Consider the following 57,671-nt stretch of genomic DNA (forward strand, 5'->3'; position numbering starts at 1 on the left):
TTCCAACGGTACTGAAAACCACCTGTTCTTGGTTGACCTGATCGACAAAGACATCACCGGTAAAGAAGCGGATGCCGCGCTGGGTGCTGCGAACATTACCGTGAATAAAAACTCAGTACCGAACGATCCACGTAGCCCATTCGTGACGTCTGGTATTCGTGTCGGTACTCCTGCGATCACGCGTCGTGGCTTCACTGAAGACGATGCGAAAACGCTGGCGAACTGGATGTGTGACGTTCTGGACAACATCAATGATCAAGCGGTGATTGATGCAACCAAACAGAAAGTTCTGGATATCTGTAAACGTCTGCCAGTGTACGCATAAGCGTTCTCTTGTGACGAAAAAGGCCTGCATAGATTGCAGGCCTTTTTAATGGATGACCGTTTATAAGAATGTCATCAAATCTGATTATTTAGCGATGCTGAGCAAAGTGCCTGATTTGCATTTAAACAGGTAGTAGCTGTTGCTCTCACTGAATTTGCCCAATCCTTCACCGTCACAGTAATCGATGTTGATATCGCGCATGGTTTGCAGTGTGCTTTCACTTTGCAGGGCGAATTTCGACCCGTCGGCGCACACGATGCGGACTTTGCCATCGTCGCTGACCGAGTAAATGTTCACTTCGGTGTTGCACAGTTCAAAAGAGGCTTCGCGGAAATTATCCTGTTTGGTGTTCGATGCACAACCTGACGCGATCGCCACTGCCATCATGGCCAGTAGGCTCAGTTTTTTCATTCGAGTGATCCTTATGATGCGGGAGCATATGACCGCGCTACCTGTTCAAGCAAATTGTTCTTCAAGCAAATAGTTCGGAAATAGATAGCGGAAAGTTTAGACTATTTTGCCTAGCAAGCTCAAGCCCATCGGCGTCGTAATTGCATCAGGTTGCGTATTTCTGACAGAGCGACACCCGATATGACCGAGACCTTTCGTTTTGGCAGGGTACATAAAAACAAAGCCGGCACTGGGCCGGCTTTGTCTTGTTGGGCGTGATTACTTCACTTCCATCCCTTTGGCTTGCAAATCGGCATGGTAAGACGAACGCACAAAAGGACCACAAGCGGCGTGAGTGAAGCCGAGTTCCAGCGCGATGTCTTTCAGTTCATCGAATTCTGAAGGTGGCACGTAGCGCTCAACGGGCAAGTGGTGACGGCTTGGTGCCAAGTATTGACCCAGCGTCAGCATGGTTACGCCATGCGCGCGTAGATCTTTCAACACTTCCACAATCTCTTCTTTGGTTTCACCCAAGCCCATCATCAGGCCTGACTTGGTGGGAACATTTGGGTGCATCTCTTTAAATTTTTGTAGCAGTTCCAGTGACCATTTGTAGTTCGCACCCGGGCGAGCTTTGCGGTACAAGCGCGGCGCTGTTTCCAAGTTGTGGTTAAATACGTCTGGCGGGTTGTCTTTGAGCAGATCCAACGCCACGTCCATACGACCACGGAAATCTGGCACCAAGGTTTCGATACGAATCTCTGGGTTCAGGGCACGAATTTCGCGGTTACAGTCGGCGAAGTGCTGCGCACCACCATCACGCAGGTCATCACGGTCAACCGAGGTGATCACCACGTATTTCAATTTCATGTCTTTGATGGTTTGCGCCAGTTTTTGTGGCTCTTGGGCATCGGGTGTCAGTGGGCGACCATGGGCAACGTCACAGAATGGGCAGCGGCGGGTACAGATGGCACCCAGAATCATAAAGGTTGCAGTGCCGTGGTTGAAACATTCGGCCAGGTTCGGGCAAGACGCCTCCTCACACACGGAGTGCAGGTTGTTTTTACGCATTGCCGATTTGATGTCTTGAATGCGTTGGCTGTCTGCTGGCAGTTTGATTTTCATCCATTCCGGCTTACGCAGCACTTGTTTCTGTTCTGCAGGCATATTTTTTACAGGAATTAATGCCATTTTATCGGCGTCACGGTATTTCACGCCTTTTTCCATTTGGATCGGTTTGCTCATGCTCTATTTACCTATGACAGGTGCTTCTGTGCTGAATTCTACTTCCTCGTAACCAAACAGGCTGACGAGTTCTTTTATGAGTTGTTGCTCGACATCTTCTATACGTGCCGGGCCGCCTAAATCGCTCACTTGTACCATCTCCATTCCTTGATAACCGCATGGGTTGATGCGCAGGAATGGGGAAAGATCCATGTTGACGTTGAGCGCTAAACCATGGAATGAGCAGCCTTTGCGAATTCGCAGGCCGAGTGAGCAGATTTTCTTTCCTTCGACATAAACGCCTGGCGCGTCCGGGCGTGCGGCAGCGTCGATATTGTAAGCGTTTAGCGTGTTAATTACGAGGTTCTCAATATCCGTGACAAGCTCGCGAACGCCGAGTTTTTTGCGGCGCAGATTAATCAGAAAGTAGGCCACGATCTGACCTGAACCATGATAGGTGACTTGCCCGCCCCGGTCACTTTGTACCACCGGAATGTCGCCCGTATTGAGAAGGTGCTCCGCTTTACCGGCCTGACCCTGAGTAAATACGGGATTATGTTCCACAAGCCACACTTCATCGCGTGTGGTGTCATCACGCTGGTCGGTAAAGTCGTGCATGGCTTGCCAAACAGGATGGTAATCCTGTCGACCTAATCGTCTGACAACAAGCTGGTTATCCATCATCAAAGTCCGTCAGTGATATATAAAGTGTTTGGATTATAAACGTCTTGAGCTATTTGAACTACTCATGGCGGTTAACTTTTTGTCCTTAAGTTTTGTGTCACTATTTTAACTTTTTGATAAATAAACAAAAAGCAGCACAAGGCTGCTTTCAAAAAATTTTGAATAAATCAAATATTTGTAGATAAACGAGACTTACAACACCATGCGAACGATTTCGATATCGCCGAGCTCTTTGTAAAGGACTTCGACCTGGTCAATCGACGTTGCAGTAATGGTGATGGATACCGAGTGGTAGTTCCCTTTGCCACTAGGTTTCACGCGTGGGCTGTAGTCACCTGGAGCATGGCGCTGAATCACTTCCAACACAAGCTCTGGCAATTCCGGTTTCGCGTGGCCCATCACTTTGTAAGTGAACGAGCACGGGAACTCAAGCAGGTCTTTCAATTTTGCATCAGAGTTGATGGTTAACATATTGGAAACTCCAAGTTGGGCATTCGATCAAACGGTGACGAATAGTACAGTCAATCGAATGGGATCTCAAGTGAACAAAAAAGCCGCACAAGGCGGCTTTTTTTACTGATCGGATAGGGATCAGAATAAGCCTTTGAACAGTAGAACAATGTAGTCCCACAGACGGCTGAACATGCTGCCTTCTTCAACATCCTCTAATGCCATTAGCGGGTATTGAGCCACATCTTCACCGTTCAGCTGGTAATACAGTTTACCAACCACATCACCTTTCTTAATTGGGGCTTTTAGCTCTTTTTCAAGGACAAAGCTTGCGGTTAGATCTTTGGCTTGGCCGCGAGGCAGTGTCACATAGGTGTCTTCGTCTACACCCAGAGCAACTGTTGACTTGTCGCCCATCCAGATTTTCTCATCAACGAAGGTTTCACCCGCTTTGTGTGGCGCCACGGTTTCAAAGAAACGGAAGCCGTAACTCAGCAGTTTTTTGCTTTCTGATTTACGCGCGTTCATGTCTTTGGTGCCCATCACAACCGCGATCAAACGCATCTTCCCTTCAGTGGCAGAGCTCACCAAGCTGTAACCAGCATTGCTGGTGTGACCGGTTTTGATGCCGTCCACGTTCATGCTTTTATCCCACAGCAGTCCGTTACGGTTGTATTGCGTAATGCCGTTGTAGGTGAATTTTTGTTGTGAGTAAATCTTATACTCGTCTGGCACGTCGCGGATCAGCGCTTGGCCCAGCAGTGCCATGTCGTATGGCGTTGAGTACAAGTTCGGGTCATCAAGCCCGTGGACGTTTGCAAAATGCGTTTCTTGCATGCCCAGCGTGTCGGCCCATGCGTTCATTAGATCAACAAAGGCGTCTTCAGAACCGGCAATGTGTTCAGCCATGGCCACACACGCATCGTTACCGGATTGGACGATGATGCCTTGGTTCAGGTCACGCACTTTCACCGTGGTGCCCACTTCGATGAACATTTTTGAAGAATCAGGGAAGTTCTTCGCCCATGCGTTGCGGCTGATGGTCACGTCGTCATCGTTCGTGATGTTGCCGCGCTTCAGTTCCTGACCGATGACATAGCTGGTCATCATTTTGGTCAAGCTGGCTGGCGACAGTTTGGTGTGCATTTCTTTCTCGGCAAGAACTTTGCCTGAATGGTAGTCAATCAGTACAAAACCTTTCGCAGCGATCTGTGGCGCATCTGGAATTACGACAGGAGAAGCGAAGGCCGCGGTTGAGAAAGTAGCGGAAAGCGCAATGGAAGACGCTAAAACAGAATTTAGGATGCTTTTTTTCATGATGAATGCGAATAGTGTATTTAATTGTCCAATATCTTAACAGAAACGACTTCTCAAACCAGACCCGAATGCTTGGCTGGTCGGGTTTGAGTGGTCATCATTGCGTGACGGGGTGCTTTTTTATAAAAGCGGTGTCATATCCCATCGCTTTCACCTTTTCCAAGGTGTCCTGCGTCAGGGTGTAATCACTGAATGGCCCTAGAAAGAGCCGGTGACTACGGTTAACACTCTCAACAAAACTTTGCACCGATAAGCTTTGACCAAGGTTTTGCGCTAAAGTTCGAACTCTTTCTTCATGTTGCGAAGATGCCACCTGAATGATGTATTGAGGCGCGCCGGCTTTAGGCTTGACGTTGGTCGGTTGTGTGACCTGAATGGCTTCGATTTCAACGTTGGCCGTTCCGGTCTGAACGACGCCCAGTTTATACGCCGCTGCATAACTTAAATCAATGATGCGTCCATCATGGAATGGCCCGCGGTCGTTGACGCGAACTACGGTTGATTTGCCATTATCCAAGTTGGTGACTTTGACGTAAGACGGCAGCGGCAATGTTTTGTGAGCGGCGGTCATCGAGTACATGTCGTAGATTTCGCCGTTAGACGTCAGATGGCCATGAAACTTCTTGCCATACCAAGACGCTTGACCACGCTCTTTGAAATCCGTGGTGTTTTTGACGATTTGGTAATTCTGGCCGCGTAACGTGTAATCTTTGTTTCCACCCAAACTATAAGGTTCGTACTGCGGATGCGCATCTTCAATGTGTTCAACCGAAATCGGAGCCTTCGGCGCCACATCATCTTTGATATCATAGCGACCGGAAGACGAACTACACCCGGCCAGAATGGCAACGGTGCATACGCTGAATAGGAGCGTGGATTGCTTCATGAATTAGTTTGCCTTTGAAAACGCTTTTCTATGGGTGTGGATAGACATCAGAATGCCAAACCCGGCCATGAGGGTAACCATAGACGTACCGCCATAACTGATCAATGGAAGTGGCACACCCACTACCGGCAAAATACCGCTCACCATCCCAATGTTAACAAACACGTAAACAAAGAAACTCAGCACGATACTGCCCGCCATCATGCGGCCAAATGCAGTTTGTGCGTTGCTGGCGAGGTACAAGCCCCGGCCAATGATAAACAGATACACTGCCAGCAGTGCAAGAATGCCTATCATGCCCCATTCTTCCGCGATGACTGCAAAGATAAAGTCAGTATGTCGCTCTGGAAGAAATTCTAGGTTGGATTGCGTGCCGTGTAACCACCCTTTGCCGGCGATACCGCCTGAACCAATGGCAATTTTACTCTGAATGATGTGATATCCGGCGCCCAAGGGATCCGATTCCGGATTGAACAGGGTGCGCACACGCGTTTTTTGGTATTCGTGCATCAGGAAATACCACAGCACCGGAATAAAGGCGCCAACCGCCATGGCGGCGGCGATGATAATCTTCCAGCTGATGCCGGCCAAGAAAATTACGAAAATCCCTGATGCGGCAATCAGAATGGAGGTACCGAGGTCAGGCTGCTTGGCAATCAAAATGGTCGGGACGAACACCATCACCAAAGAAATAACCAAGGTTTGGAAACTCGGTGGCAGTGGGCGCTTACCAATGTAGCGCGCCACCATCAGCGGTACCGCCAGTTTCAACAGTTCCGATGGCTGAAAACGGACAAAGCCCAAGTTCAACCAGCGCTGCGCGCCTTTTGAGATTTCACCAAACAGCAGCACGCCCAGCAACAGCGCGACACCGACGAAAAATAGGGCGGGCGCCAAGCGTTCATAAGTGCGTGGTGGCAACTGCGCCAAGCCAATCATGACCGCGAGCGCCAAAACCATGCGCATCGCTTGGCGATCCATCATCGCTAAACTTTGGCCACTGGCGCTGTACATCACCACCAGACCAAAGCCCATTACAACCAATAAACCAAGTAGCAGCGGCAGGTCGATGTGTAAACGTTCAAAGAACGCCCGGTTCTGACCGGTAGAGGGATCCATTTTCATTATTTGTCAGCCTCTTTTTTGCCCAGAATGACGCGGTCAAAGATTTGTCTGACCACGGGTGCGCCGTTGCTCGACCCACCACCGGCGTTTTCCAGCACGATGGTGACAATCGCTTGCGGATCATCCACCGGTGCAAACCCGGTAAACAGCGCGTGGTCACGTAGGTGTTCCGCCAGTTCTTCGGCGTTGTATTCCTGTCCTTCAGCCAAGCCAAACACCTGCGCTGTACCGGATTTACCGGCGCTTTTGTATTGCAGCCCTTGGAATGCGCGTCGCGCGGTGCCGCGTTTACCATGGTTCACCAGATACATCCCTTCGATCGCCATGTCCCAGTACTTGTCGGGCACGCCTGTGATCGGCGGGTACGTTACGTATTCGGTCTCTTTTTGGGTGGAGAATTCTTCACCGTTGTTAATGGTAGAGCGCAACAAGTGCGGCGCAATCACTTGGCCGTGATGCACCAGAACCGATGTTGCCTTGGCAAGCTGCATTGGTGTGGCCGTCCAGTACCCTTGGCCGATACCGACCGGAATGGTATCGCCCTGATACCAAGGGGTGCGGTGACGCGCCATTTTCCAGTCGCGGGTTGGCATGTTGGCTTTGCTCTCTTCCGAAATATCAATGCCGGTGTAATCTCCAAAGCCAAACTTCATCATCCATTCCGACAAGCGGTCGATGCCCATGTCATAAGCGATTTGATAGAAGAAGGTATCCACCGATTCTTCCAGCGCTTTGATGATGTCGACTCGGCCATGGCCCCAACGCAACCAGTCGCGGAATGGTCGGGTTTTGGAATTTGGAATGCGCCAGTAGCCCGGATCGTTACGCGTGGTGTTGGGCGTAATGACGCCTTCTTCCAGTGCGGAGACCGCAATAAATGGTTTTACCGTTGAACCCGGAGGGTAAATACCCAGCGTGGTCCGGTTAACCAGTGGGCGATCTTTGTCGTTGAGCAGTGCATTGTAATCTTTGCCAGAAATACCGTGCACAAAGGCATTGGGATCGTAGCTTGGGCTCGATACCATCGCCAGTACGCCGTTATCTTTTGGATCGAGCACCACCGCCGAACCTCGGCGACCATTGAGTAGGTTGTGCACGTACAGCTGCAGGTTGATGTCGAGGTTGAGCACGATGTCTTTGCCCGGAGTGGGCGGCACGTATTTCAGCGTACGGATCACGCGCCCGCGGCTGTTGACTTCCACTTCTTGGTAGCCAGCTTCACCGTGCAATAAATCTTCGTAGTAGCGTTCGATACCCAGTTTGCCGATGTCGCGTGTGGCTTGGTAATTGGCTTCTTTGCCTTCACGCACCAAGCGTTCGATATCGCGGTCATTGATGCGCGACACGTAGCCGATCACGTGGGTCAACACCTCGCCATATGGGTAGTAGCGCTTGAGGTTGGCAGTGACCGAGACGCCGGGAAACTTGTGTTGCTGGACGGAGAACTTGGCGACGTCTTCTTCATTCAACTGCGTGAGAATCGGCACAGAATTGAAGCGACGGGTTTGGCGGCGTTCTTTATCAAAGGCAGCAATTTGCTCTGGCGTGATGGTTAAAATTTGTTGTAAACGGGCGATGGTCTCGTCCATGTTTTTAACTTTTTCTGGTGTGATTTCTAAGTTAAAAACCGGGCGGTTTTCGGCCAGAAGAATCCCGTTTCGATCATAGATGAGGCCGCGATTGGGCGCGATAGGGACGACTTTAATTCGGTTGTCGTTTGAACGGGTTTTGTAGTCTTGATACTGGTTCACCTGAATGTTGTACAGGTTGGCGAGCAGAATGCCCATCATCAAAACAATGGCGATAAAAGACACCACAGCGCGGTTACGGAATAACCGCGCTTCAGCCAAGTAGTCTCGAATGGGGCTACGCTTACGTAACATCAGGGTCTATTCTCGGTGATAAGGGTGATTGGCTGTAATGCTCCACGCTCGGTATAGGCTCTCTGCCATCACGACGCGCACCAACGGATGAGGCAGTGTCAGCGGTGACAGCGACCAGCTCTGTTCCGCGGCCGCTTTACAAGCCGGTGCCAGACCTTCCGGTTCACCAATCAAAATGGACACATCACGTGCATCCATTTTCCAGCTTTCCAGCTGTTCGGCAAGCTGTTCGGTATCCCAACGTTTGCCAGGAATATCGAGCGTCACAATTCGGTTGCCTTTGGGCACGGCAGCCAGCATGGCTTCGCCTTCTTTTTGCAGAATTCTTGCAATGTCGGCGTTTTTACCGCGTTTGCCGGCCGAAATTTCAATCAGCTCCAGTGGCATATCATGTGGAAAGCGGCGACGGTATTCCTGAAAACCTTCTTCCACCCACTTTGGCATTTTCGTGCCGACGGCAATCAGTTGAATTTTCACGCTTAGCCCCAGAGTTTTTCCAGCTGGTACATCGCGCGATGTTCTTCCTGCATCACGTGCAGCATGGTGGTGCCGAGATCGACCACAACCCATTCACCTTCGTTTTCGCCATTCATGCCCAGTGGATCCACACCGGCTTTTTTCGCTTCACTCGCAACATGATCGGCAATCGATGAAACGTGTCGCTTGGACGTGCCAGTACAGATGATCATGTAATCGGTGACGCTGGATTTGCCTTGAACGTCTAGGGTGACGATGTCTACCGCTTTCATGTCGTCGGCTTTGTCTGCAAGAAAGTCTTTTAATTCTTCGCGTTGCAAGGGGATGTCCTCTGAGATATCTAATATAAAAATGATTGGGTCAAAGCGCGGCAGTATATCACGCTTTTAGGCTGGCAACGGTAAGTTTGCCTGTGCCACACAACATTCGAGGCTTAACTGCTGCAGCAATGGCCAAGGCGATTGCTCATACTGAGTTTTTGCCACAATTTCACTTTGAGCAAGCAATTGCACTAAGTGGTGTAAGCGCTGAATGGACAGGCGTTGTAACGCTGCGGAATAGAGTGGGCGTTTGTTCTGCCAGACGCGGTGTTTTTCAAAGATGGCGCCCAGCGGTTGATGATTCATTGCCACGCGCATATGTAGCAGTTGCACCAGCTCTTTTTGCGCGGTGCGCATCAGAATAATCGGTTCCACATCCTCGGCAGCCAGTTGACGTAAAATGCGTTGCGCGCGATTGGCTTTGCCTTCGAGTAGGGCATCGACCCAATGAAATGGCGTGTAGTGGTTGTTGCGACTCAGTGACTCTTCCAGTCGAATCAACGTCAGTTGACCATCGGGATAAAGCAGTGCGAGCTTTTCTAAGCTCTGGGCGAGGGCAAACAGGTTACCTTCATGCCACTGTGCCAGCATTTGAATCGCTTCGGCATCAGGGGAGAGCCCCAGCGCGCGGCAACGCGCGGCGACAAATTGTGGCAGGCGACTGATGTCGGGGGTTAAGCAGTTGACCAGACACCCTTCAGCCATCAGGGCTTTAAACCATGCGGTGTTTTCTTGCGCCTTGGTCAGTTTGGCGCCAACGATCAGCAGCAAAATGTCCGGATTGAGGGTTTGCGCGAGCTTGGTCAGTTCTTTGCCGATAGCGGCATTGATGCCCGCTTCTGGAATTTCCAGCTCGATCACTTGACGGCTGGAAAACAGGCTCATGGACTGGCAGCAGTCATAGACCTCATGCCAATCGAGGCTGGCATCCACATTGAAATGGTGTTTTTCTTCAAAGCCCTGTTCACGCGCTTTACGCTCAATGGCGCTGCGCGATTCTTGGATCAGCAGGGGCTCATTACCAAACACTAGGTAAACGGGCTGCAGCGCTCGGTTGAGCGCTTCGACCAGTTTGTCAGCATAGAGTCTCATCGCAAGGCCTACTGCGTCTCGATGCTGTTGGAGGAAGGTGCAACGCGCTCTTCAATGGTGTCGATTTTGTAGCCAGATTTCGTGTTGTTTGGCTGAAGAGCGTCGGCGCTGTCCATGGTTCCTTCTTGAATGGAGGCTTTTAGACGGGCCATTTGACGAATGATTTGGCTTGCAGCCAGTTTGCGCATTTCGTCTTCAATCATGTCACGTTCCACGGATTTTGCCAGTGCTGTCAGTGGGTTGTCCAAGTAACTGCGCGTCACGCTGGTGGAGAAAGTTTTATCGCCCAACTCGGGAATGGTCACTCGGTAAGACGCGCGGAATGTCAGTTCTTTTTCTGCGGCGCGCGCATTTTGATACAACGACAGGGTGCGTTCGCTGATGCTTTCGCTCACCAGATGCAGGTTAGGTACATTTTCCGCAGGTTCAACCAATTTGATTTCGTTGAGGCGCAGTTGGCCTTTCACAAAACGGGTGAAGCTGCTGTATTGGTCGTAACTGGTGAGCGACATGGTGCTCAACTCTTCCGGGATATCATAATCACCACGGAGATGGAAACCGCAGGCACTAAGTAGGGTGGCGGTCAGGATAACCAGTGATAATTGGAACGTGGAAGGCAGTGTCAAACGCATGGGGCTCTGTTCTCATGAATTGGGTTTACTTATCTCAGTTCACCACAGCGATAAACTGAGATAAGTAAACAGGGCACAAGGCCCTGTTTACTGACCGTAAAATACGGAATTAGTTCGCCACGATGTTCAGCAGTTTTCCTGGAACATAGATGACTTTGCGGATGGTGAGACCATCGGTGAATTTCAGCACGTTTTCATCGTTCAGACCCAGCGCTTCAACCTGTTCTTTGGTTGCGTCCGCTGCGACAGTCAGTTTACCACGTAGCTTGCCGTTCACTTGAAGGACGATCAGCTTCTCATCTTCAACCAGTGCGGCTTCATCAAACATTGGCCAGCTTGCGCTGTCGATGTCGGCTTGACCCAGCGCGTTCCACATTTCAAAACAGATGTGTGGCGCGATTGGGTAGAGCATCACGGTGATCGCTTTCAGGGCTTCGTCCAAAATCGCACGATCTTGCGCATCGTCTTGTGGTGCTTTGCCTAGTTTGTTCATCAGTTCCATCACAGCCGCGATCGCGGTGTTGAAGGTTTGACGACGAGCAATGTCATCGGTCACTTTCGCGATGGTTTTGTGAACGTCACGACGTAGCGCTTTTTGATCGCCAGTCAGGGCAGCAGTATCCACTGCGGTTGCTTCACCTTTTTCGGTATGTTCACGAACCAGTTTCCACACACGTTTCAGGAAGCGGTTTGCTCCTTCCACGCCAGACTCTTGCCATTCCAGCGTCATATCGGCTGGTGATGCAAACATCATGAACAGACGGACGGTGTCGGCACCGTATTTGTCGACCATCTCTTGTGGGTCGATCCCGTTGTTTTTCGACTTAGACATTTTGATCATGCCTGAGTGTTCAACGCAGCGACCGTGTGAATCAACCGCTGTGCTGATACGGCCTTTACCGTCACGCTCAACTTTCACTTCGGTCGGAGATACCCACTCTTTCCCGCCTTTGTCGTTGGTGTAGTAGAAGGCGTCAGCCAGAACCATACCTTGACACAGCAGTTGCTTGAACGGTTCGTCAGACGTCACATAACCAGCATCACGCAGCAATTTGTGGAAGAAGCGTGAGTAAAGCAGGTGCATACACGCGTGCTCGATACCGCCGATGTATTGGTCTACGGGCAGCCAGTAGTTGGCTTTTTCTGGATCCAGAATGTCGTCTGCTTGTGGAGAACAGTAGCGTGCGTAGTACCAAGACGATTCCATGAAGGTATCGAAAGTATCGGTTTCACGCAGTGCTGGTTCGCCATTAAAGGTGGTTTCTGCCCACGCTTTATCGGCTTTGATTGGGCTGGTCACGCCATCCATGACCACATCTTCTGGCAGAATCACAGGCAGTTGGTCGGCGGGCACTGGGTGCACAACTCCGTCTTCTGTGGTCACCATTGGAATTGGTGCGCCCCAGTAACGTTGACGAGACACGCCCCAGTCACGTAGACGGAAGTTGACGGTTTTCACGCCTTTGCCTTCTGCTTCCAGTTTCGCTGCAATGGCATCGAAAGCGGCTTGGAATTCCAGACCGTCGAATTCACCTGAATCGAACAGGACGCCTTTTTCGGTGTATGCCGCTTCTGAGATATCCAGTTCGCTGCCATCAAGTGGCTTGATGACCGGAATGATGTCGAGGTTGTATTTGGTGGCAAATTCGAAGTCACGTTGGTCGTGCGCAGGAACGGCCATCACCGCACCTGTGCCGTAATCCATCAGTACGAAGTTCGCGACAAAGATTGGCACTTCACGGCCATTCAAAGGATGAATCGCGGTCAGGCCAGTGGCCATGCCTTTCTTCTCCATAGTCGCCAGTTCGGCTTCTGCCACTTTGGTGTTTTTACACTCGTCGATGAAAGCGGCCAGCGCAGGGTTTGATTTCGCGGCTTCGGTTGCCAGAGGGTGGCCCGCTGCGATCCCCACGTAAGTCACACCCATCAGGGTATCTGGACGCGTGGTGTACACTTCCAAGTCTTGCGCGTGGTCTTTCACGGCAAATTTCAGTTCCACACCTTCAGAACGGCCAATCCAGTTGCGCTGCATGGTTTTGACCATCTCAGGCCAGCCGTCAAGGTTGTCGAGGTCGTCGAGCAGTTCTTGTGCGTAAGCCGTGATCTTGATGAACCACTGCGGAATTTCTTTCTGCTCAACCGGCGTATCACAGCGCCAGCAGCAACCGTCTTCCACCTGTTCGTTGGCCAGAACGGTTTGGTCGTTCGGACACCAGTTCACAGAAGAGGTTTTCTTGTAAACCAGACCTTTCTCGTACAGTTTGGTGAAGAACTCTTGTTCCCAACGGTAGTATTCTGGACGGCAAGTTGCGAACTCACGATTCCAGTCGTAGCCAAAACCCAGCAGTTTCAGCTGGTTTTTCATGTATTCGATGTTTTCGTAAGTCCAAGGCGCCGGCGCGGTGTTATTTTTTACCGCGGCGTTTTCTGCCGGTAGACCGAATGCATCCCAGCCGATTGGCTGCATGACGTTTTTGCCTTGCAGACGCTGAAAGCGAGCAACCACATCACCGATGGTGTAGTTACGCACGTGACCCATGTGCAGTCGGCCGCTTGGGTACGGGAACATAGAAAGACAGTAGAATTTTTCTTTATTTGGGTCTTCACTTACAACGAAAGTCTTGTTGCTTTCCCAATGCTCTTGAACTTTTTGTTCAATGTCTTGCGGGTTGTATTGCTCTTGCATCGATATATCCGGTTATCTTGGAATTTGTGAGTTCAGTTTGAACAGATACTAATAGATCGTCATAGAATACCTAAAGCAAGGGAGCACAACAATAGCCAATCGGGTTTGAGAGAGGTGACTTATGCCAAAACAAAAAACGGGTTATGAAGCTTTACTCGAAGAGGTGGTCGAAACCCTCAAACAGAGTCCTGAAGAAGTGGACCATATTCTGGAAACATCGGGCAAGGTTGTGGCCGCTGCAAATGATCTGACCAAAGATGAACTGGCGCTGATTTCAGCTTACGTTAAATCGGATCTCAAAGAGTTTGCAGAGAGCTATGAAGAGGAAAAAAGCAGTCCGTTTTATGTGATGATTGCGAACTCCATTTGGCAAGGGCTGCTGGAGATCACGGATAAAACCAAAGTGGAGTGGGTGGAGCTGTTTCAGGATCTGGAACATCAAGGCTTGTACAAAGCGGGCGATATGATTGGCCTTGGAACGCTGGTGTGTGAAAACTGCGGCCATCGAGTCGACTACAACCATGCGACCGAAATTGTGCCGTGCATTCGTTGTGGCAAGACTGCTTTTAGTCGCTTACCGTTGAAACCGTAATGCTGAAACGGTGGTGCTGAAACCGTAGTCGAGGACCGGTTGAACAACCACAAAAAAAGAGTCCCAAGGGACTCTTTTTTCATCAGCATGGATGCGTTGACTCATGCCGATGCGGATTGATTCGGGGTGCGACGTTGAATCACCAGCGCGGCAACCAAACCAAACAGCGTCCAGAGATACAGCGGCCAACTGCCCAGTGTGTGATACGGCGTCTGACCTCGTGTTGGCACCATCTCGGCACGTAGCACACCGGTTTCAAACTGCGGCAACTGCGCAGTAATGCGGCCTTGGTAGTCGGTGACTGCCGTCAGGCCATTGTTGGTGGAACGAATCAGCGGTTTGCCTAACTCCAGCGCGCGCATTCGTGCGATTTCCATGTGTTGTAGCGGGCCTATTGAACGACCAAACCAAGCGTCATTTGACAAGGTGAGTAGAAAATCGGTCTCATCGGCGACGTTGGCGCGTACCTGTTCATTGAAGATGATTTCGTAGCACAGTGCCGGTGCCAATGCATGGCCGTTGGCCATGATGTTTGGCTGAACGTAATCCCCTTCGCTGAACGAAGACATGGGCAAGTTAAAGAACGGAGCCAATGGGCGTAGAATGCTTTCAAACGGCACAAATTCGCCAAATGGCAGCAGATGGTGCTTGTGGAAACGTTGCGCTAAATCGTAGTGATAATCGCCGTTTGGTGTTTCGCCGAGCGCCAAGATGCTGTTGAAGTAGCGTTTGTTGTCATCTTGATTGAGGATGCCGGTCAGCAACGCGCTGTGGTTCATGCGCGCAGCGGAATCGAGATTACGTAAAAAGGCCGGAATTTCAAATTCAAACGCTGGAATCGCCGCTTCGGGCCAGATGACGATATCGGCATCCCAGTTTTCACGCGTTAGATCGGTGTACTTCATGATGGTGGGCCAGCGTTGGCTGGGTAACCACTTGAGCGCTTGATCGATGTTGCCTTGAATCAAGGCCACCTTGGTGGTGCGCTGTGGCTGAGGGGTCACCCATTGTGCGGCATTCAGGCCGTATCCCACTGCAAACAGCACCGCGGGAATCACCAGCAACAGCACGCTTTTTTTCTGCCACGCCAGCGCCAAACTGCCTGCGCACAGTAGGACGACCAGCGTCAGCAGTTCTACGCCACCAAGTGGTGCGAAGTTAGCCAGTGGGCTGTCGATTTGGCTGTAGCCCAGCCATAGCCACGGAAAGCCCGTCATGACCCAGCCGCGCAGCCAATCGCAAATCAGCCACAGCACCGGTGCCGCCAGCAACAGTTTGCTACGGTTTGAGGTGGGGAAAAATCGATTGAGTGACCAAGCAAACAGGGCTGAGTAAATGGCCAGATAACCAACCAGCAGCGCCATCAAAAACAGGCTGGCAATCTTGGGCATGCCGCCAAAAGTGTCGATGCTGACGTGGACCCAACTGATGCCAAACCCAAACTGACCCAATCCCCAGGCATACCCGATCCAAGCCGACCGCTTGGTGGATTGACCATGTAACAACAGGAGTAACAAGCATGGGCTGAGAATGGCCAGTGGCCAGATCTGATAGGGAGCAAACGCTAGGGTGGTCAGCGCGCCAACAAAAGCGGCCGCAAGCGGCCGCATGAGGCGATGATTGAAAATATTCGTCATCTGCAACTTTTCTGATGCTCTTACGGAGTAAGAGGGGATTCGAACTACTCTTCGGCGATCTCCGGAAGAGCTTCCATATCGGGAATGGTGACTTGAAGTTGAACCACTCGACGGTTGTCCGCGGCAGTGACTTTAAAATTGTAACGATCAATTTCAACCACTTCACCCCGTGCTGGTAAGTGACCAAATGCGGTCATCACCAATCCGCCCACCGTATCCACTTCTTCATCACTAAAGCGTGTGCCGAAGGTGTTGTTAAACTCTTCGATGGTGGTCAGCGCTTTCACCGCGTAGGTGTGTTTGCTGAGTTTACGGATGTCGAGTTGTTCTTCGTCGTCGAATTCATCTTCGATATCGCCAACGATTTCTTCCAGAATGTCTTCAATGGTCACCAGACCAGAGACACCCCCGAACTCATCTACGACAATCGCCATGTGATATCGTTCCTCACGGAACTCTTTTAACAGGCGATCGACGCGTTTGCTTTCCGGAACCACCACGGCTGGGCGGATCACTTCTTCAATATCGAACGGGGAGCTGTTGGAACCCAAGTATTTAAGTAAGTCCTTCGCAAGCAGAATGCCTTCGACATGGTCTTTGTCTTCGCTGATCACCGGGTAGCGTGAATGCTGAGCATCGGTAATCAGTGCAACCAGCGCGTCCAGATTATCTGTACGTTCGATGGTGACCATCTGAGAGCGCGGGATCATGATATCCCGGACGCGCATCTCAGCAATTTCCATGACCCCTTCCAGCATGTCGCGGGTGTCGTGGTCAATCAGGTCATTGACTTCAGAGTCGCGGATCACATCAACCAGCTCTTGGCGATCCTTGGGTTCTCCCTGAAATAACTGACCTAGGCGTTCAAAGAAGGACTTTCTACTCGGACCGTCAGAATTCTGCGAATTATCTTCGTTCATTGTTTCTCTATTCAATAACGCTATCAGATGTGTGATAGCTCACATGTCAGTTCACGGCACGGTGGTGCGTGAACTAGATTTTCTCCGCTAAATAGGGGTCTTCAAACCCCATCGTTTGCATGATTTCGGTTTCGAGGGACTCCATTTCTTCAGCTTCGTCATCCTCGATATGGTCATAACCTAGCAGATGAAGACTACCATGTACAACCATATGCGCCCAGTGTGCTAGCAGCGGCTTATTTTGTTCAACGGCTTCTCGCTCAACCACTTGACGGCAAATTACCAAGTCGCCCAGCAGGTCCATCTCGATGCCCGGAGGCGCTTCAAACGGGAAAGACAGCACGTTGGTTGACTTGTCTTTGCCGCGATATTCGAGATTGAGTTGATGACTTTCTGGTTCATCAACAATGCGAATGGTCACTTCTGCCTGAGGCTGAAAAGGCACGATGGCCGTTTGCAGCCAAGTGGCAAATTGTTCGCGTGTTGGCAGACCGTCTTCGCTGGCGGCCGCCAGTTGTAAATCGAGTTCAATACTCATGATTCACCCGATTCCTCTAAGGCATTCGTTTGTGGCGCTGTGAATTCGGCTTTTTGCATTTCAAGCAGTTTGGATTCGCGTTCTTCACGGCGACGCTTCTCGTACTCTTTGCGCTCTTTCTGGTCTTGTGCTTCCCATTTTTCGTACGCATTGACGATACGGGCAACCACAGGGTGGCGCACAACGTCGTCGGCTTGGAAGAAGTTGAAGCTGATTTCATCCACATCGCTCAGCACTTCAATTGCATGACGCAGGCCTGATTTCGCGCCGCGTGGCAAGTCAATCTGAGTGACGTCACCCGTAATCACGGCACGCGAGTTAAAGCCAATACGCGTCAGGAACATTTTCATCTGTTCGACGGTGGTGTTTTGGCTTTCGTCGAGAATGATGAAAGCATCGTTCAACGTACGACCACGCATGTACGCCAGCGGAGCCACTTCAATCACGTTGCGCTCAATCAGTTTTTCCACGCGTTCAAAACCGAGCATTTCAAACAGCGCGTCGTACAACGGGCGCAAGTAAGGGTCCACTTTCTGGCTCAGATCTCCGGGTAGGAAGCCCAGTTTTTCACCGGCTTCGACCGCAGGACGAGTCAGCAGAATGCGGCGAATTTCTTGACGCTCCAATGCATCAACAGCTGCGGCAACGGCCAGATACGTTTTACCGGTCCCTGCAGGGCCAATCCCAAAGGTGATGTCGTGCGTCACCATGTTCACCAGGTATTGTGCTTGGTTCGGTGTCCGCGGTTTGATCACGCCTTTTTTGGTTTTGACGAATACTTCTTTGCCATGTGCGATGGCTGATTCGGTGTTCTGTTCCAGTACGCCCGTTTCTTTGATCGCCAAATGAATTTGATCGGGTTCAATATCCGGGATTTGACCGCGCACGGGCGCCGTATCGACGTACAGAGTTTTGATGATCTCAAGCGCAGCGGCGGCAGTATGGGCTTTGCCGACGATGGTAAAATAGTTGCTGCGATGGTTGATTTCAACGCCTAAACGACGTTCTAAATGCTTGATGTTGTCATCGAATGGGCCGCACAGACTGGCTAGACGGCGGTTATCTGAAGGTTCGAGATTGATCTCTAAAGTAACGATTTTATTGCTCAAATTAGCCTCTCAGTGTGTCATCCAGATGCCCGATTTCGACCGGGCATCCATGACAGTTTATACGAGCTTATGGAGTAAAAGTAGCGACTCCCAGCTCATCTTCGCGTCGCGTTTTGGCCATCATTTCCGTTGGGGAAGTGACCACACGTAGGTTCATCTCTTGTTCTGTTCGTACGAGTTCACCACGCAAAGAGTTCGGGAATACATCAACAATGTTCACATCGACGAACTGACCGATGAGTTCGGCCGGTCCTTCAAAGTTTACTACACGGTTGTTTTCTGTACGACCACGAAGTTCCATCAGGTTTTTCTTCGAAGGGCCTTCCACCAAAATACGTTGCTCGGTTCCCATCATCAAGCGCGAGAAACGCATCGCTTGAGCGTTGATTTGCTGTTGCAGTTCGTACAGGCGCTCTTTCTTGGTTTCCTCGGTCAGATCACATGGGTAATCAGCCGCCGGTGTTCCCGGGCGAGGAGAGAAGATAAAGCTAAAGCTCATGTCGAAATCCACATCGCGGATCAGCTTCATGGTGTCTTGGAAGTCTTTATCCGACTCGCCAGGGAAGCCAACGATGAAGTCAGAGCTGATCTGAATGTCAGGGCGCGCTTTACGCAGCTTACGGATGATCGACTTGTACTCGATGCCTGTGTGCGGGCGCTTCATCATGGTCAGAATGCGGTCACTGCCGCTTTGAACTGGCAAGTGCAGGAAGCTCACCAATTCTGGCGTGTCTTCGTACACGGCGATGATGTCGTCAGTGAACTCCAGCGGGTGGCTGGTGGTAAAGCGAATTCGGTCGATGCCATCGATTGAGGCCACGAGACGCAACAATTCTGCAAATGAGCAGATGGTACCATCGTGCATTGGACCACGGTAAGCGTTCACGTTTTGACCCAGCAGGTTGACTTCACGGACGCCTTGTTCAGCCAGTTGTGCAATTTCAAACAGCACGTCGTCCATTGGACGGCTGACTTCTTCACCACGTGTGTACGGCACGACGCAGTATGTGCAGTATTTTGAACAGCCTTCCATAATAGAGACAAAGGCTGTTGGACCTTCTGCGCGTGGTTCCGGCAGACGGTCGAATTTTTCGATTTCCGGGAAAGAAATATCCATCACCGGCGCATCGTCAGATTGTGACTGTTTAATCATTTCTGGCAGACGGTGTAGCGTCTGTGGGCCAAAGATGACGTCGACAAAAGGGGCACGATCACGAATGTGGTCACCTTCTTGAGTGGCCACACAGCCGCCTACGCCGATCACCACGCCTGGCTTTTTGTCTTTCAGTGTTTTCCAACGGCCAAGCTGGTGGAAGACTTTTTCTTGCGCTTTTTCGCGAATCGAACAGGTGTTCAGTAGTAGTACGTCTGCTTCCTCTGGCTCTTCAGTCAGCTCATAGCCGTTTGTAGCGTTAAGCAGGTCGGCCATTTTTGATGAATCGTATTCGTTCATCTGGCAGCCCCAGGTTTTGATTAGCAGTTTTTTACTCATGTTGTTCGCTCGATCGTTAGTTTAAATTAAGGGAGCAAATCGCCCAGTGTTTCCAGAATGTCATCGGAAATGGGTTTCTGATGACTAAATTTTAGCCGCCCTCACGGCGGTAAGCGGCGTATTGTACTGCTTTCACTTATCAGTGACCAGTGATCGCACTAAATCTCTTGTAACCATTGTGGCTTCTGGATTTTTACCCTGCTTGGGCCAAGGTTTTTCAACAAAATCGTTCGCAAAAAAAGTCCCGCTACGTACAATAACTTGCGTGTAACTCAGCCAAAACAGAAGTAGTAATGATGAATGATTTTGACATCGTGGTGATTGGTGGCGGCATGGTTGGTGCTGCGGCCGCGATTGGATTTGCTAAACAAGGTCGCCGAGTGGCCGTGGTCGAAGGCTATGAGCCTCAGCCCTATGACCCATCACAGCCGATGGATGTTCGTATTTCCGCCATCTCTCAAACGTCGGTGGATTTGTTGACCTCATTGGGCGCTTGGGATGCAATTGTCGCCAAGCGTGTCTGTCCGTATCGTGGTTTGGAAACGTGGGAGCACCCGGAGTGTCGCACTCGATTTTCCAGTGAATCGCTGGGGTTGGCGCAATTGGGTTACATGGTGGAAAACCGCTTGATCCAACTGGGGTTGTGGGAACAGTTTGCGAATTACCCCAATGTGACACTGTTTTGTCCCGATACGCTCAAAGACATCACTTTGGGTGAAACCCATGCGGTGACGTTGCAATCGGGCGTGGTTTTGCATTGCGAATGGATTATTGGCGCCGATGGCGCGAATTCACGCGTGCGCGATGTGGCTGGTATTGGCGTCACGGCGTGGGATTATCGTCAGCATTGTATGCTGATTAACGTTGAGACCGAAAAGCCACAACAAGATGTCACTTGGCAGCAGTTCTTTCCTTCGGGTCCGCGTTCTTTCTTGCCGTTGAGCGGCCATCAGGCATCGCTGGTGTGGTATGACGCGCCGCAGCGTATCAAACAGTTGAGCCAAATGAATTCGGTGCAACTCAAACACGAGATTGTCACGCACTTTCCCGCAGAGCTGGGCGATGTCACCGTGCTGCAGCATGGCGCTTTTCCGCTCACACGCCGTCACGCGCAACGTTATGTGCAACATCGCTGTGTTTTGGTTGGCGATTCTGCGCACACCATTAATCCGCTGGCAGGGCAGGGCGTTAACTTGGGGTTCAAAGATGTGGCCGCTTTGTTGGATGTAACGCAAGGGCAAGACGCGCTGACTCTGGCGCAGTTCCAGCGTTACGAGCGCCGTCGACGTCCGGACAATCTGTTGATGCAAACGGGGATGGATGTTTTCTATAAAGCGTTTAGCAATGATATGGCACCTTTGAAACTGGTGCGCAATGCAGCATTGAAACTTGCTGAACATGCGGGCCCTGTGAAAGAGCAGGTGCTGCGCTATGCGTTGGGGTTATAGCCTGGTGCATCGAACACAAACAAAAAACGCTGCGATATCGCAGCGTTTTTTATGAATGCAGACTAAATTATTTAGTTACACGCAGAACTGGAGTTTCACCCACTGTCACAGAACCAGACAGTTTGTTCAGCTCTTTGATTTCGTCCATGTTAGAAATAACAACAGGAGTCAGAGTTGATTTCGCTTTCTCTTCCAGCAGAGCCAGATCGAATTCAATGATAGTGTCGCCCACTTTCACTGATTGACCTTCTTCAGCGATACGTTTGAAGCCTTCGCCTTTCAGTTCAACGGTGTCGATACCGAAGTGAACAAAAAGCTCAACGCCATCGTCAGATTCGATTGAGAACGCGTGGTTCGTTTCGAAGATCTTACCGATAGTACCGTTTACAGGAGCTACCATTTTGTTGCCCGCTGGTTTGATAGCGATACCATCACCAACGATTTTCTCAGCAAACACGACATCTGGCACGTCTTCGATGTTTACAATTTCACCGGAAAGTGGTGCGATGATTTCAATTGCACCCGCGTCAGCGCTGTCGTCAGAGACTAGCTTCTTAAGTTTGTCAAACAGACCCATTGTGTCATGCTCCTAACGTTTAGATTTATTCTGTCGAAGTATAGTATACCAATCAAAAACAATAGACGACTACTTTTAGTCGTCTATGTCATTGGTATTCACAGATTATTAAGCTTTTGCTGCGATGAATTTTTCAACGCAAGCTTCAATTTCTGCTGCCGTCGGTAGAGAAAGTGCTTCTTCTGCCATCGCTTTCACTTCAGCGAAGTTAGAGTTACGGATGACTTTCTTCACTTTAGGGATAGAGATGCCGCTCATTGAGAACTCATCTAGACCCATACCCAACAGGAGAAGGGTTGCGCGCTCATCACCTGCGAGTTCGCCACACATCCCTGTCCATTTGCCTTCTGCGTGTGACGCATCAATCACTTGTTTGATAACCGTCAGCACTGCTGGAGACAGTGGGTTGTACAGGTGCGAAATCATTTCGTTACCGCGGTCGACTGCCAGTGTGTACTGAGTCAGGTCGTTCGTACCGATGGAGAAGAATGACACTTCTTTCGCAAGGTGGTGAGCGATTGCAGCTGCTGCTGGCGTTTCAACCATCACACCGATTTCGATGTTTTCGTCGAATGCCAGACCTTCTGAACGCAGTTCTGCTTTGTACTCTTCGATTGCTGCTTTCAGCGCACGAATTTCTTCAACAGAGATAATCATTGGGAACATGATACGCAGTTTGCCGTGTGCTGATGCACGTAGGATACCACGTAGCTGATCACGTAGAATTTCACGACGATCCAAGCTGATACGTACAGCACGCCAGCCTAGGAACGGGTTCATTTCTTTTGGTAGGTCCATGTATGGCAGCTCTTTGTCGCCGCCGATATCCATAGTACGGATAATCACTGCTTGATCGGCCATGGCTTCTGCGACTTCTTTGTACGCTTGGTACTGTTCTTCTTCAGTTGGTAGCGCGTCGCGATCCATGAACAGGAATTCTGTACGGTACAGACCAACGCCTTCACCGCCATTGCGAGTGATGCCGTCACAGTCTTTCACGGTACCGATGTTGCCGCAAACTTCTACACGGTGACCGTCTAGTGTTTCTGCGTGCAGATCTTTCAGTTTTGCCAGCTCTTCTTTTTCTGCAAGGAAAGCTGCTTTCACCGCTTTCGCTTCTTCCAGCGCTTCTGCAGTTGGGTTCACAATGATTTTGTTGTTCATTGCGTCAAGAATCAGCATATCGCCATTCTTCACTTTTGCAGTGATATCGTTGGTACCAACGATCGCTGGCAGTTCCAGAGAACGAGCCATGATTGAAGTGTGAGACGTACGACCGCCGATGTCACATGCAAAACCCAGAACGTAAGTCAGGTTGATTTGCGCTGTTTCAGATGGGGTCAAGTCGTTCGCAACTAGAATCACTTCTTCATTGATGTCGCTGAGAGACACAATGTTGATGCCAAGGGCATTTTTCACGAAACGAGAACCGATATCGCGGATATCTGTTGCACGTTCTTTAAGGTATTCATCGTCCAGAGACTCAAGAGCCATTGCTTGCTCTTCAATCACGGTGTGAATCGCGTTGTCTGCTGTCAGCTTTTCATCTTTGATGAGCGCTAAAATTTCTTCTTCTAGCTCTTCATCTTCAAGCAGCATGATGTGGCCTTCGAAGATGGCTTCTTTTTCTTCACCAAATGTTTCAAGTGCTTTTTGTTTGATCACTTCCAGTTGCGCTGCAGATTTGTTGCGCGCGTCGTAGAAGCGCTGAACTTCAGCGTCAACTTGAGCATCAGAAATGGTGTTAGTGTTTAGGACAATTTCATCTTCTTGAAGTAGTAGTGCTTTACCAATAGCAATACCAGGAGATGCTAGGATGCCTGAAATCATAGCCTTACCTTAAATTGGTCAACTGTAAACGGGAGATAAATGGACGTCGCTAACGATTATTTGTAGCGTATTCTTCGGGTTATTTCCAACAAAGCCACTTTGCAGGGCAAAATGGCTTTGACGAAGGAAGAACCGAATTAGTGAAGTTGGTCCATTAGAGCAACGAGGTGATCAACCGCTTCTTTCGCTTGCGCACCTTCTGCTGAGATAGTCACTACAGTGCCTTTAACTAGGCCTAGAGTTTGAAGTTTGAATAGGCTTTTTGCACTAGCGCTTTTACCGTTAGAAGTCACAGTGATGTCCGCGTCGAATGCTTTTGCTTCTTTAACGAACTGTGCAGCTGGACGAGTGTGAAGACCGTTTTCTGCAGTGATTTCTACTTGCTTCTCGTACATGTTTTATACCCCAATTAATTTATTTTTTGTAAGTTTGTTAACCAGAATTAGCTTAACCGCAACCGCTCGTTTCTGCTAGTTCAGTAACGGGCTTTTCGTGTCAGAACTGATACTGATCTAAAAATAATCAATCGCTTTCATACGCAACTGCGAACGTGAGCCATCGAATCTAATCTTGTCCGCTTCTTTATTTTGAAGCTAGAAATAAAACATGCCTGATATTACCAAAGGTGAGGCTAGGATCAACAAAAAAGCCCCTGTATGGGGCTTTTTTAAACGAAAAATTGATTTCACCACAGGTTACTGTTGGTTTTCTTTCTCAGTAAAAATGCCGGCAAACAGTGCGGTACTCAAGTAACGTTCACCTGAACTTGGCAGGATAGTTACGATAGTTTTTCCTTCAAATTCAGGAAGTTCTGCAAGACGGTTTGCGGCAACGACGGCAGCGCCAGATGAGATGCCAGCCAGGATGCCTTCTTCTTCCATCAGGCGACGAGCCATTTCAATTGCTTCATCGGACGTAACGGTTTCTACGCGGTCAATCAGCTCTAAATCAAGGTTGCCAGGGATGAAACCTGCACCGATGCCCTGAATTTTGTGTGGCGCCGGTTTAATTTCGTCGCCAGCCAGTGCTTGGCTGATGACTGGAGATTCTGCTGGTTCAACCGCCACAGAGACAATGGCTTTGCCTTTTTCGCCTTTGATGTAACGGCTTGTGCCCGTCAGCGTACCACCAGTACCGACACCGGCAACGAAAACGTCCACTTGGCCATCGGTAGCATCCCAAATTTCAGGACCGGTGGTTTTTTCGTGAATCGCTGGGTTGGCAGGGTTGTCGAACTGTTGAAGTAGTAGGTATTTTTCTGGGTTGCTTGCGACGATTTCTTCTGCTTTTGAAATGGCGCCCTTCATCCCTTTTGCCGCTTCTGTCAGCACAAGGTTCGCGCCCAGCGCTTTCAGCAGTTTACGACGTTCAAGGCTCATGGACTCCGGCATGGTTAGCGTGAGTTTGTAACCGCGCGCTGCAGCAACGAAGGCGAGTGCAATACCGGTGTTGCCACTGGTTGGCTCAACAAGTTCGATACCTGGTTTTAGTTTGCCTTGTTTTTCAGCATCCCAAATCATGTTGGCGCCGATACGGCATTTCACGCTGAAGCTAGGGTTACGTGCTTCGATTTTTGCTAGGACTTTGCCTTTGCTGACTTTGTTCAGGCGAACCAGTGGTGTGTTACCAATGGTTAAAGAGTTGTCTTCGTAAATTTTGCTCATTGTGATGTTCCTTCATTACGCACGTTTTGGTATCGATAAAGCGATACATTAGTGGATACCGATAGAGCATATGTGCTCGGTGAAAAAGGTAAAAGGATTAAAAAGTTATAACTTATAGGTATTGAAATAGATTTCAGCAACTTGCGCTGCTGAAATGCCTATCGGCTCACATATTGCCCTCTGAATTCGTGGACCCACATCGCAGTTGCACCACACACGGCAACAGGCATCACAAACAGGTTAATGATGGGAATGGTGGTCAACACAGACACCAACATGCCAAAGGTGTACGCCTTCCCCTGTTTTTGTTTCAAACTGTTACGCATGTCGTTGAAGCTGACTTTATGGTTGTCGAACGGGTAGTCACAATATTGAATGGCTAACATCCAAGCGGTGAAAATAAACCACAGAATCGGACCTAACGTTTGACCGAGCGCGGGGATCAGCAGCAGGATAAACAGACCAATGGCTTTTGGCAGTACGTAAACCAGCTTACGCCATTCACGTGACATGATTCTTGGCACGTCTTTCACCACGGCCATTACGCCATCATCATTAACTTTTTGCCCGGTGAGTTTTTCTTCGACTTTCTCGGCGAGGAGGCCATTGAACGGCGCTGCAATGAAGTTAGCGAGGGTACTGAAAAAGTAGGAGAAAGTGGCCAAAATCGTGATGACCAACAAGGGCCATAAGAGATAACTGAGCCAAGATAGCCAGTCGGGAATCTGTCCCATCCAGTTGTTGATCCAGCTATCAAGGTGTGAAAACAGGTAGTAAAGCGCGCCACCAACCAACAGAATGTTGGCCAGTAAGGGCATCAGGACAAATCGGCGAATTCCGGGGGATACGGCGATATCGAACCCGTAAAAGAAGTAGCCTAAGCCTGAGCGTGGTTGAGCTTGCATAGTATATTCCGTGAGCAATGGGCTGATTGAACTTAAGTGATTGTCTATTGTATCGAAGCCATTGAGGAATAAAAGCGTGGTAAAAATCACATCATAAGCGCAACTTCTAACATTAAGTTGTTCTAAATAGGGTAAGACTTTTGGTAAAGTAGCCGGATAAGCCGATAAAACCTACCTTGGCAAACGTCACGACAAGCGTTGAAGCTCAGACATCAAAAATCGAGAAACTGAGAGTTTAAGATGCAGGAATTGCGATTCGTACTCATTATTGTTGGCGCGCTAGCGATAGCCGCTTTGCTATTTCATGGTCTGTGGACCAGTAAAAAAGAAGGGAAATCTAAGTTTGGTGATAAACCGCTGGGTCGAATAGACGTTGAACGGGAAGAGGATGAGGTCACGACTTCACGCGCATTTGCGCCAGAAGACGATTACGAAATTATTCGCAAAGATCGTAAAGAACCCGACTTCGGCCTGAACGAGTCTCCAGAAGTGGATCCGTTGATTGCCGGTTATGAAACGCCGGTTGCTGAAGAGCCCGTCGTTCAAGTGGATGAACGCGAAGTGGATGATGTCCCTGCGTTTTCGGCAGTGAAAGATGAAGCGCCGCAGCACGATGTTGTGGAAGAGGCCAGCGTTGAGCCACCGCAAGCAGCGGTAGCGCAAGAGCCAGCAGAAGATGAAATGCAGGTGATTGTGCTCAATGTGCACTGTGCAGGCAATGAGCCGTTTGTGGGCACGAAGTTATTTGATAGCTTGCAACAAAACGGCTTGTTGTACGGTGAAATGGATATCTTCCATCGTCATTCGGATCTATCGGGCACTGGCAAAGTGTTGTTCAGTGTGGCGAATATGATGCATCCGGGGACGCTAAAGCACGACGATCCGGCAGACTTCACCACCAAAGGCATTTCTTTCTTTATGACTTTGCCATGTTTCGGTGAACCCGATCAGAACTTCAAGATGATGCTCAGAACCGCTCAGCAAGTGGCTGACGATTTAGGGGCCAATGTGCTGGATGATGCACGTAACTTGATGACGCCTGATCGCCTTGCGGCATACCGAAAGCAGATCACCGATTTTCGCGCCAAAAAAGCACACGCGTAATAAAATTGATTTAACAAAGGCTCCATGTCGGAGCCTTTTTTCTTGATTCGAGAGATACACCAACCATGCAAAACGTAGAGCAACGATTAACCGAACTCAAAGATACACTGCATTACCATGCGATACGTTACTACGTCGAAGACGACCCTACGATTCCTGATGCGGAATATGACCGTTTGATGCGTGAATTACTGGATTTAGAAGCGCAACATCCAGAGCTGGTGACGCCGGACTCACCAAGCCAGCGCGTCGGCGGTGCACCGCTGGCCGGTTTCGAACAAGTGACGCATGAAATCCCCATGTTGTCGCTGGACAACGCGTTTGATGATGATGAATTGAACAGCTTCCATCGCCGCATGGGCGATCGCGTTTTGGCGGCGAAAACGGCTAAGTTTTGCTGTGAGCCGAAATTGGATGGTCTCGCGGTCAGCTTACTGTATGTGGATGGTGTCCTTGTGCAGGCGGCAACACGTGGCGATGGCACCACGGGTGAAAATATTACTGAGAACGTGCGTACCATCAAATCGATTCCGTTGCGGTTGCAAGGCACCGGTTGGCCGACGCGTATTGAAGTGCGTGGTGAAGTTTTCATGCCCAAAGCTGGGTTTGAGAAAATGAATGCGGAAGCGCTCAAAAAAGGCGAAAAAGTGTTTGTGAACCCACGAAATGCCGCGGCAGGCAGCCTGCGCCAGTTGGATTCTCGTATCACTGCGAAACGCCCGTTAGCGTTCTATGCCTACAGCGTGGGTGTGATTCAAGGCGGCACACTGGTCGATAGCCATTATGAGCGTTTCTTACAGCTGAAAGGCTGGGGGCTTCCAATGAGTCCAGAGACAAAACGCGTTGCATCTCTAGACGAGGTAAAAGCGTATTACCAAGACATCATGACGCGTCGCAGCGAACTGCCGTATGAAATTGATGGCGTGGTGATCAAAGTGGATGACATTGCGCTGCAAGAACAACTGGGCTTTGTGGCGCGTGCGCCGCGTTGGGCGATCGCTTACAAATTCCCCGCACAAGAAGAGATGACGGTGCTCAATGATGTGGAATTTCAGGTGGGTCGTACTGGCGCCATCACGCCGGTGGCCAAACTCGAACCCGTGTTTGTTGGTGGGGTCACTGTCAGCAATGCGACACTGCACAATGCGGATGAAATTGAGCGTTTGGGCGTAAAAATCGGTGATACGGTGGTGATCCGCCGTGCTGGTGATGTCATTCCGCAGATCGTTTCTGTCGTCAATGAACTGCGCCCGGAGACCGTGCGTGAGATTCTTTTTCCAGCACAGTGTCCAGTTTGCCAATCGGATGTTGAACGGGTCGAAGGCGAAGCTGTCGCGCGTTGTAGTGGTGGATTGGTGTGTCAGGCGCAGCGCAAAGAAGCCCTGAAGCATTTTGTTTCTCGAAAAGCCCTGGATGTGGATGGGTTGGGAGACAAAGTGATTGAACAACTGGTGGACAAAGAGATGGTGTCGACGCCGGCGGATTTGTTCCGATTACGTGCTGGTGAGCTGACGGTTTTGGAGCGTATGGGGCCGAAATCGGCGCAGAATATTGTCAATGCGTTAAACACTGCAAAAGCCACCACATTGCCGCGCTTCTTATATTCTTTGGGGATTCGTGAGGTTGGGGAAGCCACGGCGATGAACTTAGCACACCATTTTCTAACGCTGGATGCCATTCGCGAAGCGACGATTGAACAACTGATAGTAGTGCCAGACGTGGGCACCATCGTGGCCAGTCATGTTCATGCTTTTTTTGCGCAAGAACGGAACCAAAAAGTTGTCGAAGAGCTGATCGCTCTGGGAATTCACTGGCAGGCGATTGCGCCTAAAACAGACGATGAACCACAACCACTGGCGGGGAAAGTCGTGGTGTTGACCGGAACGTTGTCTCAGCTTTCACGGAGTGATGCGAAGGCTGCATTACAAGCACTGGGTGCCAAAGTGACTGGCAGCGTTTCCAAAAATACGGACATTTTGTTTGCGGGGGAAGCTGCTGGCTCGAAACTCGCTAAAGCGCAAGAGCTGGGGATTGAAATTCGCGACGAACAAGATTTGATCGCGATGATCCGCTGAACAATTTTACATCATTATATGAACCCCAGGTCGTGAGGCTTGGGGTTTTTTATTAAGGAGAAATAACTAATCTATATCGAATGAATTTGATTCATTTTTCCTACACCTGAATGCAGCAATCTCTCGTCTTGTCATCTTCATTGTCGCATCAATGCGACGCACTTCAATAAAATTAACTTGTCTAAAAATTTAAGTCATTGATTTAACTTGATTTATTTTCATTCATAAAAATAAAAATAAGATTTAGATCTTGATCACTTACTGGAGCAAAGTTTGTCGTGGCTCATATTTTTTTAGTCGAAAATTAAGTTCTCGTTGATGTTTTACTCGGTGAAGTTAGTCTTATCACCATGGATACACCCAGTGTATGCAGATACTTGAGAGACTCGGATTGAGACTCTGGTAAGGAAATTTGACTTCCCCTCGGCGGCCAACTTTGGGGGAGAAAATGACAAAACAGCTATATCTATTTTTTAGGAGTTTTCCATGGACAAAATGTTTAAACGCACTGTAATCGGTGCGGCAGTTGCTCTTGCTTCTACTGGTCTGATGGCTAAAGAAGTTGGTGTGAACTCTGACTTTAACGTTGATGTTTACGGTGTGGCAGCAATGTCGGTTGTGAACTACAACACAACAGACAATCGTGATGATAGTTCAGGTTATGTGTTAGAAAACGAATCTCGTATCGGTTTCCGTGCACACAAAGAGATGTTTGAAAACTTTACAGTAACCATGCAGATCGAATCTGGTTATGTTGATAGTACTGACTGGGGCCACGGCGGCGTATCTGGCGGTGTGCTAGGTTTCCGTGATACTTACATCGGCGCTTCAGGCGATTGGGGTAACGTTCGTGTTGGTCGTGTTCTGACTCCTTTATACGAAATCGTTGACTGGCCTTTCTCGAACCCAGGTCTGGGTGCAGCCTTTGACTGGGGCGGTATCAACGCTCACTACGATCGTCAATCAAACCAAATTCGCTACGATTCACCTAAATTTGGTGGCTTCTCATTTGCGGCATCGGTTGGTCGTGATGACAATGACAACGGCGGCGGTGCAGCAACTCGTGATGCAAACTTCTTTGGTGCCAATGCTCGTTACAGCTTCGAAAAAATCACGCTTTTGGGTGCAGTTGAATCCGGTACGCGTGTGGTTGCAGAGACAGGTGGTGACTGGGAACTTGATAATACAGGGACTGCCGTTCAAAACCCAGTTGTTGCCGGTTACGATGACGACACCTTTGCTTACCTAGTTGGTTTTGAAGCGAGCCTACCTGCAGGCTTTGGTCTGGCAGCGGCATTTAAAGGTGAAGAACTAGACAACGGCATTCGTAAGCACAAGCAAGATTCATTCTCTATCGTGGGTCAATACTGGAATGGTCCTCTTGGGATCAAAATCGGTTATGCCGCGAACCTGGATTCTAAAATCGATGGCGTAAAACAGGATGATGCAAATAACATTCTGTCTGGTCAGGTGATGGGTGTGATTAACGGTTTCGTTCCTTACGTACGTGTTGCCGCTCGCTCTGACTTCACTTCAGACAAAGACACTGATATCGTGACTCGCGTAGGTCTAGAGTACGGTTTCTAATTCGTATTTTGTCTCACACTGATAAAACGCTGGCTCATGCCAGCGTTTTCATCACAAAAATTTTAATTCAGTGCTGACTAAACATAAGGTTGTAGATAATTATGCGTAAATTATTACTTGTCGCTGCTCCATTCATTCTTTCGGCCTGTTCAGCTTTGGATTCCAGCAGCAATTTTGATGATGTCGTTGATTCGGTGAATCAGCGATACAATTTTGTTCAGGTTAAAAGTAAATCATACACACCAGCGACACAGGCGATTAAAGGACCGGATGTGGTTCAGGCGTCGGTCGCTATCGTGGCAAATTACCCACGTCTTGAGCAAAAGGCGCCTGAGACGTTTGTTTATGTCGAAGTCACGACGTTTGAATCATACGATGAATATGCGTCCGTATTGTTCAATGGCCAGACGCAAAAGCTGCGCGTGGACCAACCTTCCAAAAGTATGTGCTCTGAGCACTGCGTGGTGACACAATATATCAGCTTCCCTATTTCCAATGATGATCTTGCAACCAGCGCTGATCTGCAATTCGAACTGCGCTCAGGCGCCTCTCGCGTCGTGACGGGTTTTACGATCGCGTCTGGATATGTGAATGCCGTGCAGCGTGAAGCACAGCTGCAAGGCTCGTTAAACCAAGTGGCGCCACAAGCGACCGTGCAAGTTGCTACGCCGGCCCCTGTGGTCGTGGCGGCACCAGTCAGCAAGCCAGAGGAAATGGTGCAATACTGGTTCAATGAAGGCTCCGATGCAGAACGCAAACAGTTTGCCGACTGGGCGTTTAGCAACCGTGCTGAAGTGAAACAAGCCATGAATAGCGAAAGCAAAGCGTTGGACATGATGGCTTACTGGTACGAAAAAGCGGATAAAACCCAGAAAGCGGGTATTTTATCTTGGTTGATCAGCCAAGAATAATTGCCAACGAAGTCAAGAAGAGGCATGGTGTTGACCATGCCTTTTTTATTGTCGAGAGAAAGCAATGATGAACATTAGTGAAGTGGCCAAACGCACTGGGTTGACAGCGAAATCGGTCCGTCTTTATGAAGAGAAGGGATTGATACAACCGCCGCTGCGTTCAGAGAATGGTTACCGCAACTATGGTCAGAGTCATGTCGATGATTTGTTATTGATCGCTCGCTGCAAGCGTGTTGGTTTTACGCTCGATGAGTGCAAAGCGATGTTGGCATTGGCCAATGATCCGGAGCGCAGTAGCTCGGCAGTCAAAGAGCGAGCGCAGGTAAAATTGAAGCAAGTGACACTCAAATTGCAGGAATTAACGCTGATTAAAGAGCAACTGGAAGCGTGGATTCGAGAATGCCCTGGCGATGAAAATAGTGAATGTCCGATCATTGATGATTTGAAAGGACACTGTTGCCACCATTCATGACAAAAGGCCCAGCGGGCCTTTTGTTTTTTGCGTGTTGACTCGTCTCCGTACAACGTCGAGCATTGGTGCTTCTATTTCGGTTCGACCTTAAGAATCGTGCCATCCACATCGACCACCACCACACGCTGGCCGGCTTCAAGGGCCTGTTCACATTCAGCAATCCACGTGGTATCGCCCAATGGCAGTCGAAATTGACCGGCTGGCACAGCATCGGAGACGGTTGCACTTTGACCGATCAGTTGCTTTTGCTTTTGGTTTAAGTTTCGCTGCGCATCTCCTTGTGTATCGCGGCTGAGTTGACGGCGCCACCAAAGCCAAGTGGTGATCAGCGAGAATGCGGCAAACGCCGACCATTGCAGCTGCCAACTGATCGGAATCCAAATTAAAAGTGCACTCACCAGCAGGGCGGAAAGCCCAAGCCATAAGCAGTAACCTGCCGTGCCCAGTAGCTCTGCGGCAAGCAGTACGAGCCCGAGCGCGAGCCAATGCCAGTGGTTCAATGCCAATATCCAGTCGATCAATGGTCCACCTTCTTCGTGTTGGTTTGTTTAAACATTTCTGCAATTCCGGCAACCGATCCCATTAATCCGGTGGCTTCTAACGGGAGCATGATGATTTTTCCATTTTCTGCCTGCCCGATGGACTTCAACGCATCGGTGTAACCTTGAGCAATAAAGTAATTCACGGCTTGCATGTCACCTTTGGCGATGGCATTGGACACCATCTCTGTCGCTTTTGCTTCCGCTTCGGCGGCACGTTCGCGCGCTTCAGCTTGCAAAATCGCGGCTTGTTTTTCACCTTCAGCACGCAGGATTTCTGACTGCTTTTGTCCCTCGGCACGAAGAATTTCTGCTTGACGAACCCCTTCTGCAGCCAAGATTGAGGCGCGCTTTTCACGTTCGGCTTTCATTTGGGCATTCATGGCGGAGGTGAGGTCTGCGGGGGGCTGTACATCTTTGATTTCAATCCGAGTGACTTTGACCCCCCAAGGGTTGGTCGCTTGGTCGACAATCGATAGAAGCTTGGTATTGATCATGTCACGTTGGCTGAGCATCTCATCAAGCTCCATGGACCCCAAAACGGTCCGCATGTTGGTCAAGGTCAGATTACGAATGGCGTTTTCCAAATCGTTCACTTCATATGCTGCTTTGGCGGCATCAATCACTTGCACAAAACAGACTGCATCGATGACCACATTGGCATTGTCTTTACTGATGACTTCTTGAGCGGGAATGTCGAGGACACGTTCCATCATGTTGATCTTTTTACCGACGCGATCGATAAACGGCATGATGACATTCAGGCCCGGCTTGAGTGAGTGGGTGTAGCGTCCAAATCGCTCCACGGTCCAGTTGTTCCCTTGGGGGACGGTCTTCACGGCGGAGGCGATGAACGCGATCACCACGAAGACAAAAATACCGATTGCGACGAATGAATCTACGGCCATGACGTTTCCTTTCTGAGTGTTGATGAATGGCTAAAGTGTGAATGATAACCGCAAGACTCACAACGTATTGTGATGAATGATTGGAGTTGTCGCAAAAAATAAGGCAGGAAATACCTGCCTTAAGAATATGATGTTTAAGATAAAATTATCAGTAGAGGAGTGAATACAACTGGCGGCGGTAGCGGCTCGCGATGCTATTGCCTTGGCCAAGCGCATTGAGAATATCCATGAAGATTTTTTTCATGTCGCCATCGAGTGTATTTAGGTCGCGTTTAAGGAACGACCACAGCAGCTCCAGTGCTTCTTCATCGCGTTGGACTTGATGATATTGTGTGGCGAGTTCAACCGCCACTTTCGCGTCACTGTCGTTTTGGGCAAATGCGGTTTCTAAGGCTTGAATTTCAGGGCTGTCCGCCGCTTGTTCATGCAGTTCCAGTTTCGCCATCAGGCTCTTGTAGTAGCCATCTTGGTATTCCAGTGGAATGGCAGACAGTTCCACTTTGGCGGCATCAAACTGCTGCGTGGCAAGGAAGCAATCGGCCAGCGCCAGTTTGGCGTCCCCTTTTCGTTTCCACTCCTCACTGAGCGATAACAGCAGCGGCAAGGCTTCTGCGTGTTGCTGGTTTTGAACCAGCATTAAGGCGTGTTGCAATGTGCGCTCATCTTGACTGGGCAAATGACGATCCAGCATGGCCTGAATGGCAGCAATAGGTTGTGGACCGCCCAAACCGTCGACCGGCTGACCGTTGATGAACAGGGCGATGGTGGGCAGTGCTTGAATACCAAATTGACCCGCAATGGCTTGTTCTTCTTGGCAATTCAATTGTGCCAACTGAAACGCCCCCTCATATTGCTGAGTGAGTTGTTGCAGTGCTGGGATCATTTGAGCACTTTCTTCACTCATGGGAGCCCAGAAATAGAACAGGATCGGTGTGGATGCCGAACGTTCAAGAACTTCGCGAAAGTTGTGTTGGGTGACGTCAGTCATATGAGGTGATTGCATGATGATTCCTTTTACGCTTGCGCTTTTCCTCATAAATGGGGGCATGATTTCAAAACACAAGGTGTGGACGTCCGTCACAGCCAGAAAACCCAAAAGCCGCCTAGTGGCGGCTTTTGGGTGCTCCGAAGAGCCAGCAAGCAAAGATGCTATAAAAGGATCAAGAGCGTCAGCGTTACGCTAACACTGAGCCAATTCCATTGGTTTAATGTCATAACGGTGGTACCCAATGCAATGCCAAAGTCGTTCGTCGTGAATGGTTTCACTGTGAGTTGAAGCATGACATCGAATTGTTACGCATTAATGACAAGATTATAAATTTATGCTGCTTTGTTGAGCAGTTTGTCTAAGGTTCGACCCGGAAGGAGCCGCTTGAGCACCGCAAACACTTTGGTCGGCGTTGTGACGCGATAGCGTAGTCGAGGCCGTGGTGATTCCAGTGCATGCAGCAGGGGAGCGAGGCAGGCTTCTGCTGGTAACACAAATGCGTTACCGGATTTCTCGTTGCCCAATCGCGCCAATTGCGCGCGATACTGCGCACTATGCACGGAGTGTTCAATGGGGATCCAGCGCTGAAATGCAGCCAGCGCATTGGCGCGAAATCGTGTTTCGATGGGGCCGGGTTCAATTAAACTGATGTGTATGCCGCTGTCTTTGAGTTCGAGGCGCACGGTGTCCGTCCAACCTTCAAGCGCGAACTTGGATGCATTATACGCACCGCGGTATTTCATGGCGGCAAACCCTAGGATGGAACTGTTTTGGATGATGCGACCATGACCTTGCTGGCGAAAATGCGGCAAGAGCGCGGTTGTTAAGGTGTGCCAGCCAAAGAAATTGGTTTCAAACTGCGCACGTAATGCATCGGTTGGTAAATCTTCCAAGGCGCCCGGTTGCCCATAAGCGCCATTATTGAATACGGCGTAGAGTTGATGATGAGAGAGTTCTAGTGCCTGTTGAACACCTTCACGAATGCTGTGTTCATCGTTTAAATCGAGTTGAATGCACGTCAGCCCTTGCGCTTGAAGGCGGGCAACGTCTTCTGCTTTGCGGCAAGAGGCGATGACCTGATAGCCGCGTTGGTGCAACTCGGTGGCCGCCATATAACCAATGCCGGAGGAGCAGCCGGTGATCAAAATTGAGTGCGTCATCATATATCCAAGTGAAAAGCGTTAAGCCTGATGTTGTAGTAAGTGCCGGAGTGCGGGTTCGATGCGTGAATAGGAGAATTGAAAACCCAATTCGGTCAGCTTTTTGGGTTTGGCGCGCATGCTGTCAAACAGCAGTTCACTGGCTTCCCCCATCAATAGCGTGATGGCCCACTTCGGCGTGGTCAATAGGTGTGGTTTTTTGAGCGTTGCCGCCAAGCTGCGGCTGAAAACTCGATTGGTCACGGGATGCGGCGCACACAGATTAAATGGCCCTTGCGCATGTTCCGTTTCCAACACATAGACAATGCCTTTCACCATATCGTTCATATGTATCCAAGGCATGTATTGATCGCCAGTTCCGATAGGCCCCCCCAAACCTAGGCGGTAGGGCGGTAACATCTTTTTCAATGCGCCACCTTCTGGCGCAAGTACCACCCCTGTGCGCAATAAGCACACGCGCGTGCGATCGGATTGGGCTCGCAGGGCGATTTGCTCCCAAGTTTCACAGACGTGATGAGAAAATCGGCTCGATTTCACCTGCAGGCTTTCATCAAATGGGTGGCCTTGCTGATCGCCGTAATAACCGACCGCGGAACCGCTGATCAACACGTGAGGCGGTTTAGTGCTGGCGTGAATCAGTTCTACCAGTCGTTCGGTGAGGATCCAGCGGCTATCGCAGATGCGTTGCTTTTGACGTGACGTCCAACGTTTGTCGGCAATGGGTTCGCCCGCCAAGTTAATCACCGCATCATAAGGGTTGAGATCATGCAGATCATCCAGTGTGTCGATAAATGCCAACTTCTCATTGTGCACATGTGCCAGCGTTGCCTTGGCTTGAGCGCGATTGCGAGTCAGGACGACCAAATCATGCGTCATCAGTAACTTGATCAGCTCACGCCCGATAAAGCCAGTTCCACCCGTGATCAATATTTTCATGCCGCCTCCTTACTTGGCTTAAGTATAGCCGCCGTGGTCTGCCGTTCAGCTTAAGGGAATCTACGACAACTGCCAACATTCTGTTTTTTAACCTTTGATGACTTTTTGCCCACCTCGTAAACCACGTCACATCACGCCTGATTATCCTTTGCCATGATAAGTGTAAGGAAATGTATCGGAGCGACTATGACCGGAGCGTTGGCGTTACTCAAAGCGATGTTGAACAGTTTGCGCGATTTGATGCCGATCGTGTTGGTCATTGCATTCTTTCAGTTGTGTGTTCTGCAAGAACCTTTGCCCCATCTGCTGAACGTGTTGAGCGGATTAGTACTGGTGGTCTTGGGGTTGACGTTTTTTATTTTTGGTTTGGAAATGGGGCTGTTCCCGATTGGGGAATCCATGGCGCAGGCGTTTGCTCGCAAAGGCAGCCTGTTTTGGTTGTTGGTGTTTGCGTTTTGCCTCGGCTTTGGAACCACCATTGCCGAGCCTGCACTCACTGCTGTGGCAGAGGAAGCGGCCAATGTGGCGGCACAAGGCGGCATGATTGCCGATTCCCTCAACGCTCGGCACGATTATGCGCAGGGGTTACGCCTCACGGTGGCGTTGTCGGTCGGGTTCGCGATTGTCATTGGCGTGCTGCGCATTCTGCGCGGCTGGCCAATGCATTACATGATCGCGTTTGGGTACGTGGGGGTTGTGATCCTGACGGCGTTTGCGCCAGCTTCGATTATTGGCATCGCTTACGATTCGGGGGGCGTTACAACATCCACCATCACTGTGCCATTGGTCACGGCCTTGGGGGTGGGGTTAGCCTCGTCGATTAAAGGGCGCAATCCGATGTTGGATGGATTTGGCTTGATCGCCTTTGCTTCGTTGTTACCGATGATGTTTGTCATGGTCTTTGGCATGGTGGTGGCATGATCAGCAGCGTTGATTTTTTCAATACCCTCGTGTCGACGGTTCTGGATGTGTTTCCGATCGCTGTCATCATCTTCGGTTTTCAGTTCGCGGTATTGCGAAAACCGCTGACGCATCCGGTCAAGATCGTGATGGGGTTCGGGTATGTGATTCTGGGTTTATCGCTGTTTCTACTTGGGTTGGAATTGGCGCTGTTTCCGCTGGGGAAAACCATGGCGCGTCAATTGACGGATCCGCAATTTTTAGCGGAATTTCGTTTGAGCGTCGGCCAAAGCCTCGAATGGATAGATTATTACTGGGTCTACTTGTTCGCGTTTCTGATCGGATTTAGCACCACGGTGGCAGAACCCTCCTTGATTGCGGTGGCGATCAAAGCCAATCAGGTGTCGGGGGGAAGCATTAGCGTGCATGGCCTGCGCATTGCGGTCGCCTTGGGCGTGGCTTGTGGCATCGCGCTGGGCAGTTACCGCATTGTGGTGGGTGACCCGATTCATTACTACATCATTGCCGGGTACGTGGTGGTGGTGATTCAAACATTTTACACCCCCAAATTCATTGTGCCGCTAGCCTATGATTCCGGCGGCGTAACCACGTCCACCGTGACGGTGCCCATCGTTGCAGCGCTAGGGCTGGGGCTGGCCTCGACGGTACCGGGACGAAATCCGATGATCGATGGCTTTGGCTTAATTGCCTTTGCCAGCTTGTTTCCCATGATGTCGGTCATGGGGTATGCACAAATCACTCACTGGCTGACTCAAAAAGCCAATCTGAAGGAGCAAGATGATGAGGTTTAAACTGATACTCGCGTTTGTAGAAGACAGCAAAACCGATCTCGTACTTGATGCCGCGCGTGATGCCGGGGCGACGGGCGCGACCGTGATCAACAATGCTCGTGGGGAAGGGTTGAATAAAAAACGCACGTTTTTCGGCTTGACACTCGATGTGCAAAAAGACGTGGTGTTGCTGATGGTGGAAGAGCATTTGTCTCGGCATATTTTAGAAACCATTTGTGAGGTGGGTGAGTTTGATCAGGAATCCGGGCAGGGGATTGCGATTCAGATTGATATTGAAGATGCGGTAGGCGTGGCTCATCAAGTGGCGACGTTAACCAAAGTGGTGGAGGACAATCTATGAACCGAGATGACAAAATCCACGTGCGCGATGTAATGGCCAACACTTACGTCATGGTTGATGGGTTAACCACGGTGCATGAAGGCATTTGCTTGGCGAAAAAACACGACGTCAAAGCATTGATTGTGAACAAACGGCACGAGGACGATGAATTTGGCATCGTCCTCATGAATGACATCGCCAAAAAAGTATTGGCCAAGAACCGGTCGCCCAAACGCACCAACATCTACGAGATCATGACCAAGCCTGCGTTAACCGTGTCGCCGGAGATGAATGTCAAATATTGTGCCCGCCTGTTTGAGCGTTTTGGCATCAGCCGCGCTCCGGTCATTGAAGCGGGCAACGTGATTGGCATGGTGAGCTACAACAACATCGTGATTAACGGCATGGCAAGAGATGACGATTAACCGCAGAAACCGTACAATCTGAGGGTTTAATTCAAGAGGTGTGCAATGGAATTATTTTTTGCTTCAGATTTACACGGTTCACTGCCAGCCACCGAACGCGTTTTGCAGGCGTATCAGCAATCGGGTGCTGAGACGCTGGTGTTACTTGGTGACATCTTGAATCATGGGCCGAGAAACCCGATTCCTGAAGGGTACAATCCGCCGGCGGTTGCGGCGCGACTCAATGAATTCGCCGATCGCATCATTGCGGTGCGAGGCAACTGTGACAGTGAAGTGGATCAGATGTTGTTGTCATTTCCGATGATGGCTGATTACGCTTGGGTGTTACTGGAATCCGGCCAACGCATGTTTCTGACGCATGGGCATCTGTATCATCAAAATCAGCAACCACCGCTGCGTGAAGGGGATGTGTTGGTCCATGGGCATACGCATATTCCGGTGGCGGAAAAACACACGTACAATTATCTATTTAATCCGGGCTCAGTGACGTTCCCGCGCGATGGATTTGTTGCCAGTTTTGGTCGTTTTCATCAAGGGAAACTTGAAGTCTGCAGTTTTGTTGGGGATGTGATTGCTGGCGTGGCGATCCACGAGTAACGTCGTGTTCGAGCATCGAAAAGAGACGCAAAAGGGCACTTGACGGTGCCCTTTTGTTTGGTCGTGATTAACGGTCGACATGACCCAGATCGCGCTCAGGGTCAATCAGATCACGCACGCGCTGTTTGAGTTCTTTGGCCTCAGGAAAACCGCCATCGTGTTTGCGTTCCCAAATTTGTATGCCATTGCACCAGATCTCAAAGCGTCCACCGGTGTCCGGGTGCAACGTGACGGTCTCGATCTCTTCGCTGAACGTATGCAGTAGTTCTTGCGTCAGCCAAGTTGAACGCAGCATCCAATTGCATTGACGACAGTAGTAGATGTCAATTTGCGCTTTTTCCATGGATTCATTTCCCTATGTTACGGTTTGGCTAAAGAAAGAGGCTGTCAGTTCCTCACGAGAACCAGCCCCCTTTATTTAGCCATTTCCAAACAGGACTGTTGAACCGTGATTCAAACTGGTCAGCAGCAATGTCTTGTCGTTGACGATGTCGACACGGCGGCTCTGCTCGGAGTCCATCTTAAACAGTTGTGTAATCAAATCGAGCTGCTCTTGCGTAAAATCTTTGCTCTGCGCAGAAGAGACATCTTTAAATTCGGTTGGCGAGACCAGCAGGTAATTCGCACTCACGTCCCAGTCTCCAGACTCGGAAATGTTGATGACATTTTCGGGGACGGTTTTATCCACCGCGTACAGCTTGACGACGGAAACACGCAGGTACGTGCCGTTGGGCAAATACTTGACGTTTGACGCCACATCAACACGGCGCAATGGGCCGACCGATTGGTTCTGATGTTTGCTTTCAATCAGCGTGACCATCTTGGATTGCCATTCTCGTGACGAGAGAACTTGTTCCAGTTTGATGTCGCTGCCCCAGTAGAACCAAGCGCTGAAGGCAACAGAAATGAGCAACAAAATGCTGGCAAATTTACGGGTCATGGTTGAGTTCCTCATTGACAGATCTTAGCGATGTCTTCTTGGTTAGCAAAGATTCTCAATGTGATGTTTTCACCCGAGAATTGAGGAGCATGAATGTAATTCAGCACCAATTGGGCGTTGTGGCCACCGGTGGCGATGACTTCCTTGGGAGCCAGTTCGCCCGTGTGCATTTCGCCATATTTCTTCACGCAGCTTTCAATGAGCGGCAACCAAGACGTTAAGTCTGGGTGGTTAATGGGGGTGCTGACCACCACATTGTCAAAGACCGCCAGACGACGAAATGTCGATTGCGATGGCGTGGTAAACAAAATGACACAAATGGGGAGTATAACCGCAACCAGTAAAATCAATTTGGTGTACAAATCGAACTTGGTTTTGGGAGCCTCCGGTGTTACTTCTGGCGCTGCGACGGTCGCGGTCGGTTGAATGATAAAATCCGACATCATGGCGCTTTGGTCACCTGACGGGGTAGTTACCGTGTTTGCGTCCGCCAGCTGTGGTTCGAGATCAGCGTCTTTGCTGATGTCCGGCTGTACAACTTCCACTTTGGCGATCAATTGATAGCCGCGTTTTGGCACCGTTTTCACGAACTGAGGCGACTTGGTGGAATCTTTTAGCATTTTACGCAGGGTGGAAATGGCTTGAGTGAGGCTGGAATCATCCACTTCAAAGCCTTGTTCACGCCACACGAAATCGTGAAGTTCATTGCGAGTAATGACTTCATTTGGACGTTGAGAAAGCATTAATAGAATGCGGCTTTCATTACTTCCAAGACGAACGTTCTCGTTATCAGCGTCTTTGTCTACTAGCGAATTGCTCGTTGGGTCGAAAGTAAATCTATCAGCAAGAATAAACTTTGTGCCTGTGTTACTCATCGATATCTTCTTTTTTAATTAGTATTAGCGCTTGGACTATCAACTACCCAGATTATCTTCCTTGTTGACAAATTAAAAAACGATTCGAACTGACGGGCTTTTATCTTCCTTGATAAAAATACGGATAGAGGATAATCAAAAAAAACACAAAAAACAGTGTTTTTATGGTTTTTGACCTTGAATTTACATTCATGAACCTCATGTTAATACCAAATCGATATTCCTCAAACCCCTTTTGTTGTTTGACATGGGGAACTGAATTGATGTTATGGAGCTAATATGAGCGAAACTGCAATGACAAACAAAGAAACGCGTGGTTTTCAATCTGAAGTTAAGCAACTACTTCATCTGATGATTCACTCGCTGTATTCCAACAAAGAAATCTTTCTGCGCGAGTTGATATCTAACGCCTCAGACGCGGCGGACAAGTTGCGTTTTCAAGCGTTGTCGGCCCCTGAATTGTATGACGGTGATGCCGATTTGGGCGTGAAACTGTCGTTTGATGCCGAAGCCAACACCATCACCATTTCTGACAACGGTATCGGAATGAGCCGAGACGATGTCATTGAGCATCTGGGGACGATTGCGAAGTCGGGGACGGCTGAATTTTTCTCAAAATTGTCCGAAGAACAGTCTAAAGATTCGCAACTGATTGGTCAGTTCGGGGTGGGTTTCTACTCGGCATTCATCGTGGCGGATGCCGTCACCGTGCGCACGCGTGCCGCAGGTTTAGCAACCGATGAAGCCGTGCAATGGTTCTCTCAAGGTGAAGGGGAGTACACGATTGAGACCATTTCTAAGGCATCACGCGGGACCGATATCATTTTGCACCTGCGTGAAGAAGGCAAAGAATTCCTGTCCGAATGGCGTTTACGTGATGTGATTTCAAAGTACTCCGATCACATCGGGATTCCGGTTTACATTCAATCCAACGTATTGGATGACGAAGGGAAAGAGACCGGTGAGACCCGATGGGAGCAGATCAACAAAGCACAGGCATTGTGGACGCGTTCGAAATCTGACATCACCGATGAAGAGTACCAAGAGTTCTACAAACACGTGTCGCATGACTTTGCAGAACCACTGGCGTGGAGCCACAACAAAGTCGAAGGTAAAAACGATTACACCAGCTTGTTGTACATTCCCGCCAAAGCGCCGTGGGACATGTACAACCGCGATCATAAACATGGTTTAAAACTGTATGTGCAACGTGTGTTCATCATGGATGACGCGGAACAGTTTATGCCGTCTTACCTGCGTTTCGTGCGTGGCTTGATCGATTCGAACGATTTGCCGCTCAACGTGTCACGTGAAATTCTGCAAGACAACAAGATCACGCAATCGCTGCGCAATGCGTGCACCAAGCGCGTATTGACCATGCTTGAACGCATGGCCTCGAACGATGCCGAGAAATATCTGGGCTTTTGGAAAGAGTTCGGCATGGTGCTAAAAGAAGGCCCGGCGGAAGATTTTGCCAATCGTGAGAAAGTCGCAGGTTTGCTGCGTTTTGCGTCAACCCACAACGATGCTGCCGAACAAAATGTGAGCTTGAGTGCGTATGTTGAGCGCATGAAAGAAGGCCAAGAGAAAATTTACTATCTTACTGCCGACAGCTACAACGCGGCGAAAAACAGCCCGCACTTGGAGCAGTTTAAAGCCAAAGGCATTGAAGTGATCCTGATGTACGATCGCATCGATGAGTGGTTGATGAACTACCTGACCGAGTTTGATGGCAAACAGTTCCAGTCCATCACCAAAGCGGGCTTGGATCTAAGCAAGTTTGAAGACGAAGCGGAAAAAGAGAAACACAAAGAAACCGAACAGGAATTTGAATCGGTGGTGGAGCGCGTGAAAACCTACTTGGGCGACCGAGTGAAAGATGTGCGCACCACATTCAAGTTGGCTTCAACGCCGGCCGTTGTGGTCACCGATGACTTTGAAATGGGGACGCAAATGGCCAAACTGCTGGCGGCAGCGGGTCAGGCGGTACCGGAAGTGAAGTACATTCTGGAAATTAACCCAGAGCACGCGATGGTTAAACACATGGCTGATGAGCCGGATCAAGCGGCGTTTGGTCGTTGGGTTGAAGTTTTACTCGGTCAGGCAATGTTGGCGGAACGCGGCTCGATGGAAGATCCATCGCAGTTTGTTACTGCCATCAACCAGCTTTTGACGAAGGTGGAATAACACGATGAAAAAGCTCGCATCATGCGAGCTTTTTTCTTGGGCTTTGTTTTGCACGATGTGAACTGACGCGTTCTTTCGTGCAAATGCTGAGAAATTTCGCTCAGGTGGGCATTCTTTAGTCTTAGTTTCGTCGGAACGGCGATTTTCTATGATAGAATCGCAAACTTGAATGTCACTACCAACCCGTGTATTTTTGCACGCCAGTTTGCCGGCGCAAACTGTATTGGTCTCCTTATACCGAAACTTACCGTCTCGAAGCAGAGGGAAACTGTGAGCTTCGGTATAAATATCATTTCTAAAGAGGATTAAACATGCGCATCATTCTTCTAGGTGCTCCAGGTGCAGGTAAAGGCACACAAGCTCAATTCATCATGGAGAAATACGGTATTCCGCAAATCTCTACTGGTGACATGCTGCGTGCGGCGATCAAAGCGGGTACAGAACTAGGCAAACAAGCTAAAGCTGTTATCGACGCGGGTCAGCTTGTTTCAGATGAAATCATTCTGGGCCTGATCAAAGAGCGTATTGCTGAAGAAGATTGCAAACAGGGTTTCCTATTGGATGGTTTCCCTCGCACAATCCCACAAGCGGATGGCCTGAAAGAAATGGGTGTCAACGTGGACTACGTGATCGAATTCGATGTGGCTGACGATGTGATCGTTGAGCGCATGGCTGGCCGTCGTGCTCACTTAGCCTCAGGTCGTACTTACCACGTGGTTTACAACCCGCCAAAAGTGGAAGGTAAAGACGATATCACGGGTGAAGACCTTGTGGTTCGTGATGACGACAAAGAAGAAACGGTTCGTGCTCGTCTGGACGTTTACCACACTCAAACTGCACCGCTGATCGAATACTACGGTAAAGAAGCGGCAGCAGGTCACACGACTTACCTGAAATTTGACGGCACCAAACAGGTGGCTGAAGTGAGTGCTGATATCGAGAAGGCATTAGCATAATAGACAATACCTATTATCAAAATTTTCAATAATTTTGTTATAGTGAAGCGACCGTAAGGTCGCTTTTTTTATGAACTTTTTCCGTGATGTTCGCGTAAAAGAACCATCCTTTGATGATGAGGTGATGCGCGGCCTGATTCAGCCGTGCGCCTCTTTGCTGCATGCTCTCGCAGCCGATGACAACAATCCGACAGGAAACTATGCAAAAAAACAAAAAATACGGTGTCTTGTTAGCCAACCTCGGCACCCCAGACGCGCCGACGGCGCCAGCGGTTAAACGCTTTCTTGGTGAATTTCTTCACGACCCGCGTGTGGTCGACATGAGCCGTTGGTTATGGTGTCCAATTCTGCATGGCATCATTCTGCCCATTCGTTCGCCCAAAGTCGCCAAACTGTACCAAAGCATTTGGATGGATGAGGGATCGCCGTTGATGGTGTATTCCAAACGGCAACAAGCCGGATTGGCGCAACTGCTCAATCAGCCGGTTGAATTGGGGATGACTTATGGTGAGCCGAGCCTGCAACAGGGCGTTGAACGGCTACAACAACAGGGCGTGGAATCGATCATTGTATTACCGCTCTATCCGCAGTATTCCGGCACCACGACCGCGGCGGTGTTTGATGGTTTGGCCAAAGCAATGAAGCGCGTTGCTTTGGTGCCTGAATTGCATTTTGTGCGTGATTACCATAATCATCCACTGTACATCCAAGCGTTGGCAGAAAAAGTTCGTTATTCATGGCAGCAAAACGGGCAGGGCGACTTGTTAGTGTGTTCTTATCACGGCATTCCTCAACGTTACGCTGAGAATGGCGATGTGTATCCGCAGCACTGTGCAGAGACCACGCGCCTGCTGGCCGCAGAGTTGGGGCTGAGCGACGAACAGGTGATGATGACCTATCAATCTCAATTTGGGAAAGAAGAGTGGTTACAGCCGTACACGGACAAAACCATGGCAGCTTTACCGGCGAAAGGGATCAAAAAACTCGATATTCTCTGCCCGGCATTCTCTGTCGATTGTTTAGAAACGCTCGAGGAAATTTCGGAACAAAATCAGGAGATCTTCCTGCATGCTGGGGGTGAAGCGTTTCATTACATCGAATGTCTGAACGATTCTGCAAGCCACATTCAGATGATGGCGGCGCTGGTGGAAGAGATGCTTTAGCATCGCATCACGCGGTTCTCGACCCATAAAAAAGCCTCAGCGATTGCTGAGGCTTTTTCGTCATGTCTTATTGCCAATTACGCTTGCGCTGTTTCCAGTACCGCGTCACTGTTTTCACCGCGACAAATCTTGGTCAGTTTTGGCGCAATGATGAAGGTCAGCACGGTAATGATCGCTGTTGCGTAACCAATCTTACCAAACACGTCACTGTAAATGGCCAGTGACTCTGTTGATGAGGCAATGTGTGACGGTACGGACGTCAAACTTGCAACCCAGCCTGCGATAACCGCTGCAGTGGCTGAAGTCAGGAACCACATCCCCATCGCGAAGCCCATCATGCGTTGTGGAACCAGTTGAGCAACCATGGCTAGGCCTAAACCAGAAACCAGCAGTTCGCCGATAGATTGGAAGGCGTAGCATAGGATCAGCCAGTTTGAACTGATGATGCCTTCGGCATTGGCAAAATTGGCGCCCCAAGACAGGATCAGGAATGACAGCGCACACAGGCCCATACCGATAGCAAATTTGAACGGCATTGCTAGGCGTTCGCCCAATCGGCCGTACACCATCGCCAATACTGGGCTGGCCAGCATGATCCAGAATGGGTTCAACGCTTGGAACTGCTCAGGTTCGACGTTGATGCCGAAAATGTCATGGCTCACGTTGTGAATCGCAAAGAAGTTCAGTGAGGTTGGCATTTGGAAGTACAGGACGAAGAACACAATCCCTTGCAGCATCAGGATAAAGGCCACCAACATCTTCTGACGTTCGATGCCGCTAATCGAGAACGCTTCTTTAAAGTAGAAGCTCACAATGATAAGACCTGCCACAACCAGAATGGCGTGTGCCAGCATCAAGTTTTGTAGTAGGTAGCTGCAGACAAAGCTCACAATCACGGAACCCACTGCAACCGCCAGCAGGTAACCTTTGTTGACTGGTTTCAGGTCAGCCGGTGAGCCGACATTTTTTAACATGCGTTGGCAGATCATGAAGTTCACCACAGTAATGGCGAGACCAATCGCACTGACGCCAAACGCCAAACCGTAACCCGCACGCTCAGCCACAATCGGGGTGATGATCATCGAGAAGAATGATCCGAGGTTGACGGCCATGTAGTACATGGTGAAGGCACCATCAAGGCGAGGGTCGTTCTCAGGGTAAACTTTAGCCAGTAAGCTCGATGGGTTTGCTTTAAATAGGCCGTTACCCACGGTGATAAAGCCCATTGCGACATAAATCAGCGTTTTTCCGCCCAGATGCGCGCCAGAGGTGGAAATGCCCAGTAGCACGTAGCCAACCATCAGGATAATTGCGCCTAAAGTAATGGCACGCTTGGTCCCAATGACTTTGTCACCAATCCAGCCGCCTGCTGCAACGAAACCATACACAAGCGCAGAAAAAGCACCAAACAGCACAAAGGACGACGATTCATCCATTCCCAAGATTTTTACGAGGTAAACGGTCAGAATGGCTTGCATCCCGTAAAAACCGAAACGTTCCCAGAATTCGATAGAGAAAATCAGATAGAATGATTTAGGTTGCTTGAATATATTCAAGTCTGACATAAAGAGCTTCCTGTAATCTAACCCGTGTCGGCGTGACGTTCGGATCTGTTGACCGTGATTGAATACGATGTGCCTGACGAGGCCGGGTTGTATGTTATAAATTCTCGTTAAGAGTATTATTTTGGTTAATGCAATGCATTAAGGTTTTTTATTCGGCAGTTACGTATACATCCAAGGTGATAAGCCTGCAATAGGACGATTTGGTTGTTTATTAAACTTATTGTTATAACTGATTGAAAAACAAGACATTGATCAAATGGAAATGCGTTAATTGTTTGTGAAATCTAATTTTTCATAATTGGTTACAATTTGCGTTATGCATGTTACAGATCTCGAAGTGGATTTTATGCAGCTCATTTTGCCCAAGAATGGCTGCTGGATTAGAAAAGAGTTGATGGAAAATGAAACGTTGGTATTTGCTGTATTGTAAACGAGGAGAACAGCGCAGAGCGAAAGCACACCTTGAGAATCAAGGGGTTGAATGCTTTTATCCTGAAATTGAGGTGGAAAAGATATTGCGCGGAAAACGCCAAATGGTCAAAGAACCGTTGTTTCCCTCTTATATGTTTGTGCGTTTTGATTTTAATCAGGGGCCGACTTTTACCACGGTGCGCTCGACACGAGGTGTGACCGACTTCATCCGTTTTGGTGCCGAGCCGAAGGAGTTGCAAGGGGATTTGATTTACGAGCTGAAACAGCTCAGTACACATCTTGATGACGTCTCTGATGCGAAAATGCCGGTTCGCGGGCAGGAAGTCGAAGTCAAGAGTGGTCAGTTTTGTGGTTTGAAGGCGATTTATCAACAGCCTGATGGCGAAACGCGTTCGATTATGCTGGTGAAAATGCTCAGCCAATCTGTTCCGATGAGTATTGAGAATAAGCACTTGGATCTCAATGATTGAAACGTAGGTTCAGTGAGCTTCCTGCGCACGATCATGGCAGATGAAAAATGTGAAAAATATGAAAAAAGGCGCTTGATGCGCCTTTTTCGTGATGGTTTGCGTTCAGTTAGTATGCTTCGTTGTGAACCGCTTTGACTGCGCGGCCTGATGGGTCGATGCAGTTTTGGAATGATTCATCCCACTCAATGGCTTTTGCGGACGAGCAAGCCACTGAAGGGCCGCCAGGGACACAGCGCGCTGCTGATTCCAGCGGGAATAGTTCTTCAAAAATCTCACGGTACACGTAACCTTCTTTGGTGGTTGGCGTGTTGTAAGGGAAACGGAATTTCGCCGTTTCCATTTGCTGGTCAGTGACTTTCGCTTCTGCGGTTGCTTTTAGTGTGTCAATCCAGTTGTAGCCAACGCCGTCAGAGAACTGCTCTTTTTGACGCCATGCGATGGAGTCTGGCAGGTAGTGTTGGAAGCATTCACGCAGCACGTGTTTTTCCATCTTCCCGTTACCGCACATTTTGTCTGCTGGGTTGAGACGCATTGCGACATCAATGAACTCTTTGTCAAGGAATGGGACGCGACCTTCAACGCCCCAAGCTGCGAGAGATTTGTTCGCACGAGCACAGTCGAACATGTTCAAAGCCAACAGTTTACGTACTGTCTCTTCGTGGAACTCTTTTGCGTTTGGTGCTTTGTGGAAGTACAGGTAGCCTCCGAAGATTTCATCCGCGCCTTCGCCAGAAAGAACCATTTTGATCCCCATCGCTTTGATCTTACGCCCCATCAGGAACATCGGCGTGGATGCGCGAATCGTGGTCACGTCGTACGTTTCGATGTGGTAAATCACGTCGCGAATCGCATCCAGACCTTCTTGGACGGTGTAGGTCATCTCGTGGTGAACCGTGCCCAGTTTGTCTGCGACTTCACGTGCCGCTTTCAGATCGGGTGCGCCTTCCAAGCCAATGGCAAACGAGTGCAATTGTGGCCACCAGGCCGCTGATTTCTCGTCATCTTCAATACGCATCGCCGCAAAGCGTTTTGCAATCGCAGAGGTAATGGATGAGTCCAAGCCACCTGACAACAAAACACCGTAAGGTACGTCAGTCATCAATTGACGCTTCACCGCATCTTCCAATGCTTTGGTCAGTTCTTCTTTGCTGGTGACGTTGTCTTTCACCGCATCGAATTCGTACCAATCACGGGTGTAGTAACGCGTTGGTTCTGCATCTTTCGAACTGAATGAACAACCTGGAGGAAATTCGCTGATGGTTTTACAAACCGGAACCAGTGCTTTCATCTCGGATGCGACGTAGTAGTTGCCGTGCTCGTCGTGGCCTTGGTACAGCGGAATAATCCCAATGTGGTCGCGGCCGATCAGATACTCGTCTTTTTCTTCATCGTAGAGAACGAAAGCGAAAATACCGTTCAACTCTTCTAAAAGGTCAGCACCTTTATCTTGATACAGGGCCAGAATCACTTCACAGTCTGAATCGGTTTGGAACTCGTATTTGCCCGCGTAACGTGCACGAATCTCTTTGTGGTTGTAAATCTCGCCATTCACAGCAAGGATGAGTTTTCTATCTGGGCTGTACAGAGGCTGCGCGCCGCTATTCAGGCCTACGATAGCCAGACGTTCGTGAGCAAGAATCGCGCGGTCTGATGTGTAGATACCTGACCAGTCCGGGCCACGGTGACGAAGTTTTTTAGACATTTCCAAAGCCACAGGGCGAAGTGCGGCGGCGTCACTTTTAATGTCTAAAATGCCAAAGATAGAACACATACAACTTTCCTTAATTAGACGAGTTTTAATCAGATGACTCCAATTTGCCATTTTGATTAAAAAAGGCAACCCATAACTATTAAAAAATTTAAAGAAATCGTTGTCTATTAAATATTATTTAAAAATAACCATAAATGAGTGAATGTTTTCTAGTTTCTGGCGTAAATATAAGCGAAAGACAAAGAAGAACAGGGGCCGAAGCCCCTGTTTGTGTTTGATTAATAGCGAATAAAGGTAGGTTTGAGCTGTTCACAGACGTGGCGTGCGAAGCCCGTGCCCGCCTCACTATAAATGTTGAACGCGGCATGAGCGCCTTCTTCAATTAAGTTGTCCATTTGATCTGGATATTCAGCAATGGCTGCAATTTGGCCTTTAAACTGGCGCTTTTTCACCAAGGACAAGGCGATCTGGTTGGCTTGGTGGTGCGGCATGGCGAGCAGAATCATTTTGACCTGTCCGGTATCTAAAATGCGCTCCCAAAAATCTGGATCTGTGGCATCGCCGCTGATCACGTTGCGGCCTTCATCGCGATGGCCGCTGGCAGCCTCTTCTCGCAGTTCAATGCCAAGACAAATATGACCATAGCGATGACGTAGTTCTTCATAGGCGCCGGTTCCGATACGCCCCATGCCTAAAATCAACACTTGGGCGTTGCCTGGATTGATCAGTTTGTCGCGCTGATTGAGTTCTTCTGGCAGCTGTTCTTGGAACCATTGAGAGGAGTGCTGATAAATCGCGTGGCCTTTACGGCCCAGCGGGGCGGCCAAAATAAACGACAGGGGTACGGAAATCGCCAAAGCAACCAGAATATCACCGGGGATCCAACCCATCTTAAATGCCAGCCCACCAACGATGAGGCCAAATTCGCTGAAGTTAAACAGCGACAGAGATGCAAGTAGCGAGGTGCGTACGCGAAAATGGAATTTGTTGATCACCCAGAAATAGATCGCGCCCTTGATGGGGAGCAAAATCAGCAGCAACAGCGCCAGCATAAACCCAGTTGCGGTCGGCTCTTCGGACAGGCCAATATTGAGGAAAAAGCACACCAGAAAGAGTTCTTTGAGATTGAAGAGTGCTTTTGATAGCTCAGAAGACTTACGATGCTTCGCCAGCATCATACCAAGGATCAAGGCACCTAGATCTGGTTTCATTCCGACCAGTTCAAAGGAGCCTGCGCCGACGACCAACGCGAGGAAAATGCCAAACAGAATCAGCATTTCGCCGTGGCCAACCCAATCAAGCAATTCAAAGAAGAGTGGGCGCAAAAATGGCAGGATAAACAAGCCAATCGCGTACCATTCAGGGAGCTTCCCAGTTGAAGCGGTTAAGAAAACCACCGCAAAGATGTCCTGCATCACCAAAATACCGATAGCCAACGTGCCGTAGGTGGAGTTCATTTCGCCCTTTTCTTGCAATGACTTCACGGCAAACACGGTACTGGAGAAGGAGAGCGCAAACCCCAGGAGCAATAAACTGCTTAATGGTACGGATGCCAAGCTATCTAAGCCAAGGAACTTGAAGGCGAGTAACGCCAACGTAAAGATAGCGGTTGAGACGATGTTGTGCAGGGTGGCGCCTGCCCAAATCTCTTTCTCAAGCAGAGTTTTTACATCCAATTTCAGGCCGATGGTAAACAGCATCAGGGTGACGCCGAGATCGGCCAACAGGGCGATGGTCTCGTTGGATTCGAAGCCATACAGGTTTAGTCCAAAACCTGCGATGAGGAAACCGACGAGGGGTGGGAGGTGGCATTTCAGCGCCACAAAGCCGACGATGAACGCTGCAGAGATAAGAATCAAATCCATAATATTTCTTATAATTGATGTAATAAAAAAGGGCCGTATCATCAGTGAGATACGGCCCAATATTATAGAACATTCGCTTGGTTAATCTTCAAGCAATTTTTGCAACAGTACGCCATTTAACATCGCCCGCTTGATCATCGCAAACGCACCGAGGGTCGGTTGCTTATCGATTTGAGAGGTCACAATAGGCAATTGACGATGGAATGTTTTGAGCGATTGGTTTTCCACGTTACGCAAAATTGCCGGGAAAATGATGTCTGGTGATTCGGTGACTTCACCGGCAATCACGACTTTCTGTGGGTTAAACAGGTTAATGGTGATGGCAATGGCTTTACCGAGTTGGTTGCCCACACGCACTAAGGCTTGTTTCGCCAGCTCATCGCCGGCATTGGCGTGCTGGCAAATGTCGTCGATGGTGATGGTCTTTAAATCAGCAAGGCTGGATTCATATCCTTGGGCGATCAGCTTTTTGACTCGCGCAACGATGGCGGGGTTGGTGGCGACTGTTTCTAAACAGCCAAAGTTACCGCATTGACATTGTTCGCCCAGTGGATCGATTTGAATGTGGCCGATTTCACCAACGTTGCGGTTGGAGCCTAGAAACACTTGGCCATTGACGATGATCCCAGCCCCCGTCCCGCGGTGGACGCTGACCAAAATGGAGTCTTGGCAGTCTTGGCTAGCGCCAAAATAGTGTTCAGCGAGTGCCATGCCGCGCACGTCGTTGCCGACGAAACATTCCACGTGGAAGTGATCGCGAATGATGTCACCCAGTGCCAAGGCATCGACGTCGACGTTTGGAATGTATTCCACCACGCCATTTTCTGGGTTGACCAGACCGGGCAGCGCAACACCAATGGCGATCAGTTGATCGATCAGTTGGCTTTGCTGCTCAATGAAATCTTTTAGGTGAGTGACCAGCCCTTCAATTAGTTGTGGCTGGTGGGTGTAATGAAATTCGTGTGACGCTGAAGCCAGCTCTTTGCCACCCAAATTGTAGAGGCTGAGCTGAATGTAGTCGCGCCCTAAACGTACGGCGACGGAGTGAAAGGGTTCCACTTCCGTCGTCAGGGAGATCGCACGGCGTCCTCCCGTAGAAGCTTGTTGCGCGACCTCTTTAATGAGGCCGCGTTCCAGAAGTTGGCGGGTAATTTTGGTCACGCTGGCTGGCGCAAGCTGACTCACATCGGCAACTTGGATTCGAGAAATTGGCCCTTGTTGGTCAATTAATCGATAAACCGCTGCGCTATTTAGCTGTTTAACTAGATCTACGTTACCTATTTGTCCGCCATTCATTCTTACTTTTGCTCGTATTGTCCGTTAACCACAGTCGCTTTTACGTTGAAGTCACGGTCAAAAACAGTCAGGTTGGCGACCATGCCTTGTTTGACACGACCGAGTTTGTGATCAACCCCAATTGCTTTCGCTGGATACAGAGTAGCCATCCGTAGAGCTTCATCTAAAGCGATGCCGACATGCTCAACCGTGTTTTGAACTGCTTCAATCATGGTAAGGGCTGAGCCGCCAAGTGTGCCATTTTCGTCGACACATTTGCCATCTCGGTAATATACTTTCTTACCGACAAAAATAAAGTAATCCATTTCAGCACCTGCAGGAGCTGTGGCATCGGTCACTAATACGAGCTTTTCGCCCTTAATTTTGTGCGCGATTCGAATGTTGGCGTAATCCACGTGGAAGCCATCAGCAATCACACCGGTGTAGACATCTTGCGTATCGTAAATAGCACCCACGACGCCCGGCTCACGGCCAACCATTGGGGTCATTGCGTTGAAGAGATGCGTTGCGAAGGTGATGCCCGCTTCGAAACCTTGGCGCGCTTCGGCGTAGGTCGCGTTGGTGTGGCCGATCGAGACAATGATGCCAGCCTTCGCCAATTTCGCGATGTGTTCTGCTTTGTTGTTCTCTGGTGCCAGTGTCACTTTGGTGACCACATCACTGTTGTCACAAATGAAATCGATCATGGCATCGTCAGAAGTGCGGATGAAGTCGACACAATGGATGCCTTTTTTCATCACGTTCAGATAAGGACCTTCCAGGTGCAGACCCAAGGATTGGTTGTTATATTTTTGCTGATATTCACGTTGGGCGGCGATCGCTTGACGCATGTTTTCGTCAGATGAGGTGATCAGCGTTGGAAGGAAGCTGGTGCAGCCTGATTTAAGGTTCGCTTCATGCATGATTTGAATCGTGTCTGCGGTAATTTCATCATTAAACATGACGCCACCACAGCCATTCAATTGCACGTCGATAAAACCTGGGCTCACGTTCGCGCCATTCAGGTCAACGGTTTTCACATTTTCCGGCAGTTGCTCGACGGGGCACACAGCTTGAATCAAGTCGCCATCCACAATGACAGCATGTCCACTTAACACGTCGTTACCTGTGTAGATTTTGCAGTTAGTTAGCGCGTACATATCAGCGAATCCTTATCTATCGAGATTTTATCAATTTACTTGGCGACGGTTTGGCAGCGAAGCAGTGATTGGGCAGAACTTACTTTGCTGACTTCAATTAGGTCGCGAATTATCTTTCGGGCCAACGTCCACAAATGTCGTGGCTAAAAATAAGTGTTAAACAGCATTATTACTCAATGGCTTTCAACTGCGAGCACGTTCAAAATGACAACTGAGCATCGATTGAGCGTTTCAATCTTTAGAGTAACAATGCTGAAGATAGTATCGTTAAATTTTCGTTTTTTTATATTGTAAAATAAGTTTTATGATCTCGCTAGCAAAATAGTCGTTTTTTGGCCGTTTCTGGTGATTATGATCACAATTGATAAGCTTTTAATTTGCGGAGCAAAATTAATATCATAAACTGAGCCTGACTAAATTGAGCGACTAAAATAAGTCGTCCAGTCCAATAATACCAAAATCCTATAGGGGGAACTTAAGGTGAATATTCTTGGATATTTTCAAAAAGTAGGTAAGGCCCTGATGGTGCCTGTTGCTACTTTGCCTGCCGCGGCCATTCTTATGGGTGTCGGCTACTGGATTGACCCGAATGGTTGGGGTGCAAACTCTGCATTAGCAGGCTTCCTGATTAAAGCGGGTGCAGCAATTATCGACAATATGTCATGGTTGTTTGCAGTGGGTGTCGCGTACGGTATGTCGAAAGACAAAGACGGCGCAGCGGCACTGGCTGGTCTCGTATGTATGTATGTTGTGACAACGCTACTGTCACCTGGCGCGGTTGCTCAGATTCAAGGTATCGCCGCCTCTGAAGTTCCAGCAGCATTTAGCAAAATTCAAAACCAGTTTGTTGGTATCCTTGTCGGTATCATCTCTGCTGAAATTTACAACCGTTACTCTGCCGTCGAACTGCACAAAGCATTGGCGTTCTTCTCGGGTAAACGTTTGGTTCCGATTTTGACATCATTCGTCGGTATCGTGCTGTCTTTTGTACTGATGTACATCTGGCCAGCAATCTACGGTGGTCTGGTGCACTTTGGTGAATCAATTCAAGGCATGGGCGCAACCGGTGCAGGTATCTACGCATTCTTTAACCGCCTATTGATTCCTGTTGGCCTACACCACGCACTGAACTCAGTATTCTGGTTCGACGTGGCGGGCATTAACGATATTCCGAACTTCCTCGGTGGTGCTAAATCTATCGCAGAAGGTACTGGTATTGTCGGTGTGACGGGGATGTACCAAGCGGGCTTCTTCCCAATCATGATGTTTGGTCTGCCAGGCGCTGCGCTAGCGATGTACCACACGTCAACGGCGAAAAACAAAGAGAAAGTTGCTGGTATCATGATCGCTGCTGCATTCGCTGCGTTCTTTACCGGTGTGACTGAACCGCTAGAATTCTCATTCATGTTCCTAGCACCAATGCTTTACGTTCTGCACGCATTGCTGACTGGTATCTCTGTATTCATCGCTGCATCAATGCACTGGATTGCAGGTTTCGGTTTCTCAGCTGGTCTTGTGGATATGGTACTGTCATCACGTAACCCACTGGCGGTGAACTGGTACATGCTGATTGTTCAAGGTCTGGTGTTCTTTACGCTGTACTACGTGATTTTCCGTACCGTTATCGTGAAATTCGGTCTGAAAACACCGGGTCGTGAAGATGATGAAGAAACAACGTCTGCGACAAAAGGTTCGACTGAGTCGTCTGAACTGGCTAAACAATATCTGCAAGTTCTGGGTGGTCACGACAACCTGTCTAACATCGACGCGTGTATCACTCGTCTTCGTCTGACCGTGAAAGACATGTCTATCATCGATGAGAAAGAGCTGAAAGCGCTGGGCGCAATGGGTGTTGTGAAACTGGGTTCAAACAACCTTCAAGTTATCCTTGGCCCACTAGCTGAAATCATCGCGGGTCAAATGAAGAACATTCGCACTGAAGAGCACGTGACAGAAGCAAAACAGTCATAAGTCGCTTCAAACGCGAGTCCTTACCAAAGCCTTCGCCTAGTGCGAAGGCTTTTTCGTCTGATCGGTTTGGCGATATATCCGCCGTACACCAGAAATAATCACAAGAAAACGGCAGTTTTTATTGTGAATTCGTTCAGAATTGTGGATCATGGCCGACAATAATTTCTGCTCTGCCGGGCTTTTGTAGCTTTTAAATGCAGAAAAACTTTTCTGACAATACTAAATAAACTTGAGGTGCTATAGATGAGTGAAGCTGAGGCTCGTCCATCGAACTTCATTCGCCAAATCATTGATAAAGATTTAGCGGATGGTAAACACACTAGCGTGCATACTCGTTTCCCACCAGAACCCAACGGTTATCTGCATATCGGGCACGCGAAGTCGATCTGTTTGAACTTTGGTATTGCTCAGGACTATCAGGGTCAGTGTAACTTACGTTTTGACGACACAAACCCAGAAAAAGAAGATCTCGAATACGTTGAGTCGATTAAGAAAGATGTGAACTGGTTAGGCTTCGAATGGTCTGGCGACGTATGTTACTCATCTGATTACTTCGACAAGCTTTATGAATATGCGGTGGAACTGATCAATAAAGGCTTAGCGTACGTTGAAGAGCTAAGTCCTGAGCAGATCCGCGAATACCGTGGTACGTTGACTGAGCCGGGCAAACACAGCCCGTACCGTGATCGTAGCGTGGAAGAGAACTTGGCGCTGTTTGAAAAAATGCGTGCTGGTGAGTTCAAAGAAGGCACAGCGTGCTTGCGCGCGAAGATCGACATGGCATCGTCGTTCATTGTGTTGCGCGATCCTGTACTGTACCGCGTGCGTTTTGCTGAGCACCATCAAACGGGTGACAAGTGGTGCATTTACCCAATGTACGACTTCACGCACTGCATTTCAGATGCGCTGGAAGGCATTACACACTCACTGTGCACACTGGAATTCCAAGACAACCGCCGTCTGTACGACTGGGTTCTGGACAACATCACCATCGCGTGTCACCCACGTCAGTACGAATTCAGTCGCCTGAATCTTGAATACACCGTGATGTCTAAGCGTAAGCTGAACCAACTGGTGACTGAAAAATTGGTAGAAGGCTGGGACGACCCACGCATGCCAACCATTTCAGGCCTGCGTCGCCGCGGCTTTACACCCGGTTCTATCC

The 57,671-nt window shown here is 49.3% G+C and carries 55 protein-coding genes (2 of these 55 running past the window's edge); 19 read left to right on the forward strand and 36 right to left on the reverse strand.

Annotation, left to right across the window (positions count from 1 at the left end):
* Positions 1-325, forward strand: the end of a protein-coding gene (glyA, locus tag ACS18Q_RS03790; RefSeq protein WP_004723937.1) for a serine hydroxymethyltransferase. It extends 926 nt beyond the left edge of the window; the window shows 325 of its 1,251 coding nt (coding positions 927-1,251); its start codon lies off the left edge, out of view; the stop codon is at positions 323-325.
* An 84-nt stretch (positions 326-409) separates the two neighbouring features.
* Here the strand turns inward: glyA and ACS18Q_RS03795 are convergent, their stop codons facing one another.
* From ACS18Q_RS03795 to leuS, 13 genes are all read right to left on the reverse strand, one after another.
* The gene (locus tag ACS18Q_RS03795) at positions 410-736 is read right to left on the reverse strand and encodes a hypothetical protein (protein WP_004723935.1); all 327 of its coding nucleotides are present in this window, start codon (positions 734-736) and stop codon (positions 410-412) included.
* A gap of 258 nt (positions 737-994) precedes the next feature.
* Entirely contained in the window at positions 995-1,960 is a 966-nt protein-coding gene (lipA, locus tag ACS18Q_RS03800; RefSeq protein WP_004723933.1) for a lipoyl synthase, read from the reverse strand.
* Positions 1,961-1,963: 3 nt separating this feature from the next.
* Positions 1,964-2,620: a lipoyl(octanoyl) transferase LipB gene (lipB, locus tag ACS18Q_RS03805; protein WP_441257625.1), complete on the reverse strand. Its 657-nt coding sequence runs from the start codon at positions 2,618-2,620 to the stop codon at positions 1,964-1,966.
* Between the two features lie 195 nt (positions 2,621-2,815).
* Complete coding sequence (gene ybeD, locus ACS18Q_RS03810; RefSeq protein WP_004723930.1) at positions 2,816-3,094, reverse strand: DUF493 family protein YbeD; 279 nt, start codon at positions 3,092-3,094, stop codon at positions 2,816-2,818.
* 120 nt (positions 3,095-3,214) lie between these two features.
* The gene (locus tag ACS18Q_RS03815) at positions 3,215-4,390 is read right to left on the reverse strand and encodes a serine hydrolase (protein WP_441257398.1); all 1,176 of its coding nucleotides are present in this window, start codon (positions 4,388-4,390) and stop codon (positions 3,215-3,217) included.
* Between the two features lie 97 nt (positions 4,391-4,487).
* On the reverse strand, positions 4,488-5,276 hold the full coding sequence (locus ACS18Q_RS03820; RefSeq protein WP_004723927.1) for a septal ring lytic transglycosylase RlpA family protein: 789 nt from the start codon (positions 5,274-5,276) through the stop codon (positions 4,488-4,490).
* A 3-nt stretch (positions 5,277-5,279) separates the two neighbouring features.
* Positions 5,280-6,401, reverse strand: a complete 1,122-nt coding sequence (gene rodA, locus ACS18Q_RS03825) for a rod shape-determining protein RodA (protein WP_004723924.1) — start codon at positions 6,399-6,401, stop codon at positions 5,280-5,282.
* On the reverse strand, positions 6,401-8,284 hold the full coding sequence (gene mrdA / locus ACS18Q_RS03830; RefSeq protein WP_004723923.1) for a penicillin-binding protein 2: 1,884 nt from the start codon (positions 8,282-8,284) through the stop codon (positions 6,401-6,403). The genes rodA and mrdA overlap by 1 nt, the downstream gene beginning before the upstream one ends.
* Before the next feature lie 6 nt (positions 8,285-8,290).
* The gene (rlmH, locus tag ACS18Q_RS03835; RefSeq protein ID WP_441257399.1) at positions 8,291-8,761 is read right to left on the reverse strand and encodes a 23S rRNA (pseudouridine(1915)-N(3))-methyltransferase RlmH; all 471 of its coding nucleotides are present in this window, start codon (positions 8,759-8,761) and stop codon (positions 8,291-8,293) included.
* Positions 8,762-8,763: 2 nt separating this feature from the next.
* Positions 8,764-9,081 (reverse strand): ribosome silencing factor, encoded by a 318-nt coding sequence (gene rsfS / locus ACS18Q_RS03840; protein ID WP_004723920.1) that lies wholly within the window; start codon positions 9,079-9,081, stop codon positions 8,764-8,766.
* Between the two features lie 66 nt (positions 9,082-9,147).
* Positions 9,148-10,173: a DNA polymerase III subunit delta gene (gene holA, locus ACS18Q_RS03845; protein WP_014205565.1), complete on the reverse strand. Its 1,026-nt coding sequence runs from the start codon at positions 10,171-10,173 to the stop codon at positions 9,148-9,150.
* A gap of 8 nt (positions 10,174-10,181) precedes the next feature.
* The gene (locus ACS18Q_RS03850; RefSeq protein ID WP_014205564.1) at positions 10,182-10,805 is read right to left on the reverse strand and encodes an LPS-assembly lipoprotein LptE; all 624 of its coding nucleotides are present in this window, start codon (positions 10,803-10,805) and stop codon (positions 10,182-10,184) included.
* A 109-nt stretch (positions 10,806-10,914) separates the two neighbouring features.
* Positions 10,915-13,491 carry a leucine--tRNA ligase gene (gene leuS / locus ACS18Q_RS03855; protein ID WP_441257400.1) on the reverse strand — a complete coding sequence of 859 codons (2,577 nt, stop codon included), beginning with the start codon at positions 13,489-13,491 and terminating at the stop codon, positions 10,915-10,917.
* A 121-nt stretch (positions 13,492-13,612) separates the two neighbouring features.
* Here leuS and ACS18Q_RS03860 point away from each other — a divergent pair, with 121 nt between their 5' ends.
* Complete coding sequence (locus ACS18Q_RS03860; RefSeq protein ID WP_004723914.1) at positions 13,613-14,083, forward strand: zinc ribbon-containing protein; 471 nt, start codon at positions 13,613-13,615, stop codon at positions 14,081-14,083.
* A gap of 101 nt (positions 14,084-14,184) precedes the next feature.
* On the opposite strand, the gene lnt is transcribed toward ACS18Q_RS03860, so the two are convergent.
* The 5 genes from lnt to miaB form a co-directional block, all read right to left on the reverse strand.
* Positions 14,185-15,720: an apolipoprotein N-acyltransferase gene (gene lnt / locus ACS18Q_RS03865; protein WP_441257401.1), complete on the reverse strand. Its 1,536-nt coding sequence runs from the start codon at positions 15,718-15,720 to the stop codon at positions 14,185-14,187.
* 44 nt (positions 15,721-15,764) lie between these two features.
* Positions 15,765-16,640, reverse strand: a complete 876-nt coding sequence (gene corC, locus ACS18Q_RS03870; RefSeq protein ID WP_004723910.1) for a CNNM family magnesium/cobalt transport protein CorC — start codon at positions 16,638-16,640, stop codon at positions 15,765-15,767.
* 73 nt (positions 16,641-16,713) lie between these two features.
* Positions 16,714-17,178: an rRNA maturation RNase YbeY gene (ybeY, locus tag ACS18Q_RS03875; protein ID WP_004723908.1), complete on the reverse strand. Its 465-nt coding sequence runs from the start codon at positions 17,176-17,178 to the stop codon at positions 16,714-16,716.
* Complete coding sequence (locus tag ACS18Q_RS03880) at positions 17,175-18,287, reverse strand: PhoH family protein (protein ID WP_014205561.1); 1,113 nt, start codon at positions 18,285-18,287, stop codon at positions 17,175-17,177. Before ACS18Q_RS03880 ends, ybeY begins: the two co-directional genes overlap by 4 nt.
* Positions 18,288-18,354: 67 nt before the next feature.
* The gene (gene miaB, locus ACS18Q_RS03885) at positions 18,355-19,779 is read right to left on the reverse strand and encodes a tRNA (N6-isopentenyl adenosine(37)-C2)-methylthiotransferase MiaB (protein ID WP_004723902.1); all 1,425 of its coding nucleotides are present in this window, start codon (positions 19,777-19,779) and stop codon (positions 18,355-18,357) included.
* 296 nt (positions 19,780-20,075) lie between these two features.
* On the opposite strand from miaB, the gene ACS18Q_RS03890 reads away from it, so the two are divergent.
* On the forward strand, positions 20,076-21,227 hold the full coding sequence (locus ACS18Q_RS03890; protein ID WP_038150608.1) for a 2-octaprenyl-3-methyl-6-methoxy-1,4-benzoquinol hydroxylase: 1,152 nt from the start codon (positions 20,076-20,078) through the stop codon (positions 21,225-21,227).
* A 67-nt stretch (positions 21,228-21,294) separates the two neighbouring features.
* On the opposite strand, the gene crr is transcribed toward ACS18Q_RS03890, so the two are convergent.
* The 5 genes from crr to cysZ all read right to left on the reverse strand — a co-directional run bounded on the left by crr (position 21,295) and on the right by cysZ (position 26,203).
* The gene (crr, locus tag ACS18Q_RS03895) at positions 21,295-21,804 is read right to left on the reverse strand and encodes a PTS glucose transporter subunit IIA (RefSeq protein ID WP_014205560.1); all 510 of its coding nucleotides are present in this window, start codon (positions 21,802-21,804) and stop codon (positions 21,295-21,297) included.
* Positions 21,805-21,912: 108 nt separating this feature from the next.
* Entirely contained in the window at positions 21,913-23,634 is a 1,722-nt protein-coding gene (gene ptsI, locus ACS18Q_RS03900; RefSeq protein WP_441257402.1) for a phosphoenolpyruvate-protein phosphotransferase PtsI, read from the reverse strand.
* A gap of 137 nt (positions 23,635-23,771) precedes the next feature.
* Complete coding sequence (locus ACS18Q_RS03905) at positions 23,772-24,029, reverse strand: HPr family phosphocarrier protein (RefSeq protein WP_014205558.1); 258 nt, start codon at positions 24,027-24,029, stop codon at positions 23,772-23,774.
* 300 nt (positions 24,030-24,329) lie between these two features.
* Positions 24,330-25,298 (reverse strand): cysteine synthase A, encoded by a 969-nt coding sequence (cysK, locus tag ACS18Q_RS03910; protein WP_055467013.1) that lies wholly within the window; start codon positions 25,296-25,298, stop codon positions 24,330-24,332.
* Positions 25,299-25,456: 158 nt separating this feature from the next.
* Positions 25,457-26,203, reverse strand: a complete 747-nt coding sequence (cysZ, locus tag ACS18Q_RS03915; protein ID WP_154180865.1) for a sulfate transporter CysZ — start codon at positions 26,201-26,203, stop codon at positions 25,457-25,459.
* Between the two features lie 240 nt (positions 26,204-26,443).
* Between cysZ and zipA the strand changes: the two genes are divergently transcribed.
* The 5 genes from zipA to cueR all read left to right on the forward strand — a co-directional run bounded on the left by zipA (position 26,444) and on the right by cueR (position 32,352).
* A complete protein-coding gene (gene zipA / locus ACS18Q_RS03920; protein WP_158141013.1) occupies positions 26,444-27,307 on the forward strand; it encodes a cell division protein ZipA in 864 nt (287 codons plus the stop codon).
* A gap of 65 nt (positions 27,308-27,372) precedes the next feature.
* The gene (ligA, locus tag ACS18Q_RS03925) at positions 27,373-29,382 is read left to right on the forward strand and encodes an NAD-dependent DNA ligase LigA (protein WP_441257403.1); all 2,010 of its coding nucleotides are present in this window, start codon (positions 27,373-27,375) and stop codon (positions 29,380-29,382) included.
* A 486-nt stretch (positions 29,383-29,868) separates the two neighbouring features.
* Positions 29,869-30,969 carry a chitoporin gene (gene chiP / locus ACS18Q_RS03930; RefSeq protein ID WP_004726690.1) on the forward strand — a complete coding sequence of 367 codons (1,101 nt, stop codon included), beginning with the start codon at positions 29,869-29,871 and terminating at the stop codon, positions 30,967-30,969.
* A gap of 101 nt (positions 30,970-31,070) precedes the next feature.
* Complete coding sequence (locus ACS18Q_RS03935; RefSeq protein WP_014205553.1) at positions 31,071-31,880, forward strand: DUF2057 family protein; 810 nt, start codon at positions 31,071-31,073, stop codon at positions 31,878-31,880.
* Positions 31,881-31,947: 67 nt separating this feature from the next.
* Positions 31,948-32,352, forward strand: a complete 405-nt coding sequence (gene cueR / locus ACS18Q_RS03940) for a Cu(I)-responsive transcriptional regulator (protein ID WP_038151384.1) — start codon at positions 31,948-31,950, stop codon at positions 32,350-32,352.
* Positions 32,353-32,423: 71 nt separating this feature from the next.
* On the opposite strand, the gene ACS18Q_RS03945 is transcribed toward cueR, so the two are convergent.
* From ACS18Q_RS03945 to ACS18Q_RS03965, 5 genes are all read right to left on the reverse strand, one after another.
* Positions 32,424-32,873, reverse strand: a complete 450-nt coding sequence (locus ACS18Q_RS03945; RefSeq protein ID WP_004726687.1) for an NfeD family protein — start codon at positions 32,871-32,873, stop codon at positions 32,424-32,426.
* Positions 32,870-33,799, reverse strand: a complete 930-nt coding sequence (locus ACS18Q_RS03950; protein WP_004726686.1) for an SPFH domain-containing protein — start codon at positions 33,797-33,799, stop codon at positions 32,870-32,872. Before ACS18Q_RS03950 ends, ACS18Q_RS03945 begins: the two co-directional genes overlap by 4 nt.
* A 148-nt stretch (positions 33,800-33,947) precedes the next feature.
* Entirely contained in the window at positions 33,948-34,802 is an 855-nt protein-coding gene (locus ACS18Q_RS03955) for a co-chaperone YbbN (protein ID WP_441257404.1), read from the reverse strand.
* Between the two features lie 317 nt (positions 34,803-35,119).
* Entirely contained in the window at positions 35,120-35,947 is an 828-nt protein-coding gene (locus ACS18Q_RS03960) for an SDR family oxidoreductase (protein ID WP_014205549.1), read from the reverse strand.
* A gap of 21 nt (positions 35,948-35,968) precedes the next feature.
* On the reverse strand, positions 35,969-36,883 hold the full coding sequence (locus tag ACS18Q_RS03965; protein WP_395211820.1) for a TIGR01777 family oxidoreductase: 915 nt from the start codon (positions 36,881-36,883) through the stop codon (positions 35,969-35,971).
* A 186-nt stretch (positions 36,884-37,069) separates the two neighbouring features.
* On the opposite strand from ACS18Q_RS03965, the gene ACS18Q_RS03970 reads away from it, so the two are divergent.
* The 5 genes from ACS18Q_RS03970 to yfcE are packed head-to-tail and all read left to right on the forward strand — an operon-like array spanning position 37,070 to position 39,936.
* The gene (locus ACS18Q_RS03970; RefSeq protein WP_055467020.1) at positions 37,070-37,804 is read left to right on the forward strand and encodes a DUF1538 domain-containing protein; all 735 of its coding nucleotides are present in this window, start codon (positions 37,070-37,072) and stop codon (positions 37,802-37,804) included.
* Complete coding sequence (locus ACS18Q_RS03975) at positions 37,801-38,595, forward strand: DUF1538 domain-containing protein (RefSeq protein WP_441257405.1); 795 nt, start codon at positions 37,801-37,803, stop codon at positions 38,593-38,595. Before ACS18Q_RS03970 ends, ACS18Q_RS03975 begins: the two co-directional genes overlap by 4 nt.
* Positions 38,585-38,935, forward strand: a complete 351-nt coding sequence (locus tag ACS18Q_RS03980; protein ID WP_038151374.1) for a P-II family nitrogen regulator — start codon at positions 38,585-38,587, stop codon at positions 38,933-38,935. The genes ACS18Q_RS03975 and ACS18Q_RS03980 overlap by 11 nt, the downstream gene beginning before the upstream one ends.
* Positions 38,932-39,339: a CBS domain-containing protein gene (locus ACS18Q_RS03985; RefSeq protein WP_004726681.1), complete on the forward strand. Its 408-nt coding sequence runs from the start codon at positions 38,932-38,934 to the stop codon at positions 39,337-39,339. Before ACS18Q_RS03980 ends, ACS18Q_RS03985 begins: the two co-directional genes overlap by 4 nt.
* Before the next feature lie 45 nt (positions 39,340-39,384).
* Positions 39,385-39,936 carry a phosphodiesterase gene (gene yfcE / locus ACS18Q_RS03990; protein ID WP_441257406.1) on the forward strand — a complete coding sequence of 184 codons (552 nt, stop codon included), beginning with the start codon at positions 39,385-39,387 and terminating at the stop codon, positions 39,934-39,936.
* A 67-nt stretch (positions 39,937-40,003) separates the two neighbouring features.
* Here yfcE and ACS18Q_RS03995 read toward each other — a convergent pair whose 3' ends face one another.
* The 3 genes from ACS18Q_RS03995 to ACS18Q_RS04005 all read right to left on the reverse strand — a co-directional run bounded on the left by ACS18Q_RS03995 (position 40,004) and on the right by ACS18Q_RS04005 (position 41,751).
* Complete coding sequence (locus ACS18Q_RS03995; protein ID WP_055467022.1) at positions 40,004-40,279, reverse strand: SelT/SelW/SelH family protein; 276 nt, start codon at positions 40,277-40,279, stop codon at positions 40,004-40,006.
* A gap of 75 nt (positions 40,280-40,354) precedes the next feature.
* A complete protein-coding gene (locus tag ACS18Q_RS04000; RefSeq protein ID WP_004726678.1) occupies positions 40,355-40,876 on the reverse strand; it encodes a regulatory protein ToxS in 522 nt (173 codons plus the stop codon).
* An 11-nt stretch (positions 40,877-40,887) separates the two neighbouring features.
* A complete protein-coding gene (locus ACS18Q_RS04005; protein WP_441257407.1) occupies positions 40,888-41,751 on the reverse strand; it encodes a winged helix-turn-helix domain-containing protein in 864 nt (287 codons plus the stop codon).
* A 279-nt stretch (positions 41,752-42,030) separates the two neighbouring features.
* Between ACS18Q_RS04005 and htpG the strand changes: the two genes are divergently transcribed.
* From htpG to hemH, 3 genes are all read left to right on the forward strand, one after another.
* The gene (gene htpG, locus ACS18Q_RS04010; protein ID WP_441257408.1) at positions 42,031-43,938 is read left to right on the forward strand and encodes a molecular chaperone HtpG; all 1,908 of its coding nucleotides are present in this window, start codon (positions 42,031-42,033) and stop codon (positions 43,936-43,938) included.
* 311 nt (positions 43,939-44,249) lie between these two features.
* Positions 44,250-44,894, forward strand: coding sequence for an adenylate kinase (gene adk / locus ACS18Q_RS04015; RefSeq protein WP_004726675.1), 645 nt, complete (start codon positions 44,250-44,252; stop codon positions 44,892-44,894).
* Positions 44,895-45,094: 200 nt separating this feature from the next.
* A complete protein-coding gene (gene hemH / locus ACS18Q_RS04020; RefSeq protein ID WP_441257409.1) occupies positions 45,095-46,057 on the forward strand; it encodes a ferrochelatase in 963 nt (320 codons plus the stop codon).
* Positions 46,058-46,134: 77 nt separating this feature from the next.
* On the opposite strand, the gene dtpA is transcribed toward hemH, so the two are convergent.
* Positions 46,135-47,622 (reverse strand): dipeptide/tripeptide permease DtpA, encoded by a 1,488-nt coding sequence (gene dtpA / locus ACS18Q_RS04025; RefSeq protein ID WP_014205540.1) that lies wholly within the window; start codon positions 47,620-47,622, stop codon positions 46,135-46,137.
* A 401-nt stretch (positions 47,623-48,023) separates the two neighbouring features.
* Between dtpA and rfaH the strand changes: the two genes are divergently transcribed.
* Positions 48,024-48,524, forward strand: coding sequence for a transcription/translation regulatory transformer protein RfaH (gene rfaH / locus ACS18Q_RS04030; protein ID WP_041942600.1), 501 nt, complete (start codon positions 48,024-48,026; stop codon positions 48,522-48,524).
* A 106-nt stretch (positions 48,525-48,630) separates the two neighbouring features.
* Here the strand turns inward: rfaH and asnB are convergent, their stop codons facing one another.
* From asnB to nagA, 4 genes are all read right to left on the reverse strand, one after another.
* Complete coding sequence (asnB, locus tag ACS18Q_RS04035; protein ID WP_441257410.1) at positions 48,631-50,295, reverse strand: asparagine synthase B; 1,665 nt, start codon at positions 50,293-50,295, stop codon at positions 48,631-48,633.
* A 218-nt stretch (positions 50,296-50,513) separates the two neighbouring features.
* Positions 50,514-52,100, reverse strand: coding sequence for a cation:proton antiporter family protein (locus ACS18Q_RS04040; RefSeq protein ID WP_004726669.1), 1,587 nt, complete (start codon positions 52,098-52,100; stop codon positions 50,514-50,516).
* An 81-nt stretch (positions 52,101-52,181) separates the two neighbouring features.
* Positions 52,182-53,396, reverse strand: a complete 1,215-nt coding sequence (gene nagC / locus ACS18Q_RS04045) for a DNA-binding transcriptional regulator NagC (protein ID WP_004726668.1) — start codon at positions 53,394-53,396, stop codon at positions 52,182-52,184.
* A gap of 2 nt (positions 53,397-53,398) precedes the next feature.
* The gene (gene nagA / locus ACS18Q_RS04050; RefSeq protein WP_014205537.1) at positions 53,399-54,535 is read right to left on the reverse strand and encodes an N-acetylglucosamine-6-phosphate deacetylase; all 1,137 of its coding nucleotides are present in this window, start codon (positions 54,533-54,535) and stop codon (positions 53,399-53,401) included.
* A 480-nt stretch (positions 54,536-55,015) separates the two neighbouring features.
* On the opposite strand from nagA, the gene nagE reads away from it, so the two are divergent.
* Positions 55,016-56,506: an N-acetylglucosamine-specific PTS transporter subunit IIBC gene (gene nagE, locus ACS18Q_RS04055; protein ID WP_014205536.1), complete on the forward strand. Its 1,491-nt coding sequence runs from the start codon at positions 55,016-55,018 to the stop codon at positions 56,504-56,506.
* Between the two features lie 243 nt (positions 56,507-56,749).
* A protein-coding gene (glnS, locus tag ACS18Q_RS04060; RefSeq protein WP_004726665.1) for a glutamine--tRNA ligase crosses the window boundary here: on the forward strand, positions 56,750-57,671 show its 5' portion. The gene runs 749 nt beyond the window's last position; the window shows 922 of its 1,671 coding nt (coding positions 1-922); its start codon is at positions 56,750-56,752; its stop codon lies beyond the right edge, outside the window.

The organism is Vibrio sp. Vf1514 (assembly GCF_052076135.1).
GTDB lineage: Bacteria > Pseudomonadota > Gammaproteobacteria > Enterobacterales > Vibrionaceae > Vibrio > Vibrio furnissii.

Excerpts from the sequence above, each read along its gene's own strand:
- ACS18Q_RS03795 (WP_004723935.1), bottom strand. The coding sequence starts at position 736 with ATGAAAAAACTGAGCCTACTGGCCATGATGGCAGTGGCGATCGCGTCA.
- lipA (WP_004723933.1), bottom strand. The coding sequence starts at position 1,960 with ATGAGCAAACCGATCCAAATGGAAAAAGGCGTGAAATACCGTGACGCC.
- lipB (WP_441257625.1), bottom strand. The coding sequence starts at position 2,620 with ATGGATAACCAGCTTGTTGTCAGACGATTAGGTCGACAGGATTACCAT.
- ybeD (WP_004723930.1), bottom strand. The coding sequence starts at position 3,094 with ATGTTAACCATCAACTCTGATGCAAAATTGAAAGACCTGCTTGAGTTC.
- ACS18Q_RS03815 (WP_441257398.1), bottom strand. The coding sequence starts at position 4,390 with ATGAAAAAAAGCATCCTAAATTCTGTTTTAGCGTCTTCCATTGCGCTT.
- ACS18Q_RS03820 (WP_004723927.1), bottom strand. The coding sequence starts at position 5,276 with ATGAAGCAATCCACGCTCCTATTCAGCGTATGCACCGTTGCCATTCTG.
- rodA (WP_004723924.1), bottom strand. The coding sequence starts at position 6,401 with ATGAAAATGGATCCCTCTACCGGTCAGAACCGGGCGTTCTTTGAACGT.
- mrdA (WP_004723923.1), bottom strand. The coding sequence starts at position 8,284 with ATGTTACGTAAGCGTAGCCCCATTCGAGACTACTTGGCTGAAGCGCGG.
- holA (WP_014205565.1), bottom strand. The coding sequence starts at position 10,173 with ATGAGACTCTATGCTGACAAACTGGTCGAAGCGCTCAACCGAGCGCTG.
- ACS18Q_RS03850 (WP_014205564.1), bottom strand. The coding sequence starts at position 10,805 with ATGCGTTTGACACTGCCTTCCACGTTCCAATTATCACTGGTTATCCTG.
- leuS (WP_441257400.1), bottom strand. The coding sequence starts at position 13,491 with ATGCAAGAGCAATACAACCCGCAAGACATTGAACAAAAAGTTCAAGAG.
- ACS18Q_RS03860 (WP_004723914.1), top strand. The coding sequence starts at position 13,613 with ATGCCAAAACAAAAAACGGGTTATGAAGCTTTACTCGAAGAGGTGGTC.
- lnt (WP_441257401.1), bottom strand. The coding sequence starts at position 15,720 with ATGACGAATATTTTCAATCATCGCCTCATGCGGCCGCTTGCGGCCGCT.
- corC (WP_004723910.1), bottom strand. The coding sequence starts at position 16,640 with ATGAACGAAGATAATTCGCAGAATTCTGACGGTCCGAGTAGAAAGTCC.
- ybeY (WP_004723908.1), bottom strand. The coding sequence starts at position 17,178 with ATGAGTATTGAACTCGATTTACAACTGGCGGCCGCCAGCGAAGACGGT.
- miaB (WP_004723902.1), bottom strand. The coding sequence starts at position 19,779 with ATGAGTAAAAAACTGCTAATCAAAACCTGGGGCTGCCAGATGAACGAA.
- ACS18Q_RS03890 (WP_038150608.1), top strand. The coding sequence starts at position 20,076 with ATGAATGATTTTGACATCGTGGTGATTGGTGGCGGCATGGTTGGTGCT.
- crr (WP_014205560.1), bottom strand. The coding sequence starts at position 21,804 with ATGGGTCTGTTTGACAAACTTAAGAAGCTAGTCTCTGACGACAGCGCT.
- ptsI (WP_441257402.1), bottom strand. The coding sequence starts at position 23,634 with ATGATTTCAGGCATCCTAGCATCTCCTGGTATTGCTATTGGTAAAGCA.
- ACS18Q_RS03905 (WP_014205558.1), bottom strand. The coding sequence starts at position 24,029 with ATGTACGAGAAGCAAGTAGAAATCACTGCAGAAAACGGTCTTCACACT.
- cysK (WP_055467013.1), bottom strand. The coding sequence starts at position 25,298 with ATGAGCAAAATTTACGAAGACAACTCTTTAACCATTGGTAACACACCA.
- cysZ (WP_154180865.1), bottom strand. The coding sequence starts at position 26,203 with ATGCAAGCTCAACCACGCTCAGGCTTAGGCTACTTCTTTTACGGGTTC.
- zipA (WP_158141013.1), top strand. The coding sequence starts at position 26,444 with ATGCAGGAATTGCGATTCGTACTCATTATTGTTGGCGCGCTAGCGATA.
- ligA (WP_441257403.1), top strand. The coding sequence starts at position 27,373 with ATGCAAAACGTAGAGCAACGATTAACCGAACTCAAAGATACACTGCAT.
- chiP (WP_004726690.1), top strand. The coding sequence starts at position 29,869 with ATGGACAAAATGTTTAAACGCACTGTAATCGGTGCGGCAGTTGCTCTT.
- ACS18Q_RS03935 (WP_014205553.1), top strand. The coding sequence starts at position 31,071 with ATGCGTAAATTATTACTTGTCGCTGCTCCATTCATTCTTTCGGCCTGT.
- cueR (WP_038151384.1), top strand. The coding sequence starts at position 31,948 with ATGAACATTAGTGAAGTGGCCAAACGCACTGGGTTGACAGCGAAATCG.
- ACS18Q_RS03950 (WP_004726686.1), bottom strand. The coding sequence starts at position 33,799 with ATGGCCGTAGATTCATTCGTCGCAATCGGTATTTTTGTCTTCGTGGTG.
- ACS18Q_RS03955 (WP_441257404.1), bottom strand. The coding sequence starts at position 34,802 with ATGCAATCACCTCATATGACTGACGTCACCCAACACAACTTTCGCGAA.
- ACS18Q_RS03960 (WP_014205549.1), bottom strand. The coding sequence starts at position 35,947 with ATGACGCACTCAATTTTGATCACCGGCTGCTCCTCCGGCATTGGTTAT.
- ACS18Q_RS03965 (WP_395211820.1), bottom strand. The coding sequence starts at position 36,883 with ATGAAAATATTGATCACGGGTGGAACTGGCTTTATCGGGCGTGAGCTG.
- ACS18Q_RS03970 (WP_055467020.1), top strand. The coding sequence starts at position 37,070 with ATGACCGGAGCGTTGGCGTTACTCAAAGCGATGTTGAACAGTTTGCGC.
- ACS18Q_RS03975 (WP_441257405.1), top strand. The coding sequence starts at position 37,801 with ATGATCAGCAGCGTTGATTTTTTCAATACCCTCGTGTCGACGGTTCTG.
- ACS18Q_RS03980 (WP_038151374.1), top strand. The coding sequence starts at position 38,585 with ATGAGGTTTAAACTGATACTCGCGTTTGTAGAAGACAGCAAAACCGAT.
- ACS18Q_RS03985 (WP_004726681.1), top strand. The coding sequence starts at position 38,932 with ATGAACCGAGATGACAAAATCCACGTGCGCGATGTAATGGCCAACACT.
- yfcE (WP_441257406.1), top strand. The coding sequence starts at position 39,385 with ATGGAATTATTTTTTGCTTCAGATTTACACGGTTCACTGCCAGCCACC.
- ACS18Q_RS03995 (WP_055467022.1), bottom strand. The coding sequence starts at position 40,279 with ATGGAAAAAGCGCAAATTGACATCTACTACTGTCGTCAATGCAATTGG.
- ACS18Q_RS04000 (WP_004726678.1), bottom strand. The coding sequence starts at position 40,876 with ATGACCCGTAAATTTGCCAGCATTTTGTTGCTCATTTCTGTTGCCTTC.
- ACS18Q_RS04005 (WP_441257407.1), bottom strand. The coding sequence starts at position 41,751 with ATGAGTAACACAGGCACAAAGTTTATTCTTGCTGATAGATTTACTTTC.
- htpG (WP_441257408.1), top strand. The coding sequence starts at position 42,031 with ATGAGCGAAACTGCAATGACAAACAAAGAAACGCGTGGTTTTCAATCT.
- adk (WP_004726675.1), top strand. The coding sequence starts at position 44,250 with ATGCGCATCATTCTTCTAGGTGCTCCAGGTGCAGGTAAAGGCACACAA.
- hemH (WP_441257409.1), top strand. The coding sequence starts at position 45,095 with ATGCAAAAAAACAAAAAATACGGTGTCTTGTTAGCCAACCTCGGCACC.
- dtpA (WP_014205540.1), bottom strand. The coding sequence starts at position 47,622 with ATGTCAGACTTGAATATATTCAAGCAACCTAAATCATTCTATCTGATT.
- rfaH (WP_041942600.1), top strand. The coding sequence starts at position 48,024 with ATGAAACGTTGGTATTTGCTGTATTGTAAACGAGGAGAACAGCGCAGA.
- asnB (WP_441257410.1), bottom strand. The coding sequence starts at position 50,295 with ATGTGTTCTATCTTTGGCATTTTAGACATTAAAAGTGACGCCGCCGCA.
- ACS18Q_RS04040 (WP_004726669.1), bottom strand. The coding sequence starts at position 52,100 with ATGGATTTGATTCTTATCTCTGCAGCGTTCATCGTCGGCTTTGTGGCG.
- nagC (WP_004726668.1), bottom strand. The coding sequence starts at position 53,396 with ATGAATGGCGGACAAATAGGTAACGTAGATCTAGTTAAACAGCTAAAT.
- nagA (WP_014205537.1), bottom strand. The coding sequence starts at position 54,535 with ATGTACGCGCTAACTAACTGCAAAATCTACACAGGTAACGACGTGTTA.